53 protein-coding genes and 1 tRNA gene (2 of these 54 only partly in view) are annotated in these 56,464 nt (G+C 63.5%); 23 read left to right on the forward strand and 31 right to left on the reverse strand.

Translation table 11 applies throughout. The features are described from left to right. Positions 1–1,599 carry the 5' portion of an amylo-alpha-1,6-glucosidase gene (locus tag KIO74_RS07965; protein WP_213331502.1) on the reverse strand. The gene continues 654 nt to the left of window position 1, outside the view, so the window shows 1,599 of its 2,253 coding nt (coding positions 1–1,599); its start codon is at positions 1,597–1,599; the stop codon falls past the left edge of the window. A 98-nt stretch (positions 1,600–1,697) separates the two neighbouring features. Beyond that, positions 1,698–2,804: a glycosyltransferase family 4 protein gene (locus KIO74_RS07970; RefSeq protein WP_291956519.1), complete on the reverse strand. Its 1,107-nt coding sequence runs from the start codon at positions 2,802–2,804 to the stop codon at positions 1,698–1,700. A gap of 611 nt (positions 2,805–3,415) precedes the next feature. Here KIO74_RS07970 and KIO74_RS07975 point away from each other — a divergent pair. The 3 genes from KIO74_RS07975 to KIO74_RS07985 all read left to right on the forward strand — a co-directional run bounded on the left by KIO74_RS07975 (position 3,416) and on the right by KIO74_RS07985 (position 4,911). Then, positions 3,416–3,491 (forward strand) — tRNA-Phe (locus KIO74_RS07975). 261 nt (positions 3,492–3,752) lie between these two features. Next, positions 3,753–4,316: a helix-turn-helix domain-containing protein gene (locus tag KIO74_RS07980; protein ID WP_213331504.1), complete on the forward strand. Its 564-nt coding sequence runs from the start codon at positions 3,753–3,755 to the stop codon at positions 4,314–4,316. Positions 4,317–4,395: 79 nt separating this feature from the next. Further along, entirely contained in the window at positions 4,396–4,911 is a 516-nt protein-coding gene (locus KIO74_RS07985; protein ID WP_291979282.1) for a GNAT family N-acetyltransferase, read from the forward strand. 606 nt (positions 4,912–5,517) lie between these two features. On the opposite strand, the gene KIO74_RS07990 is transcribed toward KIO74_RS07985, so the two are convergent. The 6 genes from KIO74_RS07990 to KIO74_RS08015 all read right to left on the reverse strand — a co-directional run bounded on the left by KIO74_RS07990 (position 5,518) and on the right by KIO74_RS08015 (position 11,840). After that, positions 5,518–6,543 (reverse strand): IS110 family RNA-guided transposase, encoded by a 1,026-nt coding sequence (locus KIO74_RS07990; protein ID WP_213331506.1) that lies wholly within the window; start codon positions 6,541–6,543, stop codon positions 5,518–5,520. Between the two features lie 316 nt (positions 6,544–6,859). Then, positions 6,860–7,897, reverse strand: coding sequence for a dipeptidase (locus tag KIO74_RS07995; RefSeq protein ID WP_213331507.1), 1,038 nt, complete (start codon positions 7,895–7,897; stop codon positions 6,860–6,862). Between the two features lie 160 nt (positions 7,898–8,057). Beyond that, on the reverse strand, positions 8,058–9,137 hold the full coding sequence (locus KIO74_RS08000; RefSeq protein ID WP_213331508.1) for an ABC transporter ATP-binding protein: 1,080 nt from the start codon (positions 9,135–9,137) through the stop codon (positions 8,058–8,060). A 5-nt stretch (positions 9,138–9,142) separates the two neighbouring features. Further along, the gene (locus KIO74_RS08005; protein ID WP_213331509.1) at positions 9,143–9,943 is read right to left on the reverse strand and encodes an ABC transporter permease; all 801 of its coding nucleotides are present in this window, start codon (positions 9,941–9,943) and stop codon (positions 9,143–9,145) included. Beyond that, on the reverse strand, positions 9,940–10,779 hold the full coding sequence (locus KIO74_RS08010; protein WP_213331510.1) for an ABC transporter permease: 840 nt from the start codon (positions 10,777–10,779) through the stop codon (positions 9,940–9,942). Before KIO74_RS08010 ends, KIO74_RS08005 begins: the two co-directional genes overlap by 4 nt. A gap of 17 nt (positions 10,780–10,796) precedes the next feature. After that, positions 10,797–11,840 (reverse strand): ABC transporter substrate-binding protein, encoded by a 1,044-nt coding sequence (locus tag KIO74_RS08015; RefSeq protein ID WP_213331511.1) that lies wholly within the window; start codon positions 11,838–11,840, stop codon positions 10,797–10,799. A 189-nt stretch (positions 11,841–12,029) separates the two neighbouring features. On the opposite strand from KIO74_RS08015, the gene KIO74_RS08020 reads away from it, so the two are divergent. Next, entirely contained in the window at positions 12,030–12,800 is a 771-nt protein-coding gene (locus tag KIO74_RS08020; protein WP_213331512.1) for a GntR family transcriptional regulator, read from the forward strand. A 110-nt stretch (positions 12,801–12,910) separates the two neighbouring features. Here the strand turns inward: KIO74_RS08020 and KIO74_RS08025 are convergent, their stop codons facing one another. Continuing rightward, the gene (locus tag KIO74_RS08025) at positions 12,911–13,873 is read right to left on the reverse strand and encodes a LysR family transcriptional regulator (protein ID WP_213331513.1); all 963 of its coding nucleotides are present in this window, start codon (positions 13,871–13,873) and stop codon (positions 12,911–12,913) included. A 131-nt stretch (positions 13,874–14,004) separates the two neighbouring features. Between KIO74_RS08025 and KIO74_RS08030 the strand changes: the two genes are divergently transcribed. Genes KIO74_RS08030 through KIO74_RS08050 form a run of 5 tightly spaced genes read left to right on the forward strand, consistent with a single transcriptional unit; the run spans position 14,005 to position 18,741 of the window. Then, complete coding sequence (locus KIO74_RS08030) at positions 14,005–14,997, forward strand: ABC transporter permease (RefSeq protein WP_213331514.1); 993 nt, start codon at positions 14,005–14,007, stop codon at positions 14,995–14,997. A gap of 13 nt (positions 14,998–15,010) precedes the next feature. Further along, complete coding sequence (locus KIO74_RS08035; protein ID WP_213331515.1) at positions 15,011–15,805, forward strand: ABC transporter permease; 795 nt, start codon at positions 15,011–15,013, stop codon at positions 15,803–15,805. Between the two features lie 39 nt (positions 15,806–15,844). Continuing rightward, positions 15,845–16,912, forward strand: a complete 1,068-nt coding sequence (locus KIO74_RS08040; RefSeq protein WP_213331516.1) for an extracellular solute-binding protein — start codon at positions 15,845–15,847, stop codon at positions 16,910–16,912. A 30-nt stretch (positions 16,913–16,942) separates the two neighbouring features. Continuing rightward, complete coding sequence (locus KIO74_RS08045; RefSeq protein WP_213331517.1) at positions 16,943–18,049, forward strand: ABC transporter ATP-binding protein; 1,107 nt, start codon at positions 16,943–16,945, stop codon at positions 18,047–18,049. An 8-nt stretch (positions 18,050–18,057) separates the two neighbouring features. Continuing rightward, a complete protein-coding gene (locus tag KIO74_RS08050; RefSeq protein ID WP_213331518.1) occupies positions 18,058–18,741 on the forward strand; it encodes an aspartate racemase/maleate isomerase family protein in 684 nt (227 codons plus the stop codon). Positions 18,742–18,831: 90 nt separating this feature from the next. Here KIO74_RS08050 and KIO74_RS08055 read toward each other — a convergent pair whose 3' ends face one another. Both KIO74_RS08055 and KIO74_RS08060 read right to left on the reverse strand, forming a co-directional pair. Beyond that, entirely contained in the window at positions 18,832–19,527 is a 696-nt protein-coding gene (locus KIO74_RS08055; protein WP_291962033.1) for a VIT1/CCC1 transporter family protein, read from the reverse strand. 4 nt (positions 19,528–19,531) lie between these two features. After that, entirely contained in the window at positions 19,532–20,095 is a 564-nt protein-coding gene (locus KIO74_RS08060) for a cytochrome b (RefSeq protein WP_213331520.1), read from the reverse strand. A gap of 382 nt (positions 20,096–20,477) precedes the next feature. On the opposite strand from KIO74_RS08060, the gene KIO74_RS32435 reads away from it, so the two are divergent. Then, the gene (locus KIO74_RS32435) at positions 20,478–21,578 is read left to right on the forward strand and encodes a class I SAM-dependent methyltransferase (protein WP_291962035.1); all 1,101 of its coding nucleotides are present in this window, start codon (positions 20,478–20,480) and stop codon (positions 21,576–21,578) included. 45 nt (positions 21,579–21,623) lie between these two features. Here the strand turns inward: KIO74_RS32435 and KIO74_RS08070 are convergent, their stop codons facing one another. Further along, positions 21,624–22,298, reverse strand: coding sequence for a Crp/Fnr family transcriptional regulator (locus tag KIO74_RS08070; RefSeq protein ID WP_213331521.1), 675 nt, complete (start codon positions 22,296–22,298; stop codon positions 21,624–21,626). Between the two features lie 185 nt (positions 22,299–22,483). On the opposite strand from KIO74_RS08070, the gene KIO74_RS08075 reads away from it, so the two are divergent. Then, the gene (locus KIO74_RS08075; RefSeq protein WP_249730904.1) at positions 22,484–23,044 is read left to right on the forward strand and encodes a FecR domain-containing protein; all 561 of its coding nucleotides are present in this window, start codon (positions 22,484–22,486) and stop codon (positions 23,042–23,044) included. Positions 23,045–23,048: 4 nt separating this feature from the next. Next, positions 23,049–24,908, forward strand: coding sequence for a CHASE2 domain-containing protein (locus tag KIO74_RS08080; RefSeq protein WP_213331522.1), 1,860 nt, complete (start codon positions 23,049–23,051; stop codon positions 24,906–24,908). Positions 24,909–24,929: 21 nt separating this feature from the next. Here the strand turns inward: KIO74_RS08080 and KIO74_RS08085 are convergent, their stop codons facing one another. Together KIO74_RS08085 and KIO74_RS08090 are read right to left on the reverse strand one after the other, a co-directional pair. Then, a complete protein-coding gene (locus KIO74_RS08085) occupies positions 24,930–25,892 on the reverse strand; it encodes a DUF4214 domain-containing protein (protein WP_213331523.1) in 963 nt (320 codons plus the stop codon). Between the two features lie 199 nt (positions 25,893–26,091). Further along, positions 26,092–27,240, reverse strand: a complete 1,149-nt coding sequence (locus KIO74_RS08090; protein WP_213331524.1) for a glycerophosphodiester phosphodiesterase — start codon at positions 27,238–27,240, stop codon at positions 26,092–26,094. Positions 27,241–27,367: 127 nt separating this feature from the next. Here KIO74_RS08090 and KIO74_RS08095 point away from each other — a divergent pair, with 127 nt between their 5' ends. Then, positions 27,368–27,769: a hypothetical protein gene (locus tag KIO74_RS08095; protein ID WP_213331525.1), complete on the forward strand. Its 402-nt coding sequence runs from the start codon at positions 27,368–27,370 to the stop codon at positions 27,767–27,769. A 105-nt stretch (positions 27,770–27,874) separates the two neighbouring features. Here the strand turns inward: KIO74_RS08095 and KIO74_RS08100 are convergent, their stop codons facing one another. Further along, positions 27,875–28,228: an ArsC family reductase gene (locus tag KIO74_RS08100; RefSeq protein ID WP_213331526.1), complete on the reverse strand. Its 354-nt coding sequence runs from the start codon at positions 28,226–28,228 to the stop codon at positions 27,875–27,877. Positions 28,229–28,329: 101 nt separating this feature from the next. Here KIO74_RS08100 and KIO74_RS08105 point away from each other — a divergent pair, with 101 nt between their 5' ends. Next, complete coding sequence (locus tag KIO74_RS08105; protein ID WP_213331527.1) at positions 28,330–28,671, forward strand: low molecular weight protein tyrosine phosphatase family protein; 342 nt, start codon at positions 28,330–28,332, stop codon at positions 28,669–28,671. A gap of 15 nt (positions 28,672–28,686) precedes the next feature. Here the strand turns inward: KIO74_RS08105 and yacG are convergent, their stop codons facing one another. The 7 genes from yacG to KIO74_RS08140 form a co-directional block, all read right to left on the reverse strand. After that, positions 28,687–28,929 (reverse strand): DNA gyrase inhibitor YacG, encoded by a 243-nt coding sequence (gene yacG, locus KIO74_RS32195; protein ID WP_213331528.1) that lies wholly within the window; start codon positions 28,927–28,929, stop codon positions 28,687–28,689. Positions 28,930–28,933: 4 nt separating this feature from the next. Further along, positions 28,934–29,563: a Maf-like protein gene (locus KIO74_RS08115; RefSeq protein ID WP_249731216.1), complete on the reverse strand. Its 630-nt coding sequence runs from the start codon at positions 29,561–29,563 to the stop codon at positions 28,934–28,936. A 68-nt stretch (positions 29,564–29,631) separates the two neighbouring features. Beyond that, positions 29,632–29,850, reverse strand: a complete 219-nt coding sequence (gene infA, locus KIO74_RS08120) for a translation initiation factor IF-1 (RefSeq protein ID WP_110378125.1) — start codon at positions 29,848–29,850, stop codon at positions 29,632–29,634. 223 nt (positions 29,851–30,073) lie between these two features. Beyond that, positions 30,074–30,940: a CDP-diacylglycerol--serine O-phosphatidyltransferase gene (gene pssA / locus KIO74_RS08125; RefSeq protein WP_213331530.1), complete on the reverse strand. Its 867-nt coding sequence runs from the start codon at positions 30,938–30,940 to the stop codon at positions 30,074–30,076. Positions 30,941–30,986: 46 nt separating this feature from the next. After that, a complete protein-coding gene (locus KIO74_RS08130; protein ID WP_213331531.1) occupies positions 30,987–31,685 on the reverse strand; it encodes a phosphatidylserine decarboxylase in 699 nt (232 codons plus the stop codon). A gap of 140 nt (positions 31,686–31,825) precedes the next feature. Continuing rightward, positions 31,826–33,748 (reverse strand): ABCB family ABC transporter ATP-binding protein/permease, encoded by a 1,923-nt coding sequence (locus KIO74_RS08135; protein WP_213331532.1) that lies wholly within the window; start codon positions 33,746–33,748, stop codon positions 31,826–31,828. A gap of 115 nt (positions 33,749–33,863) precedes the next feature. Next, positions 33,864–35,210, reverse strand: a complete 1,347-nt coding sequence (locus tag KIO74_RS08140; protein ID WP_213331533.1) for a LysM peptidoglycan-binding domain-containing protein — start codon at positions 35,208–35,210, stop codon at positions 33,864–33,866. Positions 35,211–35,400: 190 nt separating this feature from the next. Between KIO74_RS08140 and KIO74_RS08145 the strand changes: the two genes are divergently transcribed. Then, positions 35,401–36,039, forward strand: coding sequence for an LOG family protein (locus KIO74_RS08145; protein WP_502762106.1), 639 nt, complete (start codon positions 35,401–35,403; stop codon positions 36,037–36,039). Positions 36,040–36,108: 69 nt separating this feature from the next. Here the strand turns inward: KIO74_RS08145 and cimA are convergent, their stop codons facing one another. Genes cimA through cysS form a run of 3 tightly spaced genes read right to left on the reverse strand, consistent with a single transcriptional unit; the run spans position 36,109 to position 39,703 of the window. Then, positions 36,109–37,713 carry a citramalate synthase gene (gene cimA, locus KIO74_RS08150; protein ID WP_213331534.1) on the reverse strand — a complete coding sequence of 535 codons (1,605 nt, stop codon included), beginning with the start codon at positions 37,711–37,713 and terminating at the stop codon, positions 36,109–36,111. Continuing rightward, a complete protein-coding gene (locus KIO74_RS08155) occupies positions 37,710–38,213 on the reverse strand; it encodes a GNAT family N-acetyltransferase (RefSeq protein WP_213331535.1) in 504 nt (167 codons plus the stop codon). The genes cimA and KIO74_RS08155 overlap by 4 nt, the downstream gene beginning before the upstream one ends. Then, positions 38,213–39,703, reverse strand: coding sequence for a cysteine--tRNA ligase (gene cysS / locus KIO74_RS08160; protein ID WP_213334580.1), 1,491 nt, complete (start codon positions 39,701–39,703; stop codon positions 38,213–38,215). Before cysS ends, KIO74_RS08155 begins: the two co-directional genes overlap by 1 nt. Positions 39,704–40,176: 473 nt before the next feature. Between cysS and KIO74_RS08165 the strand changes: the two genes are divergently transcribed. Beyond that, the gene (locus tag KIO74_RS08165) at positions 40,177–40,485 is read left to right on the forward strand and encodes a hypothetical protein (protein ID WP_213331536.1); all 309 of its coding nucleotides are present in this window, start codon (positions 40,177–40,179) and stop codon (positions 40,483–40,485) included. A gap of 215 nt (positions 40,486–40,700) precedes the next feature. Here KIO74_RS08165 and KIO74_RS08170 read toward each other — a convergent pair whose 3' ends face one another. Next, positions 40,701–41,255: a CreA family protein gene (locus KIO74_RS08170; protein ID WP_213331537.1), complete on the reverse strand. Its 555-nt coding sequence runs from the start codon at positions 41,253–41,255 to the stop codon at positions 40,701–40,703. Positions 41,256–41,625: 370 nt separating this feature from the next. On the opposite strand from KIO74_RS08170, the gene KIO74_RS08175 reads away from it, so the two are divergent. From KIO74_RS08175 to KIO74_RS08185, 3 genes are all read left to right on the forward strand, one after another. Beyond that, the gene (locus KIO74_RS08175) at positions 41,626–41,850 is read left to right on the forward strand and encodes a hypothetical protein (protein WP_213331538.1); all 225 of its coding nucleotides are present in this window, start codon (positions 41,626–41,628) and stop codon (positions 41,848–41,850) included. Between the two features lie 304 nt (positions 41,851–42,154). Then, complete coding sequence (locus KIO74_RS08180; protein ID WP_213331539.1) at positions 42,155–42,697, forward strand: MarR family winged helix-turn-helix transcriptional regulator; 543 nt, start codon at positions 42,155–42,157, stop codon at positions 42,695–42,697. A 210-nt stretch (positions 42,698–42,907) separates the two neighbouring features. Continuing rightward, positions 42,908–44,137, forward strand: a complete 1,230-nt coding sequence (locus tag KIO74_RS08185) for a DUF2865 domain-containing protein (RefSeq protein WP_213331540.1) — start codon at positions 42,908–42,910, stop codon at positions 44,135–44,137. A gap of 324 nt (positions 44,138–44,461) precedes the next feature. Here the strand turns inward: KIO74_RS08185 and gltX are convergent, their stop codons facing one another. The 3 genes from gltX to KIO74_RS08200 form a co-directional block, all read right to left on the reverse strand. Beyond that, the gene (gene gltX, locus KIO74_RS08190) at positions 44,462–45,811 is read right to left on the reverse strand and encodes a glutamate--tRNA ligase (protein ID WP_213331541.1); all 1,350 of its coding nucleotides are present in this window, start codon (positions 45,809–45,811) and stop codon (positions 44,462–44,464) included. 100 nt (positions 45,812–45,911) lie between these two features. Then, complete coding sequence (locus KIO74_RS08195) at positions 45,912–47,645, reverse strand: NAD+ synthase (protein ID WP_213331542.1); 1,734 nt, start codon at positions 47,643–47,645, stop codon at positions 45,912–45,914. Between the two features lie 147 nt (positions 47,646–47,792). Further along, entirely contained in the window at positions 47,793–49,181 is a 1,389-nt protein-coding gene (locus KIO74_RS08200) for a class II 3-deoxy-7-phosphoheptulonate synthase (RefSeq protein ID WP_213331543.1), read from the reverse strand. A 419-nt stretch (positions 49,182–49,600) separates the two neighbouring features. Between KIO74_RS08200 and KIO74_RS08205 the strand changes: the two genes are divergently transcribed. Beyond that, a complete protein-coding gene (locus KIO74_RS08205; protein ID WP_213331544.1) occupies positions 49,601–50,812 on the forward strand; it encodes an MFS transporter in 1,212 nt (403 codons plus the stop codon). 75 nt (positions 50,813–50,887) lie between these two features. Here the strand turns inward: KIO74_RS08205 and gor are convergent, their stop codons facing one another. After that, a complete protein-coding gene (gene gor / locus KIO74_RS08210) occupies positions 50,888–52,255 on the reverse strand; it encodes a glutathione-disulfide reductase (RefSeq protein ID WP_213331545.1) in 1,368 nt (455 codons plus the stop codon). Positions 52,256–52,592: 337 nt separating this feature from the next. On the opposite strand from gor, the gene KIO74_RS08215 reads away from it, so the two are divergent. From KIO74_RS08215 to KIO74_RS08225, 3 genes are all read left to right on the forward strand, one after another. Beyond that, complete coding sequence (locus KIO74_RS08215; RefSeq protein WP_213334583.1) at positions 52,593–53,531, forward strand: Bug family tripartite tricarboxylate transporter substrate binding protein; 939 nt, start codon at positions 52,593–52,595, stop codon at positions 53,529–53,531. Between the two features lie 183 nt (positions 53,532–53,714). Continuing rightward, a complete protein-coding gene (locus KIO74_RS08220) occupies positions 53,715–54,191 on the forward strand; it encodes a tripartite tricarboxylate transporter TctB family protein (RefSeq protein ID WP_213331546.1) in 477 nt (158 codons plus the stop codon). A 10-nt stretch (positions 54,192–54,201) separates the two neighbouring features. Continuing rightward, entirely contained in the window at positions 54,202–55,701 is a 1,500-nt protein-coding gene (locus tag KIO74_RS08225; protein WP_213331547.1) for a tripartite tricarboxylate transporter permease, read from the forward strand. Positions 55,702–55,778: 77 nt separating this feature from the next. Here KIO74_RS08225 and KIO74_RS08230 read toward each other — a convergent pair whose 3' ends face one another. Next, positions 55,779–56,464, reverse strand: partial view of a calcium-binding protein gene (locus KIO74_RS08230; RefSeq protein WP_213331548.1) — the 3' portion only. The gene runs 655 nt beyond the window's last position; the window shows 686 of its 1,341 coding nt (coding positions 656–1,341); the start codon falls outside the window, past its right edge; it ends in the stop codon at positions 55,779–55,781.

Below are 56,464 nucleotides of genomic sequence, written 5' to 3' on the forward strand. Positions count from 1 at the left end.
TGAGAGCTCCTCATCGAAGAAGCTCTCGTCAAAACGCATGCGCAGCATGCGCGCCTTGTCATTGAACTCTTGCGCGCGGCGCCCGTAACCGAGCGCCCGGGCAACGCGCGCCGCGGCCTGCCAGGCGCCGTAGACGTAAGCCTGGACCTCCACAAGCGCGATGGGGCCCGAGGCCAAGGTGCCATCGGCGTGGAAGATGGAATCGTGGCTATCCTTCCAGCCCTGGTTGATCAGCCCGTCGGCGGTGCGCCGGCCGTACTCCACGAAACCGTCGCCGTCGCGATCACCGTCGGTCTCGATCCATTTCAGCGCCGCGTCGATATGCGGCCAGAGCTTTGTCATGATGCCGAGATCGCCGGTCCGTTCGAAATAGGCACCGGCCAGCATGACGAAGAGCGGCGTGGAATCGACACTGCCGTAGTAGCGCCGGAACGGCACTTCACCGAGTTCCGCCATCTCGCCCTGGCGCAGCTCATGCAAGATCTTCCCGGGCTCGGCGTCCGCGACCGGATCGTGCCGGGTGGCCTGATTGGCGGCGAGATGACAGAGCACCCCGCGGGCGACATTAGGATCGAGCCATAGCATCTCCAGCGCGGTGATCAGCGCATCACGGCCGAACACAGTACTGAACCAGGGGATGCCGGCATAGGGAAAGGGCCCCTCCGGCGTGTCGGTGACCAGCATGTAGAGATCGGACACGCTGCGACGGACCGCCTCGTTGCATATCTCGTTTGAGGTCGCGACGGTCGCGGCGCGGGACGATGAAATCCGCAGCGACCGTCGCGCATCGCGCAAGGCCATGAAGAAGGCCCGGCGGGTATCGTGATGGCCGGCAGACGCCTCGCCTGCCGCCTGCCCCCCGCGATGGCGGCCGCCATCGCAAAGGATTTCGATGAAGGCGAGTTGTGCCTCGCGCGGTGCCAGCGAAAACTCGAACACGGCCAGCGATGATGTCAGCACGACCGGGGCGGGGTCGAAATGAAGGCTGGTATCGCGCCGGCGGGCATCAAGGCCGGTATAGGCAAGCGTCACGGAGCGAGGCGTGATCTCCGCCGGGTGGTCGTGGCCACGCCTCCCGCGCCTGGTTCCGCGGACCTCGAAGATATCGGCGAAATCCGCCGCAAAGGCGATCTCAATGCGCACCTTGCGATGGCGCTCGTCGAAATTGCGGACGGAGAGACGCTCGAAACAGGCGCCGTTCCAGAGGAAACGCGACCGCCTGACATGGATGAGATCATGGCCAAGAACCAGCCGGCCAGTATCATCATAGAGGTCGGGATTGGTGAGATCGCAGGTCAGCGAGGCATTATCGTCGCGCAAGGTCGAAGATAATAGCATCGGCCTCACGCCGCCCATCGTGAGAAAGAAGTGCGACAGATGGCGCGTGTCGCGGTGATAGACGCCCTCTGGACTTCCCGGGCCTGCAAGCGCATCGCCGTTGTGATCGAAAACGGCGAAGGTGTCGCCGTGTTTCAGGGTGCGCGGCCGTCGCTCCTGGAGGGAGGCCGCCGCTGGAATGAAGAACTGGGCGAGCGGTGCATCGCCCACATTCAACGGTGCGGACGCATGCGCCGCTATCTCAGCCGTCCTTGTCTGCATGACGCTCGTCCGCTGTCATCATCCATCCTTAAGGCCGGAGCTCGCGTCGTCGGAGCTGATGCGACGGCGCGACCACCGACCTTGCGGCGTTGCCACCGTCAGGCGACAACCTGTAATGGCACATCCCTTAGCGGCGGAGATGGCTGCGCCTCCCCGGGGCTGTTTTCCAGGAGGCCCCGGTAAATTGTCACATAGGCACGGGCCATATGTTCCACCGTGAAACGGCGCAGGAAAGTCTCCCGAACCCGGCTCCGGCTCAGGTGATTGAGATGGCTGACCGCCTCAACGGCCTGATCCACGTCATGCACGATAAACCCGCTGACACCGTCGTCAATCACCTCGGGCACGGAGCCACTGCCAAAAGCAATGACGGGTGTGCCGCAAGCCATCGCCTCGATCATCACGAGACCAAAAGGCTCCGGCCAATCAATGGGAAAGAGCAGAGCTCGCGCGTTGCCAAGGAATGCAGGTTTCTGTTCGTCGTTGATTTCCCCGATGAAGCTCACATTGGGATGGACTGCGATCAACGGCGCGATGACTTCGTCCCAGTAGGCCTGATCGACCTTGTCCACCTTGGCTGCGATCTTGAGAGGCATTCCCGAACCCGCGGCGATCGCGATCGCGCGATCAGGACGTTTCTCGGGGGATATGCGCCCCAGGAACGCGAGATAGTCGCCCGCCGGTTCGGAGACAAACGGCAGCCTATCGACGGGCACTCCATGGGGCACCGTGCCGACCCAGTTCACCGGTGGCATCGGCCGGCGCTGGGCATCGGAGATCGAGATGAGCGGCAACTCGGGGAAGGCCCGATAGAAGGGCACGAGATCCGGCAGGTCGAGTCGCCCATGCAGCGTGGTCACCGTGCGGCTCGCGAAAGCGCTGACCAAGGGAGCGTGCAGCACATCGACATGAAAATGCAGGATATCAAACTCCTCGGCCCGACGTCGCACCTGATCAAGCATGATCATGTGATAAGGGATGGGATCGCGAACCGCGGGATTCAATCGCAGCGCCATGTCGGTGCAAGGCACGAGCTTCGCCCTGGTGCGCGAATCGCCACTGGCGAACAGCGTGACATCGTGCCCCAGCCGCACCAGCTCCTCTGTCAGAAAGGACACGATCCGCTCCGTGCCGCCATACAAGCGTGGAGGACAACATTCGGCGAGTGGAGCGATCTGGGCGATCCGGAGAGGCTTGCCGTCGATGGAAGATGTGTTGTGGACAGGACGAGGCAGAAATGTTGGCGCGGAACCTTCGATAGCTGTGCTCATGGCGTGAGTTTCCTGGCGCAGAACGCGCGCGCCCCCCGGGGCTGCCACCATGGACAGTTAATGCGCGGCAGCGCGATCGGATCCCTGCCGAACAGCAAAAAAAGCAGGGACCAAGCTTTGCGCGGAGCTGGCCACGGACGGCTTACCCAACCGCAAAACGCTTCAGTTACGCGGTGGCGAACGGCGGTCGAGCCCCTCACGCGCATCTGCCCTCAAAAGCCCGAGCTGTTCAACCGTCAGCCAAGCCATGACATGCTGGGACTGAACAGCTAGGCGGCCCGGCGGAAGAGCGCGTCAGTCCTGGGCCGTGAAGCGCACCGACACGCGCCCGCTGGGGAGCAACGGGAGAGCTTCCCAGCGCTTCCAGCGGATAGCCTGACACACATCCGCCCATCAGCGTGACTAGGGGACGCGCCATCCACAGCGCGTGAGTACGCCACGAGGGTCTTGTGTGAAGATCGCATTCTACCTCTGGACAGCACGAAAGAGCCTCTCTATAAGCCCCACTACGTTCTGCGTTTCGACCTGCTCGAAACAACAGCAGCGCCCGGGTAGCTCAGTTGGTAGAGCATGCGACTGAAAATCGCAGTGTCGGTGGTTCGATTCCGCCCCCGGGCACCATTTCCCTTATAAATCAATGAGTTGGATGTCTTCTCTCACAGATGGGAAAGAGACGATTTCCCTTTCCCAACTTTTCGGCCGTAAAACTCCCCATTCCGTTTAGGACGTCACTTTTCGCGCAGGCCGGATTTGGGAACTCGTGAGAACTCCACCGTGGGCGGGGCATGGTCCAGTTCCAGGCCGAGATGCCGGAGATGCGGGTAAGTCCATCGCCCCTTCTTGTTTCTGGAAACAAGACCGCCAGTCTACTATAGTGACGGCATGAGCACGGATAACCTCAACGCGAACCTGGGTTCCCGGATCAAACTTGAGCGCGAAAGCCGTGGCTGGTCGCTCACGGAGCTAGCTGAGCGCGCCTCTGTTTCCCGTGCCATGATTCATAAGATCGAACGGGGCGAAAGCAGCCCAACCGCCAATCTTCTCGGAAAGCTCTCGGGGGCTTTTGGGCTCACTATCTCCACTTTGATCGCTCGCGCGGAAACGAACCAGGGCCGACTTCTCAGGGCATCTGACCAGCCCGTATGGACCGACCCGGAGACTGGCTACTTGCGGCGTCAGATCTCCCCTCGATCAGATCTTCCTCTCGAGCTGGTGCATGTGACGCTGCCTCCCGGCAAGGAGGTTCCGATGCCCCGGTCCGCGTTTGCCTTCCTGCGTCAGCTCATTCACGTTCTAACGGGTGAACTGACCTTCGTGGAAGGGGGCGTCCGCCATCACATGGCCGCTGGAGACTGCCTCGAACTCGGAGCCCCCACGGACTGCGTCTTCGTCAATGAGAGCGCAGAGGACTGCGCCTATCTGGTGGCCGTACTATCCACTCAATGAGATTTACAACCGGATATTCTTGCGACGATATATCCACTATGATAGACAAAATCGTCACTATAGAGGATGGAAGCGCAAGGTGGACATTCGCGACGCGGGCATCGTCGACATTCCCGGCATCACCCGGATATACAACGACGCCGTTTTGAATACGACGGCGATCTGGAACGACGTCGAGGTCGATGAACCCAACAGGACGATGTGGCTCAGTGATCGCAACAAGGCGGGCTACCCTGTGCTCGTCGCGGTCGGCGGCGACGGCGAAGTCGTCGGCTACGCTTCATTTGGCGATTGGCGAGCCTGGGACGGCTATCGACATACTGTCGAACACTCCATCTATGTTCGCAACGATCAGCGTGGAAAGGGCATTGGTGAGGCACTGATGAAAACGCTGATCGCGCGGGCTCGCGATTGCGGAAAGCACGTCATGGTCGCGGGAATTGAGGCTGAAAACGCAGCATCTCTCCGTCTTCACAAAAAGCTTGGCTTCGAGAAGGTGGGGCATTTGAAAGAGGTCGGCACCAAGTTCGGTCGCTGGCTCGATCTGGCCTTTCTCCAGCTTACCCTCTCTTCGGAGGCGCCCGAGGCTGAATGACGTGTGAGATGCAAGCTGGGACCACCGACTCGGGAGCCCCGTTGATCGAGGGATGCTCTTCTTAAATTTGGAGAATATATATATTCCACAACGTATTAGTCTCCATAAACTAAATTCATTTAACGATAATATAATTGCCAAAATTGTTTTAAAATTTGTCTTAATCAACAGTTAATTGTCTTTTACTCATATTCTTTGCGGTCCACGCAACGCATTTGGAGCGCGGCCCGCGGCGTTGTTGGCCGACTGATCCTTGACCACGGGTGTCGCGGGCGCCGTGAGGGGTGCCTTCTCTTTTGGGGCGGGCGGCGTCAAGCAAAGGCTCCCTTACGCCGGGCGCAGAGCTCGGCGCTGACTGTGATCTGCTTGGATTGCGAGCGTGCCGCGGCATGTTTGCTGCGCGCTGACGAGATCCCGCCAGGAGTCTGGCTTCTCTACGAAGTCGGCACGGCGGCCGCTTCATGATCGGGTCGGATGGAAAGGCAGCTCAATCTTTTTTGCGAACTGATCAGATGAGTGACGTTCAAGGCGCCCACGAGCTTACCTACCCACTCGTCCCTGGACGGGACCTCTCTCCGCGCGGCGACGCGGAACTCTTCGCCGGGTTCAGGCGGCCTCGGCCTCCCAGCGAAATGGCGTGTTGTCGACCCACATCCGGTGCAGGATGACAGCCAGGCGCCGGGCGACAGCTATGGTCGCCTTTGCCATGCCGCGCCGGCGGGCGACGGCAAGCCCCCAGGTCTTCAGTGGCGAACTCTTCTTCGAGACCCGCAGCACGATCCCGGCGGCCTCGACCAGGACCCAGCGGATGCCGGCATCACCACACTTCGAGATGCCGCGATCGCGATCGATCTCTCCCGATTGATAGCGGGAGGGCGTCAGCCCGAAATGGGCTGGCACGGATCGAGATCGGCCGAAACGGGCCGGTTCGTCGACGCCGGCTCGGAAGCTCAGCGCTACCATCGGCCCGACGCCGGGCGCCGTCATCAGCAGTTTGCAGGTCTCGTCACTCTCGGCCAAGCGCCCCATCGCCCTGTGCAACTGCTGGAACTGCTCCCGCAGCACCCGTCGCACCTCGAGAAGCGGCTCGATGATCAGCCGCAGATGCGGGGACTGTTCGAGCAGCTCGACGATGCGCCGCTCGCACTGCAGACGCGTCACGGCGCCCACCTTGAGGCCGAAGTTGCGCAGCAGGCCGCGCAAATTGTTCTCGGCGTCGAGGACCTTCGTCTGCACGAACTTGCGCGCCGTCAGGAGCATCCGGATCTCCTGGCTGCGGACCGTCTTGACGTGCACCGGCTTGTAGAGCCCGACCCGCATCATCTGCGCGATGCCGCGGGCATCGTTGCGATCGGTCTTGTTGATCTGCGCCGAGAGCGCGGCCTTCATGTGCCGCGTCTCGACGCAGATCACAGGATAACCAGCAGCCGCCAGGCCGCTGTAGAGCCACTGCGACAGCGGCCCGGCCTCGAGGCCGACGCGCTTGTAGGGACCGCCGATCGCGTCAAGTACCTCGGCAATCGCCTCCGGATCGCTCTCGACCTTGCTCTCCCGGATCAGCTTGCCACCGGCGTCCATGACGCAGACGCTGGTGGTGCGAACAGACACATCAAGACCGACGAACAGCTCCATGGCAGGTCTCCTGACCGGTTGAACCGATGGAGCCTGCCCAGAAAACCTCTCTCCCGTCATCTGCCAACTGGGAGCAGGCCGGGGCCCCAACAACCCGATCTTTTTTATTGAGCTGCTGGCTGAACGAGGGATCTTCCCCTTGGGAACAGCAAAGCGATTATCTGCACGTAAGATAGGAAGAGTGGCGTCACTCGATCCACAGCATTTTCCGCTGTGGATCGCTATCAACGCCTGACTGAGGGCCGATCGGTCTGGGCAATCCAGCGTATTCATTCAGATATAGGCCGAAGTATTGACGTCCGATCGAAAAGAGCTGCTAGCAGGGCTGCAGAGCCTGCTTCAGCACGCGCTCAACGTTCCCACCGATAATCTTGACGACATCTTCGTCTGAGAAGCCATGCCGCAAAAGGGCTTCGGTGACATTCGCGAGTTCGCCCGGGTTCTTGAGACCGGCCGGATGCATGAGCGACGCGTCGAGGCTGTCACCAATGATCGCCACCTCCGGAAAATTCCGATGGAAATCGCTTAGAAATTCCGGCGTATAACGCCTGTCATCAGACACGTCGGTGCCGATCGCGACATAATCGGGACCAACAAGATCGCATATATGCTTCATATGCGCGATGTAATCGTCCAGATTTGACCCTGCCGACAGGCCATCCGCACGTAGAAAGCCGGACTTCCCAGCGATCCCGATCAGGCCACCGCCCTTGGCGATCGCCTTGATCAGATCGTCGGGCTTGTTTCGTACCGTATTATTGATCGCACGGACGCCAACGTGCGTCGCCATCACCGGCGCGCGTGACATCTCGACGATTTCCATCGACGTGATGTCGCCGACATGGGAAACGTCCAGCGCGACGCCAAGCTTGTTGCAGCGATCGACGAGATTGACACCAAAACGGCTGAGCCCGGACTGGACGCGCTCTCCGCAACCGTCACCCGCCAGGTTGCGGTATTGATAGGTGGGCTGCACAACCCGCAGGCCGAGGGCATGAAACGCGTCGAGCAGATCGAGATCGCCCCCCAGCGGGCCTATCCCCTGCCAATGCATATACATGGCGATCTGCCCGGCGGCCTTCGCCTCGCGGGCGTCCTCAGCGTTCAGCCCGATGCGCAGCGCAGGATGCTCGTCGTAGAAGCGCCGCCAGATCGCTGCTTCCTTCAGCGCCTGAGCAGGGCTTTCATCGACTGCGACCGTGTGCAGACAGGCGGAGACGCCCGAGCGCTGCAGTTTCCTGACCCAGACGTCGTCGCCATAGCGTAGCGATGTGGTGTCGCAGGCATTCCAGACGAGATTGTCGCGGTGGATGGGAAGGTCTGCGGCGGCTGCCACAGTGGCTTGTTCGATCATGGGTATTTCTCCTGCGACACGCGCATAGAGCGGCGAGCTGTGACGGTATCGGAGAGGCCGCTCAATTCCTTCGTTTCAGCACCGGTCTCCCCCCGAGCCGGAGGCCAGCACAGCAAGAAAGCCCCAGCGCAAGGCCATGGGCAGTTTTTGGTCCGATGCTTCAGCGCTTTCTCAGCCGCCAGGCACGCGCGCCATCGAGGAGCAACGCACAACGCGAACCGAGCGCAACGTCCGTGAGACCAGGCAGGCGATGCTGGAAGGTTCCCAGGCCGCCGTCGAGGGTTACAGCCAGGCGGACATGGCCATGCTCGACGGCGCTCGCGGCGACAACGCCTCCGAGCCCTGCCCTGCCCTGATCTCCGAGGCGCATCTCAGCCGACCATTGATCAAAGCCGAGCAGGATATCGTCACCGATCTGCAGATCACGCGCATCCTCGGCGTCCAACCGGGTATCGAGAGCAAGAGACGTGCCGAGCCGAACCTGCCAGTTTTCCCCCGAGCGGCCGATGACGCGCCCCTCGAGAACATTGTGCAAGCCGAGAAACGAAGCCGCGAAGCTCGTCTTCGGCTTCTCGAAAAGCTGTCTGGTTGGCCCCTGCTCGACGATGACGCCATCGCGCATCAGTGCGGTGCGGTCAGCAACTGCGAGAGCCTCGCTGTAGTCATGCGTCACGTAGATCGCGGTGACGCCGAGATCTCTCTGAAGGCTCCGTAATTCCTGTCGCAACTGCAGGCGCGTATTGAAATCGAGGCTGCTCATGGGCTCATCAAGCAGCAGAACACCGGGATTGGTCGCAAGGGCGCGCGCCAGCGCGACGCGCTGCTGCTGGCCGCCGCTGAGTTGCCGCGGCATGCGATCGGCCAGGGTGGGAAGGCCGATGAGGTCAAGCATGGCGCCGACGCGGCGCTTGCGGCCGGCGGCGTCAACGTGTTGCAGCTTGAGGCCGAACTCGATGTTCTTCCAGACCGTGAGATGGGGAAACAAAGCCCATGTCTGAAAGACCATGCCGATCCCGCGCCTGCAAGTCGGCAGATCTGTGACATCGCGACCGTCGATGTGGATGCGCCCCTTGTCGGGCAGGAGCAGTCCAGCGATCAACCGCAGCAAGGTTGTCTTGCCGCAGCCGCTTGCTCCGAGCAGGCAAAGCGCCTCCCCTTTCTCGATGTTCAGATCGATATCCTCAACGCCGGCGTTGGCGGCGAAGCGCTTCTCGATACCTTGGATGGACACAAACGACATCGGAACTACCGTGAGGACTGGGCAACGTTGCCGAAACCGCGCAAGCGGCCGATGAGCAGCATGAAGGCCATGCCGAGAACGATCAGGACGGCCGAGATTGCGGCAAGCAAGGGATCGCTACTGTAAGTTGCATGCTCATACATCCGGATCGGCAGTGTCGCGAGCCCGGGTGACGTCAGGAACAGCGATATCGCGACATTGTCGAACGAGAAAATGAAGCTCAGCAGCAAAGCCGAAGCTACGCCGTTGCGGAGGCTGGGCAAGGTCACGAGCCAGAATGTTTGAAGAGGTGTCGCACCCAGCGTCTGCGCCGCATCCTCGACTTCGAGATTGAGCCCGGTCAGCGCGTTTGAGATCATCTGCACGCAGAACGGCAGGACGATCAGGCCATGAGCCACAACGAGATACCAGAACTGTGGCGCCTGTCGCAGCACGCTCTCGCTGAACTGGAGCAGCGCCAGCCCAAGCAGGACTTCGGGTAGAATGAGCGGCCCAAGCGCCAGGGCGCGCAGCGCCATGTCGGCGCGCCAACGATAACGGACGAGAAGCAGCGCAGTTGGAAGCCCGACCACCAGGCCGATGGCGGCCGCCAGCGCCGCGACCTCGGCGCTGAGCAGGAAGGCGCGGAGCATATCCTCGTTATGGCGGAGCGCCTCGAACCAGCGCAGCGAAAAGCCAGCCGGTGGAAAGGCGACGAACTCGTCCGCGCTGAAGGAAACAACGATCACGATCAGCAGCGGAGAGAGCAGGAACGCGATGACAAGGATCGCATAAAGGGGACCGATCCACGGCCTCAGCCTTCTCATGACGTCCTCTGCTTTGTCAGGGATGACAGGCGTCCCAGCGGCAGAAGGATCACCATGAGGCAGATCGCGATTGCGGCCGCCATTGAGAAATTCAGCGCCATGGCCTCCAGGTAGACAAGGGTTGGAAAGGTGTTCACCTTGCCACCTCCCATGACCGCCGGCACAACGAAAGAGGACACGGCCAGGGTGAAGACGAGGATCGCCCCTGTTACGAGGCCCGGTACGGCGAGCGGAACGGCCACGCGCAGAAAGGTGGCAAGACTGTCAGCACCAAGGGTCGCGGCGGCGTCCCACACAGCCGCCTCAACGCTCTGCATGCTGTTGAAGAGTGCAAAGACCATATACGGCAGCATGACGTGGAGCATCACGATGCAGACGCCAAGCATGGAACCGGTGAAGCGGATGGGCTCGGCATTCGGGATGACCAGACCAACAAGCGCGTTGATCGGTCCACTATCGGCCAACAGCAACTGCCAGCCATAGAGTCTCGCGACGACGTTGACGAACAGCGGCCCCGCGAGCGCCGCGAGCAGCGGTGTCTGCCATTTCGGATGACGGACCATGAAATAAGCGAGCGGCAGGCCAATGATCGCGCTCAGCGCCATGATCGCCACGCCCAATCCCAAAGTCCTTCCGAATGCGGCGAGATAGTATCCGCTGCTCAGAATCTCGCGATAATTCGCGAAATTCCATCCACCCTCGGAACTGGCGCCCTGAAGACTGGTCGCGATCAGCAAACCGACAGGCGCGGCGAAGAACGGCACGAGCAGGGCAAAGCCCGGCAGTGCGAGCCAGCCCAACCGCCCATCCCTTGTCGCGCTTGCGTGCATTGACATCACCTGCTCGCGATCGTTCAGCCGACGATCTCTTTCCGCCAACGATCGGCCCACGCCGGCATGCGCTGCCCCATCTCAAGGAAGTTGATGTCGAGCAGACTACCGAGGATCGCGTCGTTTTCGACGATCTCGCTCTTGAGGGACGCGGGCACCTCCATCGCGATCGAGGGAGCAACCTTCGCGAGGCTGGCCCATTGCGTCTGCTGCTGTGGCTGGAGCATGAAATCAGCGAAGCCAAAAGCAAGGTCTCCGCTCGGCGGATTCTTGGGGAAGCCAAGGCCTTCCGGAGAATAGGGCGCCCCCTCCTTCGGCACCGTCGCAACCACGTTGCGGGATGCGAGCGGTATGCCGAGATCCGCGACGTTGACCGTCGCCCAGGTGTCACCGGCGACAAGGGATGTCAGCGCATTGGATGAAATCGCATAGAAATCGCGAATATTGGGCCGCAAGGCCTGCATGGCCTTCCAGCCGGGCTCAAGGTTACTGGCGCTGCCGCCGTTGATGATCGCGGCTGTGATCAGTATTGAAGCTGCGCCAAGCGTCGGCATGTTCTGGACACTGATCCGCCCCTTGAGCTCCGGCCGCCATAGATCATGCCATGACGTGATCTCGAAGGGGACGAGGTCCTTGCGCCAGAGGATGCCAAGCGCCTTCCAATGCAACGGCGTCGATGCGTAGCCGTCGGGCACTTCAAACGGCTTCAGGAGACGAGGCTGGATGCTTGCCACGCCCGGGATCTCCTTCGCCGTCACGGGCCGCAGCAGCCCCTTCTCTGACGCGGTCAGCATCGCTTCCGCAGTCATCATGACGGCATCGAAGGGGGAGCGCTCCCGCGCGGCCTGGAGCTTGGTCAGCGTAAGCTGGGACGAGCCGATAGCGAGCTCCAGCTCGTAGCCGGCCTTGGCGATATCCGGTCCCATCGTCTTGAGCGCGGTCTCGAAAACACCACCGAATGTACCGAGAACCAGCTTACGGCTTTGGGCAAGCGCCGGCTTCGCGAAAAGGCCGCAGGCCCCTGCCATGACCGAGGACGCGATCAGCGTGCGACGGCTCAACGTCATCTCAAAACTCCCAACTTCTCATGTTCCCGTGGATTATTGACGGCAGCCCGAGCGCGCCCGACAAACGGATCGCTCGCTGACCTCTACTCTTATATAACACTATCTGAGTTGAAATTCTGATTGTCAATGACGATGTGGCTGGACGTGGCGCTTCCGCTTTCCTATGCATGACAGAGGGGAGATCTGCTCATGACCGAGAGAGAAGATGCCATGCTAGGCCGCAACAGGCCCTTCGACAGCGATCCGAACGATCGCAGGCCGCTTTATGTGCGGCTCCGCGAGGCTTTGCTCGAACGGATCGCGTCGGGCGAGTGGGTTGCTGGCGCGAGCCTGCCCTCCGAACAGGCTCTGTCGAGTGCCTACGGCGTTGCGCAGGGGACGCTGCGGAAGACGCTCGATACGCTCGTCTCGGAAGGGAAACTCGTGCGGCGCCACGGGAAGGGCACCTTCGTCGCGACCTATAATGACAGCCGGGCGTTGTCGCATCTGCTACGGCTCGTCGGCCGCGATGGCCGGCGCGAAATTCCGACCGCGCGCATGATCAGCCACGTCAAGGACGAGGCGAGGAAAGAGGAGGCCGAGCGGCTGCAGCTGCGCGCGCGCGCCAAGGTTATTCGAATCGAGCGAGTACGCTTCTTCGCCGACCAGCCTGTGATCTGGGAACGTCTGGCCCTGCCCTTTGCCATGTTTCCGGACCTGGAACCAAGCAAAGTCAATGAATTACCGCCGCACCTCTACGAACATTTTGGCCAACAGTACGGGATCCTCGTGCGTGACGCGCTGGAAGACCTCCGGGCGGTCGCCGCGGATGAACCGGAGGCCAGTCATCTTCTTGTCCAGCGCGGGTTTCCACTGCTGGAGATCGACCGGCTTATCTACGGCTTCAATGACCGGCCCATCGAATGGCGCGTCAGCCGATGCGTGACGACCGACCTCGCGTTCCGCACGGAAACCCGTTGAATGCTCGCCTAGAGCATAATCCGACCGGATTGGAACGAGGATCGATAAGATTATGCTTGAAGCAAAAAAGCTTAGAGCGCTGAAACGCTCTAAGCGCCTGGCGGTTTTTGCTACCCGGAAACGGCCGGTGGCGGAGTGCCCTGCGCCGGTTCGCGGGCCTTGTTCAGGGAAGCGCGGATCTCGTCGGCGAGGAGATTGGCCACGATCCGGCCGATACGCGAGAGCGGTTTCCTCGCGTCCGCGGCGATGGAGACCGTCTGCGGCTCGGCCCCCTTGTCGCGCACGGGCAGAAATTTCAATGAACCGGCTGTGAGTTCCGGCGCCGCGTCGAGTTCGGATGTGAAGGCGACATAGCGCCCGCCGCGGGCGAGCTGTTTGACCAGCTGGAGGGAATTGGTGACCAGCGCCTTCTGCGGATCGGCGAACAGCCAGCTGTAGCGCGCGTCGAGATAGCGGCGGATCATAAGCGCCTTGCTCTGCAGGGCGATGGGATGAGCGACCACTTCCTGCAGGCTCACCGTTTCATGTCTCGCCAGCGCATGGGTTGGAGCCACGATGCAGCCGAAGGGCAGTTCAGCGCTCCAGTGCACATGGACATCGCGGCGCGGCGACAGATTGAAAATGGCGGCGATATCGCCATTGCCGGCCAACAACGCGGTGAGCGCATCATCCGGACTGGCGATCTCCACCTCCAGCGAGATGCGCGGCTGCTCGATAGCCATCCGCTCGATGAAACGCGGCAGGAAGCCGTTGGCGTGGCTGTCCATCGCCACCAGCCGCACGTGCCCTTGATCGACGCCCTGAAGCTGCTTGATGTCGGCCGCGACACGGCGCTCGTCGTCCCGCCAGCGCCGCGCCAGCGTCACTAGCGCATCGCCGGCAGCCGTGAGCCGCATGCCACGCGGAAGGCGCTCAAAGAGCTCGACATCCAGTTCCCGCTCCAGCAGCAGGATCTGCCGGTCAATCGCCGAGGCGGCAACATTCAGCTCCTTGGCGGCTTTCTGAATAGAACCCGAGCGCGCGACCTGATGCAGATAGCGCAGAGAAGCGGGAACCAGAGAGGCGCGTGCCATCAGACCATCCTAATTATTCGAATGGACTGTTGCTCAATCTGCGCTGGACGGCAACGCATTTGTGGTCGACCCTGCATGGGACATCAGATCATCGGGACAAACCGCCCTCGCCGGATTCCAGAGGCCTGTCGATGAGCAGCGTTGAGACTATCGACGTGCCCAGCCGCGCCATCAGCGGCGACCCATCTCGGGCGCCCATCGGGCATGCGCCGGGCGTAGGCGCGGTGGGCGCGCCTCTCGGGGACAGGCTTTGGCGCATCGTCGCGGGGACGCGCTACACCGGCTATCTCCTGGTCGCGCCGACCGTTCTTTTTCTTGGCGTCTGGTTCGTCTGGCCCGTGCTGACGATGATCCATCTCAGCCTCACGGCGCGGGTCGCTGACGGCGTGATGATAGAGGGTTTCACGTTCGAGAATTATGTCCGGCTGTTTTCCTCCGATCTCTATTTCCGCATCCTGATGCGCACGCTACGCATCGCGCTCATGACCAGCCTTTTCGCGATGCTGTTCGCCTATCCGCTCGCCATCGCGATCGCGCGCGGAGGCCAGACCATCGCCCGCCTCGTCACCATCACCATCCTCGCGCCGCTCCTGGTGAATGTGGTGGTGCGCTCCTACGGCTGGCAGACCATTCTCAACAAGACTGGCGCGCTGGCCTATGTGCTGAAGGCTGTCGGCATCACCAACCCGCCCGTGCTGCTCTACACGGAATGGGCTGTCCTGATCGCCTGCGTGCATGTCTATCTGCCCTTCATGGTGATGCCGATCGCAGGCGCCATCGGCCGGATCGACCGTTCGGTCGAGGAGGCGGCGCGCGTGGCCGGCGCAACGCGCCTCGCCGTGCTCACCCGCGTGATCCTGCCGCTGAGCCTGCCGGGACTCGCTGTCGGCGCCTCGCTTGTCTTCTCGCTGAGCGCAGCCGCCTATGTCACGCCGCAGATCCTCGGCGGCAATTTCTCGCCGCTGCTCGGGACGCTGATCGAGCAGCAGATGCTGACGCTCAACGACTGGCCCTTCGGCGCGGCGATCTCGACCTTGCTGATCACCCTCGTGCTCGCGTCGAACCTCGTCTTTCTCAAGCTCGTCAGCCGGCGCTTCGCGCGCTGGACGGCGCCCGTCCGGTGAGGGAGATCACACGATGACCGATACCGTCAGCCTCCCGCTCAAGATCGCGGTCGGCGTCATCCTCGCACTCGTCGTGGCCCCGCTCGTGGTGCCGGTCATGATGTCCGTCTCGGACACGCCCTACATCGTCTTTCCGCCGCAGGGCTTCACGCTGAAATGGTACGGCGAGGTGCTGGCCAACCCGGAGGCGCGTGGCAGCTTCCTGTTCTCCCTGAAGCTTGCCGCCATCGTCACGCTTGTGTCGCTGGTTCTCGGCCTGCCCTGCGCACTCGGGCTGACGCGCTACCGCGTGCCTGGGCAGAATGCGGTGCTCGGCCTCATCCTTTCGCCGCTGATTGTGCCGCTGATCGTCACCGGCGTGGCCCTTCTCCAGGTCTTCGCGATGCTGGGATCGCGCGCCACGATGATGCAGCTCGTCATCGGCCACACGGTGGTGTGCCTGCCCTACGTGATCCGTTCCGTGTCGGCCAGTCTCCAGCTGGTCAACCGCAACCTCGAGGACGCCGCCGCGGTGCTTGGCGCTCCTCCGCATGTTGTCGCGACCCGTGTTGTCTGGCCGCAGGTACGCCCCGGCATCCTCGCCGGCGGCACGTTCTGCTTCATCGTCTCCTTCGATGACTATCCGATCTCGATGTGGCTCGCCGACGGCAATCATTTTCCAGTGCCGCTTTATCTCTACACGGTCATCGAGCGTTCCTTCGATCCGTCGATCGCGGCCATCGCCTCGCTGATGATCGTCTTCGCTCTTCTTCTCGTGCTCGTCATCGAAAAGGTCTTTGGCCTGAGTCTCGCGAGGCTCGCGAGCTGACGGCCGTTCACATCCAAATCAAAACAAGGGGAACATGTCATGACGCCTATATCCCGTCGCATCTTCGGCAAGCTGGTCCTCGGTGCCGGCGCGCTCGCACCCCTAGGGTTCGTCCGCAATGGCTGGGCCCAGGGCAAGGAGATCCAGATCGGCATCTGGGGTGGCTCGCAGGGAGAATTCGTCAAGAAGAACATCATTCCGGCCTTTGAAAAGGATTTCGGCTGCAAGGTCACGGCCGAGGAAGGCTTCACCCTCGCCAATGTCGGCAAGATGCGCGCGACCAAGGCCAACCCGAAATTCTCCGTCATGTTCATCGACGACGTGGCGATCCCGATCTGCAAAAGCGAGGGGCTGATCGAACAGCTGCCCGCCGCCGACATGCCGGCGCTTGCCAAGCTCTATCCGCGCTTCGGCTTCGATGGCTGGGGCACGGCGCTGGCGATCTCGGTGGCTAGCACGTTCAACAACACGTCCGTCACGCCCCCCGCCAGCTATGCCGAGCTGTGGAAGCCGGAATATGCCGGCAAGCTGAAGCTGGTGAGCCCGAAGAACACGCCGTCCGTCTTCTTCCTCATTGTCGCGGCTGCGCTCAAGAGCGGCAAGCCCTTCGCGGAGGCGCAATATCTCGTCGACGACAGTTTCGACAAGGTCGCAGAGATCAAGCCGAACGTCATGAACCTGTTCGACAACGGTCCGCAGGCCGCCAACGAAGTTGCGCAGGGCCAGGCCGATATCGGGCTGCTGGAATTGTCGAAGTACATCTATCCCTACACCGCCAAGGGCGCGCCGGTCACGATGAGCTTCCCGAAGGAGGGCTCCTTCGCCGGCAACAACTGTCAGGTGCTGGTGAAGGGCGGGCCGAACAGGGACGTCGCCGTCGCCTTCATGAACCGCATGCTGGAACCGGCTGTGCAGAAGGCGTTCTCTGAATATGCCTTCACCGCCCCGCCGGTCTCGGGCATCGAATTTTCGCCGGAGACGCTCAAATTCATCGCCTATCCCGTCGAGGAAATGGACAAGCGCGGGCTGTTCACACCCGATTGGGAATACATCAACGCCCGCCGCTCGGGCTGGACCGAGAAGCTGAACGGCATCTTCGGCGTCTGAGCTTTCGTCGCGCATTACCGGGAGATCGACATGGCAACCGCAATCGCGTCGAGCAACGGAGAGGTTCGGCTCGCCGGCATCTGCCGTTCCTATGGTGACACGCAGGTCGTGCGCGACGTCAACCTCACCGCATCCGGCGGGCAGATACTGGCCCTGCTCGGCCCTTCCGGCTGCGGGAAGACCACGACGCTGCGCATGATCGCGGGCCTCGTGCAGCCGTCAGCCGGCGAAATCACGATCGATGGCGAGCCGGTCACCGGCTTGCCGGTGCACAAGCGTAATCTCGGCATGCTGTTCCAGAACTACGCGCTGTTCCCGCATCTCACGGTGCTCGACAATGTCGCCTTCGGCCTCGCGATGCGCGGCGTGTCAAATGCGGAAACGGCGCGGCGCGCCAAGGACGCCCTCGCCCTGGTTCGTCTCGCCGGGTTCGAGGATCGGATGCCGGCGGCCCTTTCCGGCGGCCAGCAGCAGCGTGTCGCGATGGCACGCGCCATCGCCTACCGTCCCCGTGTGCTGCTGCTCGATGAACCTTTCGGCGCACTCGACAAGAAGCTGCGCGAGGACATGCAGATCGAGCTGCGCCAGCTCTGCAACGAACTCGGGCTCACGACAATTCTCGTCACCCATGACCAGGAGGAAGCGCTCATCCTCGCGGACAAGATCGCGGTGATGCGTGGTGGGCGTATCGAGCAGGTGGACAGCGCCCGGGCGGTCTATGATCGGCCGGTCTCGCATTTCGTGGCCGAGTTCATCGGCACGTCGAACTTCATCACCGCCGCGATCATCGACAGGTCCGCCGGGCGGATGACGCTGAAGTCCGCCGCCGGCCATCTGTTCGAGAGCACGGTCCCGAACGAGCTTTCGCCGCAAGCCCGGGTCGCCGTGGCCATCCGGCCCGAAAGCATCCGGCTGACGCCGGGCGATCACGCGCCCGCGCCCAACACGCTCTCCGGCACGGTTGTACGCAGCATCTTCAAGGGACAGATGCTGTCAGTCTGGATGAAGATCGACGACGGGTCGGAGCTTCAGGCGGCCGTGCCCATCGAGGAAGCGGCGAGCCTCAATCCGAACCCTGGCGAGGTGTGGTCCGCGCGCTGGTCGGCGGCGCGCACCTTGGTGGTGCGCGAACAGTGAGCCGGCCAATGCGCATGCCCCGCGCCATCGGGATCATCCTCCCCTCGTCGAACCGGGTCGTCGAGCGTGTGACGCGTTCCATTCTCGACGGGCAACCCGGCATAGATGCCTGCTTCACACGCGTGCCCTATGCTGGCCATCCGCCGGACGGCTATGACATGGCCGCTTTCCGCCGGGCGGCTGAAATGCTTGCGCAAGCGCGGCCCGAGGTGATCCTGTGGAACGCGACTCGCGGCGCGTTGATCGGCTTCGAGCCCGACCGCCGGCTGGCGGCGACCATCCGGGCGGAGACCGGCATTCCCTGCACCACGACGGCGCTCGCCACCATCGAATATCTCAGACAGCGCAAACTCTGCCGCATCGGACTTGTCGCGCAGGGCGGGGACGTCGAAGGCCATCGGCTGCGGCAAACCTTCGAGCAAGAGGGTATCGACATCGCCGCCAGCCATAACCTCGACATAACCGACAATTTCGAGGCGGCGAATGTTAGACCCGAGGAGATCGAAGACCATGCCTTGCGGCTTGCGCGAACGACGGATCTGGACGCGGTGCTGGTCTGGAGCACCAATCTCGCCGGATATGCATTGACGGGATCCTTGCGCGAGGACCTGCGCATCCCTGTCCTCGATTCTGCCGCGCTCGGCGTGTTGAACGCTATTGGCGGGCTGACCGCGCCGGTATCAACCATTTAGCGCCAGATTGCCCCTCCCGGCTCAGAACTCAGGAGGATGCTGCGGACCAAGCGCGGCGTGGCAGCCGCGAAGCGGCGCTTGGCCATCGTGTCAAACCGCTTTGCCGATGAGCGTGCCAATCCCGGCCGTCACGGCCATGGCCAGCGCTCCCCAAATAGCGACCCGGAGGGTTGGCTTTAGCAAGCTTGCCCCACCCGCTCGCGCGCCAAGTGCTCCCAGCAACGCGAGAAGCCCGACGGATATCGCAAAGACAACGGGTACGACCATCGCGGCAGGCGCGGCCATCGCGGCGAGGATCGGAACGATGGCGCCCGCGGTGAAAGTCGCGGCCGAAGCGAGCGCTGCCTGAACAGGCCTCGCGGTGCCAGTCTCGGTGATGCCAAGCTCGTCGCGCGCATGCGCCGCGAGTGCGTTATGCGCCATAAGCTGCATGGCGACCTCCCGCGCGAGGCCCGGGGCAACACCACGCGCCACGTAGATCTGAGCGAGTTCCTCCTCCTCACCCCGGGGATCGTCGGCCAGTTCCCTCCGCTCCCGCGCCAGATCCGCCCGCTCGGTATCAGCCTGGGAACTGACCGAGACATATTCGCCGGCCGCCATCGACATGGCACCGGCGATCATCCCCGCAACTCCGGCTACAATGATCTCACTGGAGGACGTTGCCGCCGATGCCACGCCAACAATCAGACTGGCCGTCGAGATAATCCCGTCATTGGCTCCGAGCACCGCAGCCCTCAACCAGCCAATCCGCTCTACGAGATGGTTTTCCTTATGAGGATGAAACACCGCCTCACCCCCCGGCCTGTCTGGTCGTATCCGAAAGCCGCTGCCAGCCCGGCAGCATGCGCCGGAGCACGCCATCTCCCAGGACATAATGGTGGACGAGCGCGGCTATCGCATGCAAGGCAACGAGCCCAAGCAGCAGATTGGCGACCAAGCCGTGCACGCCTGTGACAGGACGCCTTAGCGTGGGATCTCCCATTTGGGGCAGCCGAATGATCCCAAACAGGCTGTAGCCGCGAACGAACGCATTCACGACACCGAGTATGAGAACCAGGCATAGCAACGCGTAAAGTAAACAATGCGCTGCCTTGGCTGGAAAGTAGAAGGCCCCGTAGGCGCCTTTATCTACTCCGGAACCGGCAAACACGCGCCAGACTATACGAAACAGGATTACAGGAATGAGCACGAAGCCCATGATAACGTGGATTGACCAGAGCCCACTATTGACAGGCCCGTGCGGAAACAGGTCCGCGACCTGACCCAGGATCCACAGCGGCACAACAAGACACACTGTGAGCCAATGCAGTCGGATTGTGGTGGCATCGTAATTGGCATGAGACCCATCAACCATAGTCAGTCTTCCCACGGCAGCAAAGACGCCTCAGGCAGGCGCCTTCTTTAGATTGATTCTAAATTTGACTTTGTTGGGGCATTGTGGGGCGCAGACGCATTGTGCGAGAGCAAGTCCGTCCCGACAGATCCCCTTCCATCGGTTTCTACAGCTTCAGCCCGGACTTATTCAGGTAGCATTCAGCAAGCTGTGCTAGTTTTGGTCATCCCTCCCCCCCGAGGGTAGGCTCCAGCTACACGATCACTCCCCCCAGGATCGACCATGTGGCTGGGGCCGCTTCTGCGTGAACGCGTTCACAGCGCGCTCCGCCCGCTTCGCATAGCGTTCCCTCTCAGCCTCGCCGACCCAATCGCTGGCCGGCAAGCCCATAGGGAGCCCAACAGTGAGCATACAGGACAACGCCGCGCAGTCAGAGGCGGCATCATTTGACAGCGCCCGCTCGGAAGCCTTTGCCGAGCGGATGATGAACACTATTAACGAGGCAGCCGTCACGCTGATGACCTCTGTCGGACATCGGACCGGCCTTTTCGACGTCATGGCATCGATGAAGCCGGCCACCTCCAGCGCCATCGCCGCAGGGGCGAGCCTTGACGAGCGGTATGTCCGGGAATGGCTCGGCGCCATGGTGACCGCCGGGATCGTGAGCTACAATCCATTCAAGAAGCTCTACGATCTTCCAGCCGAGCATGCGGCGTGGCTGACGCGCGCCGCGAGCCCCAACAATCTGGCGGTGTCGGCGCAATGGGTGCCTATGCTCTCGCGCTCGGAAGACGCCATCATCGGCCATTTCCGCCAGGGCGGCGGCACGCGCTATTGCGAATATGCCGGCTTTCACGCGCTGATGGCCGAGGAGAGCGCCCAAACCGTGGTGGCGCCGCTGTTCGAGCATATCCTGCCTTTGGCGCCGGAACTCCTACGAAGGCTCGAGGACGGCATTGACGTGCTTGATGCCGGATGCGGCGCCGGCCGCGCGCTTGTCGCCATGGCGCAGCGTTGTCCGCGTTCGCGTTTCGTTGGCTACGACCTCAACGACGATGCACTGGCGGTCGGGCGCGCGGCGGCAACGGCGGCGGGGCTCAGCAATATCCGGTTCGATGTGCGCGATATGACCGCCTATGACGAGGCAGGGCGCTTCGATCTCATAACGACCTTCGATGCCGTCCATGACCAGAAGGACCCCGCCGGCATGCTGGCCGGCTTCGCACGCGCGCTGAGGCCCGGAGGCATCTACCTGATGCAGGACATCGATGGCTCAAGCCACCTTGAGAGGAACAGCGAGCGCCCTCTCGGCTCCTTCCTCTATACAATCTCGTGCATGCACTGCATGGCCGTTTCGCTTGGCCAGGGTGGAGCGGGGCTCGGCGCGATGTGGGGCGTGGAACTCGCCGAGCAGATGCTTCGCGAGGCTGGTTTCAGTGATATCGCCGTCCATCGCCTCCCCCATGATCCGATGAACGCCTATTTCATCGCCCGGGTATCCTGACATCGCCGTAGCGATCTGTGCATGGCGGGTAGATTGATGCGGGGCTCAATTGTCCCGTCCACGGGCAAGGACAACGGCACCTGCCGTCATCTCGATCACGCCATCACGCGAGAGGGCTCGAAACTGCTTATTGACCGCTTCCCGCGTGACGCCGAGCATTTGGGCAATATCGGTTTGCGTGAAGCGTGTCGGCACGATCGCGCGATCCGCGTCGATTTCGCCGTGGGCAACGGCCAGGTCGTGCAACAACTTCAGCAATCTCTGGCGCAGATCGAGAAACGCATTGGCCGTGAGCTGCTCCGTGTTCTGCCGCAGACGGTCGCACAGCACCAGGATCACATGGATCGCAAGCTGGGGAATCTCTTCCAATAGCTGCGCGAATGCCCTGCGACCCACGAAAACGGTGCGTGTCGGCGCAAGGGCGGTGGCGGTCGCCGTGCGCGGCAGCCCATCCAACAGCGCGATCTCGCCGATCACATCGCCCGGATCGAGCAGGGCGAGCGTCAGCTCGCGCCCGTCTCGATGGCCGATATGAATCCTGACCAGTCCCTCGGAGAGGATATGGAGACCATCGGCTTCATCATCCTGCCGAAACAGAGAGGTTCCGGCAGGGAATCGCAAGACCTGCACCTCCTGCGCGATCCGTGCCAGGCAAGCCTCGTCGAGCCCACCGAAGATGGCAGAAGAGGCCAGCCAACGATAATGATCGTTTCTCTGCATCGGGGAACCCATCGACGGGACAGGCGAGATCATACAGCAATCGCTGGATATGCGTGAAAGACTAGAGCTTTCATGAGAAGATCACGATGCTCTCGCGGCGTCTCCTTCCGGGGCGCGGAGGGAGCCAGCCGAGCATTCACAACGGGCCGTCGAGGTTTCCTCAGGCGGCCAATGGAGTAGCGTTAATGATTACCCCTCGCTACGGGCCTACCCGCCAGGCAGCGCGCGTCACGCGCTTGATGGGCCTTATCGCCGCGTCGGTTGTCGTCGGCATCGGTACCACGGGCCTTGAGACGGCCGAGGCGCAGACGGCGGGTTGCGCGACGAGCGCCGGCGCGGCAGGCCAGACCGTCGTGCGTTGCCGCAGCGTCACCATAGAGGTCGCCCGTGGCGCGAACGCCGGGCTGGTCGACGACAACGGCGATGGTGAGCCCGACGCCGTGGAGGTGAGTGCGGGCGCTGTCTATGTCGTGTATCAGCGGCCCGGCGGCGGCCGCTTCCAGGTGCAGACGCCGCATGCGGTGGCCTCGGTGCGCGGCACCACCTGGGCGGTGGATGTCACACCCGGACAAAGCGCCGTTTTCGTGCGGGAGGGCCGTGTCGGCGTCGCACGCGTCCAGGGCGGACGCGGCGTCGTGCTGACCGCGGGTGAAGGCGTCGATGTCGCCCCGGGTAGCGCGCCGCTCGTCGTCAACCGCTGGGGCGCCGCACGCGTGGCGGCTTTGCTCGCGCGCTTCGGGCGCTGATACCATGCGCCGCCGCCAGATCGCGCAGCTCACTCTCGCGCTCGCGATCATGCTGGCGCTGGGATGGACAGCCTATGTCGTGCACTGGCATCTGGCCGGTCGTGCCAGCGTGTTCGACCGGATCGAGGCCGTCACGCTTGACCTGCGCGCCTTGATGGCGCCCGCCAAGCCCCCTCCACCCGAAGTGGTCATCGTCGCGATCGACGACGAGACAGTCAGACAGATGGGCGCCTACCCCCTTCCCCGCGAAAAGCTTGCGGCGCTGGTCGACGCAATCGCGCGCCGCGAACCGAAGGCGCTCGCCATCGACCTTCTGTTCGTCGACAGCAGTCCGCCGGGGCAGGACCTCGCCCTGGCGAGGGCACTGGGGCAGTTGCCAACTGTTATCGCCGCGGCCGGCCTGTTCGACGGAACCGAAGCGAGGCAGCCGGTCACCGGTGACGTCACCGGCGCGGTCCCTCGCCCACAGAGCATGATGTGGCCGGTTGATCCGCTCGCGGCGGCGGCTGAGGTCGGGCTCGTCAATGTTGTCACGGATGTCGGCGGCATGCCCCGCCATGTTCCAATGATCTATCGCGGGCAAGATGCTGTGGTTCCCTCCTTCGTCCTGCTCGCCGCCGCGCTCGCCACCGGCGCCACGCCGCGCCTCGATGGCGAAAACCTGGAGCTCGGCGCGCAGAGCATAGCGCTCGATCTCGGCCAGCATCTGGCGCTGCGATTTTATGGGCCGCGGGGCGCGATACCGACCATCAGCGCGACGAAATTCATGAGCCCCTCGCCCCCTGACGTCTCCGGCCGAACCGTGGTCGTCGGCACGACGGCGACGGGCAGCGGGGACACCTTCCCGACACCATTCTCACCGGTTGTACCCGGCGTGGAGGTGCTGGCGACGGCAATCGGCAATCTTCTTGCCGGGGACGGCCTGCTGCGCACGCGGGAAACACGCTGGTTCGATGCGGCCATCGCGGCGACGCTCGCGGTGGCGGCGGTGGTCCTCATCGGTATGCGCCGTCCGGTAGCCGGCCTTGGGCTCTGCGTGCTGCTGGCGGCGGCCTGGGTGGCGCTGTCGCTTGCCGCCTACGCACATGGCTACTGGCTCAGCACCACGCTCCCCCTTGTCGCGATGCTGCCCGTCGCCATGGCCTACGGGGCGCTGCGGCTATGGCAGGAGCGCAGGACCGTGCGCTATCTCGCCGGCGTGGAGGAACGCCTGGCGCCGTTCCAGCCGCGCCCCATCGCAGCGCGGCTGACCGAGGACCCGGCCTTCCTCGCCGAACCCATAGCGCAGGATGCGGCCGTCATCTTCGTCGATCTGGCCGGCTACACCGGCCTGTCGGAGGCGCTCGGCCCTGCGCGCACCCGCGAGATCCTGAAGAGTTTTCACATGCTCGTGGACGAGGTGGTCGATTCCCACGGGGGATTCGTCGCGACCTTCATGGGCGACGGCGCGATGATCCTCTTCGGATTTCCCGAACGCCGCGACGACGACGCCGCCCGGGCGCTGCGCGCGCTCGGGCATCTCGGCGAGAAGCTCGACGCGTGGGCCCTGCCGACGGCGAGCGACGCGCGCGAAAAGCCCCACGCCCGGCTGACCGCGCATTTTGGACCGGTCATTGTCTCGCGCCTGGGTGGGCAGAGCCACCAGCAGGTCACGGCGACGGGGGACACGGTGAATGTCGCAAGCCGCCTGCAGGAAGTCGCCAAGAGCCTCAAGGTGACCACCGTCGTCACCGACGATATCGTGCGGGCGGCCAACCGCACCGCCACGCTCGACAGTTTTCCAACTGTCATCGAAGTGCCAATCCGCGGCCGCAGCCAGCCGATCGCCGTGCGGACGATGGCGCGAGCGCCCGCCCACCCTTGATCACTCCGTCGGTCGCGTAACTCAGCTAAATGCCCATTCTCCGCCGCCGGCGTCGACAATGCCGGCGAGATAAGCACTCTGGGCCATGTTCTCGGCACTGTCAGCGAAGGCCATCAACACGCCCTCACGCGAGAGGGCTCCCGTATTCAAAAGCTCTGTCCAATAAAACGCACCCGCCGCGTCGCTCTTTCGACCGAGAACATTGAGATAGAGCACGTTGACATAGCTTTCCGCAGACTGTGTATAAGCATTCCCGAAATTTTGCTGGAATTCGGCACTTTCGATAATAGCCCTGGCCAGCGTAATCTTATCGCGCCCCCACTCCATATAGGCGTCGTACCAGAAGTTGAGCCCGGCGATGTCCGCCATACGGTTAAGGCCGGCCTCGTAAAGGCGGCCGACGCCCTGCGCTTCAGCCTGCAATGTCGCCGCCAGATCGTGGCTGCCGATCAGGCCGAGCATCGCCTCGAACCTGGCCTTGTCGGCGACCGCGGCGAATTTTCCTTCGAAAACTGTCGCGAGGTCGGAAAACTTCATATCGGGAATAATAGTCGGATCTTGCTCAATAATCTGAATGAACTGATCACTATAGCTCACCTGACCGGCGGCTTGGAACTCTTCGACCTTGTAATTCGGATCCCGCCAGTTGGCGATGATCACGGCAGACTTGGTCGTATTGTTGATGAAAACCAGGTGCTTGCCGCCGTCAAGCGTTGCCGAGGCAGTGAGATCGCCGATCGAAAAGAACTCGTCCAGGTTGAGCACGTCGTAGCCGCCGCCGTGATCGGCCACGACCATGAGGCCTCCCCCCGGCACATAGGTATCGTCACCCCAGCCCCCCGCGGCGGCGGCGAAGACAGCCTCGGTATTGGCTTTGAACCGGTCGTTGCCGCCCAACCCGTATGTGATGGAATTGGAGACGTTGACATCAACGACGTCATGCGCGGACGTCTTAAAATATTCGGTGAGAGTGACTTCTGCCATGCTCGCCTCCGGCCCTGATGGTAATAAAAAATAATACCAGAGCAGTGCAGCGACGCCTACCCCTGCGGTATCGGGTGACGCGGCGTCACAGCGGGGTCTCGGATTGCTGGAGCGATCAAGGCCCTCAAAAAGGCAAACCCGGCTGGCGCTCCGATGCGCCGGCCGGCCGAAACATGGATACGGGCGAGAACGGGACTGGTTACTGCCCGCGTACCGCCTTCACCGCCACATCCGGGAAATCGCTGAACACACCATCCACGCCGAGATCGATATAGGCGCGGATTTCGGCGACAGGGTCGCCCTTGAAGTTCGATGCGAGATTGCGCGGCTCGGCGCGGAAGGTCCAGGTGAAGACCTTGAGGCCCTCGGCATGGGCATTCTTGACCACATCGGTGGGCGGCAGCAACGTCCGGTCGGCCCAGTCCAGCTTGCCGTCACCATTGAGGTCGTCCGGCTTGCCGTCGCCATTCGCATCCGAATATTTCGCCGAGAGAATATAGGGCTTCCAGGGCGCGACGATATCCGCATAGGTAGCGATTTCCTTCAGCCCCTCGGCGGTGACGAGGTCCTTGAAGGTGCGCTTGTCGCCCGCGACGACGAAGTCATAGGGCTGCGCGAGCGGAACGGCGAGGACGATCTCACCGTTCGGGCCGACGTCGTCAGCGTCGACGAGCTGGGCGAGACGGACGTTCGTCTTGCCACGCAGATATTTGAGGTTGCCGACCTCGAAGCTCTGGATGACGACAGGCGCCTCCTTCGCCGTCCAGCCGGCGGCGGCCAACATGGCGACGAGCTTGTCCTCCAGGGGAATGCCAGCCTGCTGGTGGAACGTCGGGTGCTTCGTTTCCGGCGCGATGCCGATCGGCCGCCCGACGCGGGTGCTCTCCGCCTTGGCGAGGTCGATGACCTCCTGAAGGGTGGGAATGCGGAACTTGCCGTCGAAGCTCTTGTCGCGACCGGCCATGGGCTGTTTCGCGAACAGGGTCTTGATCTCGGTGAGGGTGAAATCGCCCGCGAACCAGTCCGTGACATCCACGCCGTCCAGCTTCTTGGTAGTCTTGCGGGTCGCGAATTCCGGACGATCGGCGACGTCTGTGGTGCCCGAGAGCATGGGCTCATGGCGGACGACAAGCACGCCGTCCCTGGTCGATACCACGTCCGGCTCGATGAAGTCCGCGCCCTGCTCGATCGCGAGCTTGTAGCCCTCCAAGGTGTGGTCCGGGCGATAGCCACTCGCGCCGCGATGCGCGATCACGGTGGCGGTAGGGGCCGCGCTTTGCGCGAAGGATGGCGCGGCGGGCGCGCAGGCAATGACGATGGCGGTGGCAACGAGCAATGGGCGCAGCATGGACTGGATCCTCCAGGATGTTCGCGCACCCTAGGCAGCGGATATGACGGCGCGATAACGCCGTTTCCGCGACGCTCGCCTGTCGGAAACCACAAGACTTGCTATGATCACGACGGGAGGTATCGCCATGAAGATTTGCATACCGGTCTTGTCTACCGCCCTTTTCCTCAACGTAGCACCGTTCACGCCAGCGCTCGCGCAGGACCAGACCCTGCGGACGATCGACGTGCCAGCCGGCAAAACCAGCCAGCTGTCCGTCCATTCCGGCGCCTTCGCGGATTGCAGTCCGAAACCGCTGGTCGAGATCCGGGTCGACAAGATCCCAACCGCCGGGACCCTCGCGGTTCGCGATGCGAGGGTGCGGGTGCGTACCGGCAACTGCGCGGGCAAGGAATATCCCGCTCGCATCGTTCTCTACCAGGCGCCCGTCAAAGTGGGAGCGACGGACAGCGCGAGCTATACGGTCACATCAGGGGACCGCGTGAACATTTTTGGTGTCAACATCAACGTGGTGGCGCCAAAGCCCTGAGGGAGCGGCTCTGCAGCGATACGAGCCAGACGATGGAGCGATCTTCGAGAACCTCCTGAGAGCCAAGCGCATTATTGCGCACTCAGCGGCGACAATAGAGGATGCTTAAAGGAGCGCCTTCTCGTACTCTTCGGGCTTGAAGCCGACGAGCGGGCTCCCACCAATCACCAGAACCGGGCGCTTGATCATCGACGGCTGCGCGAGCATCAGCGCCACAGCCTTCTCCTCCGTCAAATCCGCGCGCTGCGCCTCCGGCAGCTTGCGAAATGTCGTACCCGCCCGATTCAAGAGCTTCTCCCAGCCAACGGCCTTGATCCAGGCCTTGAGATGCGCCGCGTCGATGCCATCGACCTTGTAGTCGTGGAAGCTATAGGCGATGCCGTGGTCGTCGAGCCAGGAACGCGCCTTTTTCATCGTGTCGCAGTTCTTGATGCCGTAGATTGAAAGGGGTTTGGCCATAACATTCCATTCCGAGGCGTGTTCCATCCCGAAGGCATTGAGTCTATATCAGCCAAGCTTACGCCTGCCTATCAACGGCTGCATTTCCTCCACGGATCACTATGAAGCGCGTGCTTTTTGTCTGTCGGCGCAATAGGCTCCGCAGCCCCACCGCCGAGCAGGTCTTCGCCGTGTGGCCGAGCCCCGACAAGCCCAGCGTCGAGACGGCCTCGGCGGGTCTCAGTCCGGACGCGGAAGAAAGACTGTCGCCGGAGCATATCGAATGGGCCGATACGATCCTTGTGATGGAGCGCGCCCACAAAGCCCAGCTGACCGCGCGATTTGGCAAGCATCTGAAGGGCAAGCGCGTGGCGAGCCTCGACATCCCCGACAATTACGACTTCATGGACCCGGCTTTGATCGCGCTGCTCATGAAGAAGGTGCCCCGCTATATCAGCCCTTAAGGGGTAGAACGAGGTTCAACGTCCGGTCGTCGGCCCTTCATCGCCGTCGTCGTCCAGCGGGTCATCATCCCGCGCGGGGATCACATAGCCGCCGGACAGCCAGCGGTTGAGGTCGATATCCGCGCAGCGCTTGGAGCAGAACGGCCGCCAGCGCAAAGTCGACGCCTTCCCGCAGATCGGGCAGGGCTTGCTGTCGTCAGCCCCGCCGCCCGGCTGGTCCGCGCCACTTGTATTGTCGTTGTCCGCGATCGGCACCATCGCCCTAAGCCGCGTTCAGCCAGGACAGCCGCACGGGATAGCCCTCGCCGGCCAGCAGGTTGACGCTCTCATAGAGCGGCAGGCCGACCACGGCCGTGTAGGAGCCCACGAGCTTCACGGCAAAGGCGCCGGCGAGGCCCTGAATGGCATAGCCGCCAGCCTTGCCGCGCCATTCGCCCGATGCAAGATAGCTCTCCATCTCGTCCTGCGAGAGGTTCTTGAAGCGCACCCGCGTCTCGACGATCCGCTGGCGGCTCTTGCCCTGCGGCGTGATGAGATGCACGGCCGAATAGACGCGATGACCGCGTCCCGACACCATGCGCAGACACTGGGCGGCTTCCTCGACGGTTTCAGCCTTGGGAAGGATGCGCCGGCCGACGGCAACGACCGTGTCGGCCGCGAGGATGAAGGCGCTCGCAAGCTCCTGCTGCCGCTCGGCCATCTGGCGCGTTGCCTCGGCCTTGTCGCGCGCCAGCCGGCGGGCGACGTCGCGCGGCTTCTCGCCACGCAGCGGCGTCTCGTCGACATCAGCGGGCATCAGCGCGTCCGGCTCGACGCCGACCTGCTGCAAAAGAGCCAGCCTGCGCGGCGAAGCCGAGGCCAACACGAGCTTAGGACGCCAACTCGCCGACAAGGATGCGTCGAGGGTGGAAACCAAGGCGTAGCTCTCCCGGGCCGAATGTGCTGAAGTCAGGCAATGAACTATTTGAAACGATAGGTGATCCGGCCCTTGGTCAGATCATAGGGCGTCATCTCAACGAGAACGCGGTCGCCCGTCAGCACGCGGATGCGGTTCTTGCGCATCTTGCCGGCGGTGTGCGCCACGATCTCATGGTCGTTCTCGAGCTTGACGCGAAACATCGCATTGGGGAGCAGTTCCGTCACAACTCCCGGGAACTCGAGGAGCTCTTCTTTCGACATTCGATTCCTTGCGGTCACTTTTGGTCACAATGGGACGGCGCGGACCCTACTCGATACGCGACTTATTGTGAACCTGGGATGCTGAGCGCAGAGGTATAGCCGATTTCAACGCGAATCGACATATTTGTCAGCTCAACATCATCTTTCAGTGGACCGCCCCGGCGACGATTGCAACCGCAGCCGTACGGGAGGCGTGCAAAACTCACCGACTGGGGCGCCCTAATCACAGCGTGGGCGGTGGACCATCAGCAGCCGATGGCGTTTTCAGGCCACCGGCACGCGCCGCTGATTTCTCGAGCCTGTCCGCTTTCTCAAGGGCCCGATAGCGCATGAAGCCGAAGGGCAGCGCGCCGAGATAGACCAGCGTACAAACCGCCAGCACCTCGAAGGTGAAGCTGACGAACAGGGCAGCGAACAGGACCACCAGGACGAAGAGCGGCAGCACGAGCTCGCGCGGCACGCGGCTGCCGAATGTCTTGCCGGAAAAGGTCGGGATCCGGCTGACCATCAGGAAAGCGATGAGCACGACATAGACGCCGACGACCGGGGCCGGCAGCCCGCCGCCGGGAATGCCCACGAAATTGAGGTAGAGCGGCAGCATCACCGTGACCGCGCCCGCTGGCGCTGCCATGCCGACGAAGAAGTGCTTCTGCCATTCCGGGCGATTGGGATCATCGAGCATCACGTTGAAGCGCGCGAGCCTCAGCGCGGCCGCAATCGCGAAGACCAGCGCCGCGATCCAGCCCAGCGACCGCATGTCGTGCAGGATGAAGACATAGAGCAGCATCGGAGGCGCGACGCCGAAGTTCACGAAATCCGAGAGGGAATCGAGTTCGGCGCCGAAGCGGGATGTGCCCTTGAGCAGGCGCGCGATGCGCCCGTCCAACCCGTCGAGCACGGCCGCCACCGCGATCGCGAAGATCGCCAGCTCCAGGCGCTCCTCGATCGCAAGACGAATCGCCGTCAGCCCCAGGCACAGCGCGAGCAGCGTGATCAGGTTTGGTACGAGCAAACGCAACGGGATCGGCTTGAACAGCCGGCGCTTGGGCTCGTCCGGATCCGGCGCGAAGGGCGGGAACAGATCACTCATCGGCTTACCAGGATCTCCCGGCTTTGGCTGGCGATAGGGCTTGCATTCAGCTCTGGCGATATTGGCGTGGCACGCCACGGATCCCGAGGTCGGCGATGACGGTCTCACCGGCGACCGACCGCTGGCCGACGCCGACGAGCGGCGCGACCGTCTGCGGGAGATAGACATCGACACGGGACCCGAAACGGATGAGGCCGAAGCGCTCGCCCGCCGCCAAGGTGTCGCCCTCGCGCACGAAGGATACGATGCGCCGCGCGACGAGGCCGGCGATCTGCACGACACCGATGCGCAGGTCCCCATGGGAGATCACGAGGCCGTTGCGCTCATTGTCTTCGCTCGCCTTGTCGAGATCGGCATTGATGAAGATGCCGGGCGTGTACACAATGCGCTCGATGCGCCCGTCCAGCGGGCTCCGGTTCACGTGGCAGTCGAAGACGTTCATGAAGATCGAGACACGCGTCATCGGCACTTCTGAAAGACCGAGCTCAGCGGGTGGCAGCACGGTGGCGATGGCACTGACACGTCCATCCGCCGGCGCGATGACGAGCCCCTCGGTGACCGGGGTCACGCGTTCCGGATCCCGGAAAAAGTAACAGATCCAGAGCGTGATCAGCGCGCCGATCCAGCCGAAGGGCGTCCAGAGATGCCCGAGCACCAGGGAGGCCACCGCCGCGATGGCGATGAAGGGATAACCTTCCTTATGGATGGGCGCGAGCCCGCTGCGGATCGAATCGTAGACGGACAATGTATGTCTCCAGTTCGCGCGCTTTATCACATTCGTCGGGCAAAACCGCAATTCACGGCCTCGCCGCCACAATAAGCATGCCGCCGTCCGGGCGAAACCTGCATTGCGTCGCAATCCAAAGCGTATAAGCCATAACGCCGTCAGGCCCGCGCGACCGGCAGCCCGTCTGCCGCGGCTTCCAGCGCCTCGGCGTCCGAGACGCGCTTCAGTCGCTCGCGCGCCTCCTCCGCCTCGCGCTGCTGGTTCCAGAGCGCGGCATAGAGGCCGTTTCTGGCCAGCAGGTCGAGATGGCGGCCACGCTCGACGATGCGTCCCTGATCGAGCACAAGGATCTCGTCGGCCGCGACGATCGTGGACAAACGATGGGCAATGACCAGTGTCGCGCGACCACGGCTGACCCGTTCAAGCGCCGACTGGATGTCGCGCTCGGTGAAACTGTCAAGGGCGGACGTCGCTTCGTCCAGAACGAGGATCGGCGGCGCCTTCAGGATGGTCCGGGCGATGGCCACGCGCTGCTTCTCGCCGCCGGACAGCTTCAGGCCGCGCTCGCCGACAGGGGTATCGTAGCCTTCCGGCAAGCTGCGGATGAAGCCGTCGATCCGCGCGTCGCGGGCGGCGGCGATGATCTCCTCCTCGCTCGCGTCCCAGCGGCCGTAGCGGATGTTGTAGCCGATGGTGTCGTTGAACAGCACCGTATCCTGCGGGACCATGCCGATCGCTGCCCGGAGCGATGTCTGCTGGATCTCCGCGATGTTCTGGCCATCGATCAGGATGCGGCCTTTCGAGGGCGCATAGAACCTGAACAGAAGGCGCGACAGGGTGGACTTGCCCGCGCCCGACGAGCCGACGATCGCCACGGTATGCCCCGCGGGGATGCTGAAGGACACGCCCTGCAGGATGGGCCGCTCGGGATGATAGGCGAAATGCACGTCCTCGAACGTCACTTCGCCCTTGTTGACCACGAGCGGCTGCGCGCCGGGCAGATCCTGGATCTCGGGGCTGCGGGACAGGATGTCGAAGATTTCGGCGATGTCGATCAGCGCCTGCTTGATCTCGCGATACAGCATTCCCATGAAATTGAGCGGCATGTAGAGCTGGATCAGCATGGCGTTGACCATCACGAAATCGCCGATGGTCGCCTGCCCGCGCTTCACGTCGATGGCGGCCATCACCATGACGAGCGTCAGGCCGATGGTGAAAATGGTGGCCTGCCCGGCGTTGAGCACGGCAAGCGACGTGTAGGTCTGCGTGCTGGCGTGCTCGTAGCGCTCCATGGAGACGTCGTAGCGCGCGGTCTCACGTTTCTCGGCGCCGAAATATTTCACCGTCTCGTAGTTGAGCAGCGAATCGATGGCCTTCGTATTGGCGTCGGAATCAGAGTCGTTCATGCGGCGGCGTATGCTGATGCGCCACTGCGTCGCCTTGTAGGTGTAATAGAGATAACAGGCGATCATCGCGACCACGACAGCGGCGAAGCGCCAGTCGAACTGCAGCCAGAGGATGGCGACAACCAGCACGAATTCAAGGATGGTGGGCAGCAGCTGGAGGACCGTCAGCCGAACGAGCTCCTCAATGCCGTTGCGGCCGCGTTCGAGCACCCGCGTCAGCCCGCCGGTCTTGCGCTCGAGATGAAAGCGCAGTGACAGCCGGTGCATATGCTCGAAGGTCTGCAGCGCCAGGCGCCGCACCGCATTCATGGCGACCGAGGCAAACAGCCCGTCGCGCGCCTGGGTCAGCACCGCCATCACGATGCGCAGGACGCCGTAGAGCACAGTCAGGGCGATCGCGCTGCCCCACAGCGACGTCGCTTCACCCGCCTCGACAGCCTTGGCATCGAGAGTCAAGGCATCGATCGCCCATTTGAAGCTGTAGGGCATCAGGATGGTGACGAGCTTGGCGAGCACGAGGAGTCCGACCGCCATATAGATGCGGACCCGCAGATCCGCGCGATCATGCGGCCAGAGATAGGGCCAGAGCCGCTGCGCCGTCGTCGCGAAGGCGGAGGAAGCACGTTTATCCGGCTGGGGCTGCTGGTCGGCCCCGCCGGCGGTAGGCGCTAACATGATCGACAATCCAAAAGTTTAAGTCCGCCCTATATAGGGACAAAGGGGAACCTATGCAGCCCCGAACATGCGCGCGCCGTCGATGCGGGAGGCACGCCGCGCTCCCCTTGGCCGTTCACCCCCGTGGCAGAACGAAAACCTGGCCGGGATAGATCCGGTGATGGTTGCGGATCTGGTTTTGATTGGCGTCGTAGATAACCGTGTAGCGCGCGCCGCGCCCATAGACGCGCCGACTGATGCGCCAGAGGTTGTCGCCACGCACGACGGTCGTCGTATTGACCTCGGGAATCACGACGGCTGACGACGTAGCATTCCCGGCCGGGGCATTCGCGGCAACGGAACCACCCGCGGTCGCCGGTGGCGACGCGGGCGTGCCTGCGGCCTGAGGCGCGGCTGCCATCTGCCCCGACGGTGCCGAGACCGCGCCGACGACCGCAGGTGCCGGCATCGTGAAAGCGACTTCCGCCCGGGATTTGACCGCCCCGTTCGTCGGCTCGACGTCGTCCAGGCGGACACGATATTCGCCGGGAGCCAGCCCGCGCTCGATCGTGAAGGAGAGGTGCCCTGCCGGTCCGGTGACGGCCGAGGCGACGTAGCTGTCGTTGAGATAAAGGCGGACCGTGGCGGAAGGCGCGGCGCGGCCGGAAACAAACATGCGCCCGTCCTCGGCCTCGACGGTATCCACGACCACCCCGCTCCGCGATGCGCTGGTGACTGGCGCGGAAGACGCCGACTGGGCCGACGCCGGCGCTCCTGCCTGAGACGATGGAGCAGCGGCCGCGCTCGTCCGGGGGCTTTCCGACGTCGTGATCTGAGCGGCCTGCTCGCTTGGACGCGACAGGATCTGGGCCGGCTTGTTCGGCGAGAGCAGCGCAACCATCGGCGCGGTCTTCCTATCACCGGCGACGACGACTGAAATGGTATCGCCGGATTGCAGTGTCTTGCCATCAACGATGCAGCGAAGCGAAAGCTCGTGCGTGCCCGGCTCAAGTGCGGGCGGCACCATCGCGAATGCTCCGCTCGCATCCGCGATGGCGGTGCTGATCGGCTGGCCGTTGCGCAAAAGCTCGACCCTGGATCCGGGAGGCGCGCGCCCTGCGACCACCGAAGAGCCATCGGGCTCGACGCGCACCACATCGAAGGAGGGGGCCGTGGTGGAAGGCTGTGACGGCGTCGAGGCCTTCCCCTCGGCTGCAGGCGCCTGAGAGGCAGGCGCTTGCGCGGCGGGCACTTGCCGCGGCGCACCAGCACCCGCCGGAGAAGGCGCGGCGGCCTGTCCCGCCGGAGCAGCGCTTCCCTGAGGCGCCGTCGTTGAAGGCGGGGCGGCAGGCACTGAAGCCACCGGTGCGGGCGCGGTCGGTTCCGACGTGCGGCGCGGCACGCCCCAGGCATAGATGAGCACCGCCAGAATCACAGCGGCGACGATGGCGACGGCAACCTGTATCCCGCGAGAGCGCGCCATTCTGTCCCTAAACCCCCGACCCTTCGTATGACCCTCTGCTGTGACGCTATCCATTTAGATAGGCGGCTTCCAGAGCATCGCTCCACGGATAATGACTTTCTCGTGGCAGCACGCTCATTATTCCATCCACGTGTCCGAAAAAACACCTTAATCGCCATTCGCGGCGGTTCCGTGGACGGCGCGGGCGATGATGGGCTTGACGGGCGTCATCGTGGCAGCCACATCGTTCGATATGACTGCAATTCGCTCTATCTGTGTCTATTGTGGCTCAGCCTCAGGAATGGATCCCACCTTCGCTTCCGACGCGACCGCGCTCGGGCGTGCGATGGCTGATGCGGGGATCCGTCTCATCTACGGAGGCGGCAATATCGGGCTGATGGGTACTGTCGCCCGCGCCGTGCTCGAGGCCGGCGGTGAGGTGACAGGCGTCATCCCGACCTTTCTCAAGGATCGCGAGATCCTCCTGGAAGAAGCCCAGGAGACAATCGTCGTGCCGGACATGCACTCGCGCAAGCAGATCATGTATGAGCGCGCCGACGCCTTCATCGCCCTGCCCGGCGGGATAGGCACGCTCGAGGAACTTGTCGAGCAGCTCACCTGGTCCCAACTGGGACGCCACACCAAGCCGATCCTTCTGCTGAACACGCAGAATTTCTGGCAACCCCTGCTCGATCTGTTCGCGCATATGAGCCAGTCGGGCTTCATCCGCCCCGGGCTCGAGGTCCGCTATCTCGTGGCCGATAACGCCCGCGACGCCATCACGCAGATCGAGGCGGCGGTATCGACCACGACCCCGCGCGAGGACGCGGCGATCGTCACGCAGTTCTGAGCGATCCCCGCCGCTCACCTCTCCCATCGGGAGAGGGAGAAACGCCGGTGGACTTGAACCCCGGTGCGGCTACGCCCCGCTTGTCACCAGCTTGTAGACGATGGAGTCATTCAGCGCCTGGAATGACGCGTCGATGATGTTGGGAGAGACACCGACGGTGCACCAGCGCGCGCCGGTCTCGTCACCGAATTCGACGAGCACGCGGGTGACGGCATCCGTGCCGCCCTGGAATACGCGCACCTTGAAGTCGATGAGGTGAATGCCCTCGATAAACCGCTGGTACTTGCCAAGATCCTTGCGCAGGGCGACATCCAGCGCGTTCACCGGGCCGTTGCCTTCCGCCGCCGAAATCAGCACCTCGCCGTCGATCTCGACCTTGACGATGGCCTCGGCAACGGTCGTCAACTCGCCAACGGCATTATAGCGCCGCTCCACATTGACGCTGAAGCGATCGACAGTGAAAAATGTCGGCACGCCGCCGAGCACACCCTTCGCCAGCAGGAAGAACGAGGCGTCGGCTGCTTCGTAGGAATAGCCCAGCGCCTCCTTTTCCTTCACGACGGCGAGCAGCCGCGTCAACCGACGGTCGTCCTTATCCACCGCGATGCCGACGCGGGCGAGGCCGGCGAGAAGGTTGGAACGGCCGGCCTGGTCCGAGACCAGGAGTTGGCGCTGGTTGCCGACGGCCTCGGGCTCCACATGCTCGTAGCTGTGGGGATCCTTCAGCAAGGCGGAGGCATGAATGCCGGCCTTGGTGGCGAAAGCGCTGGCGCCGACATAGGGCGCATGGCGATTCGGCGCCCGGTTCAGGATCTCGTCGAGCGCCCTCGATACCGGCGTCAGGCCGCGCAGGCCTTCCTCATCCACTCCGATCGCAAAGGTTTCGCCATAGGGAGATTTCAGCGCCAGCGTCGGAATGAGGCTGACAAGATTGGCATTGCCGCATCGCTCGCCGAGGCCGTTCAGCGTGCCCTGGATCTGGCGGGCGCCGGCGCGTACCGCCGCCAGCGAATTGGCGACCGCGCAGCCGGTATCGTCATGGGCGTGGATGCCAAGATGGTCGCCTGGAACGTGCCGCGCCACCTCGCGGACAATGGCCTCGACCTCATCCGGGAGTGTGCCGCCGTTGGTGTCGCAGAGCACGACCCAGCGGGCGCCGGCCTCATAGGCTGCTTTCACGCAGGATAACGCATAGTCGGGGTTAGCCTTGTAGCCGTCGAAGAAATGCTCGCAGTCGAGCATCGCTTCCCGGCCGCTGTCGCGTGCAGCCGCCAAGCTCTCGCGGATGCCGGCCAGATTGTCTTCGAGGCTGATTTCGAGCGCGACCCTCACCTGCTCGTCCCAGGACTTGGCTACGAAACAGATCACGTCGGCCGCGGAATCGAGCAGGCCCGCCACCCCGGGGTCGTTGGCCGCCGAGCGCCCTGCCCGCTTCGTCATGCCGAAGGCGGCGAAATGCGCCTTCCTGGTCGCCTTTTCCGCGAAAAAGGCCGTATCGAGCGGATTGGCACCGGGATAGCCGCCTTCGACATAGTCGATGCCAAGTTCGTCCAGCATCCCGGCGATCAGCTGCTTGTCGGCCAGCGAGAAATTGACGTCAGTCGTCTGGGCACCATCACGCAGCGTCGTATCGTAGAGATAGAGGCGTTCGCGGCTGTCGGTCGAAGTGCTCATGATACGGATCCGTCGGACGCGGCGAGCGTCTTCTTCATGGTGGTGTTGCCGAGCCATTCCTCGCCCACGGGCACGGTGTTCCGGCTCTCACCCACATAGCCCCGGCCGTCGAAAAACGGCCGGGCGGTATCGCTCGCATCCACCGTGAGGGCGGACGCGCCGCGCCCGCCGGCGAGTTTCTCCAAGGCATCGCAGAGCAGCGTCGCAATGCCCTGCCGCGCGAAACCCGGATGCACATAGAGCATGTCGATGTGCTTGTTGTCCTTGAGCGAAGCGAAGCCGACGACCGATCCATCGATGGTCGCGACGAGCGTGAGCGAAGCGGTCAGCCGCGCGGCAAAATCCTGCTCGTCGGCCCTTTCCGCCCAGGCGGCGCGCTGCGCCTCACTGTAATCGTCCTCGGTCAGTTCCTCGATGCTGTCCTGGAAAATCGCCGTGACGACGGCGAGATCCGACGGCAGGAAGGGCCGAAGAGCGGGAGCGGGTATGGTCTTGCCCATCAGCGTTTTGCCTCCAGCGTATAAGTACCGTCCTTGTTGTCCTTCACCACGATGCCCTTCGCCGCCAGCGCGTCGCGGATACGGTCGGATTCGGGCCAATTTTTTGCGGCTCGCGCGGCAGCACGTTCCGCAAGGAGCCCTTGCACTTCGGGGTCATTGTTGATTGCCACGGTCGCCTCGCCCCGCAGCGCGATCATGGCCTCGATGACACGCTCGAAGCCGAGGAAGCGCAACGTCGCCCTCATGTCCTCGAACTGCCCGGCGCGCTTCATGCGATGAAGGCTCGCGATGACCTCGGCCGTGTTGAGGTCGTCATTGAGCGCCGTGACGATCTCAACCGGCACGCGGTCCGCTGGCCGGATTCCCCGGCTCGCCTGCCACCATTCGGTGAGCAAGGCCTCGCTTTCCTCCAGCGCCTTCACCGTCCAGTCGATCGGCTGGCGATAGTGGGTCTTGAGCATCGCGAGGCGCAGCACCGCCCCCGGCCATCGGCGACCGCCGAAACTCTCGGTCTCCAGGAGCTGGTTGATGGTGATGAAGTTGCCGAGCGACTTCGACATCTTCTCGCCTTCGACCATCAGGAAGCCGTTGTGCATCCAGACGTTGGCCATGCGGCCGCTGTCAAAGGCGCAGCAGGATTGGGCGATCTCGTTCTCATGGTGGGGAAAGACGAGATCGATGCCGCCGCCGTGAATGTCGAAGATGTTCTTGGCTGGATCGTCGCAGGTGAGCCCGCCGCCGAAGGGGGTCAGCAGCTTCGCCATCGACATGGCCGAGCATTCGATATGCCAGCCCGGGCGGCCGGGAACGGCAATGCCGCCGGGGCTCTCCCAGCCCGGCTCGCCAGGCTTCGACGGCTTCCACAGCACGAAATCCATCGGGTCGCGCTTGTAAGGCGCCACATCGACACGGGCGCCCGCCAGCATCTCGTCAAGAGAACGACGAGCGAGCGCGCCATAGCGCGGTGCTTTCGGCAGGCGCTCCATCGCCGAGACGGCGAAGAGCACATGGTCCTCGGCCACATAGGCCACCTCACGCGCGATCAGCCGCTCGATCAGGTCACGCATTTCAGGGATATGGGCGGTGGCGCGGGGCTCCTCGGTTGGCGGAAGCACGCCGAGCGCGGCAATGTCGCGATGAAACTGCTCTTCCGTCAGCGCCGTGACCCTGGCGATGGCGTCGTTCAGCGACAGGTCGGGATAGTCGCGCGCGGCGCGGGCGTTGATCTTGTCATCGACGTCCGTGATGTTGCGGACATAGGTGACGCGATCGGCGCCATAGTGGTGGCGCAGCAGCCGGAACAGAAGGTCAAAAACGATCACCGGCCGCGCATTGCCGATATGGGCGTAGTCATACACCGTCGGGCCGCAGACATAGAGCCGCACGTTGGTCGGGTCGATGGGTGTGAACGCGTCCTTCGCGCGCGTCAGCGTGTTGTAGAGCGTCAAGCCCGTATCGAGGGCTTCCCCGCTGCCCAAGGCCGCCACCATGTCCGTTCCCTCTCCTGCCCGATCCGGCGAAACGCTCGCCGGATAAAAGGCCATCTCAGCTCAAGTCATCCACAATGAAGATACAGGCTCGCTCGCCGTCCGACGATCCACACGACGGGACGGCGCTGGCTTGCGCCAGCGTGGGCCGATCTCCAGACGACGAACGCCACATGCCACCGGTTGACATGCCAACGGTTGCCCTGGCCATCGGCGCGCTCTGATCGATCTCAAGGGAAAGACAAAGACGGCAACAGCCAAGCGGTTACGCTAGCTGCAAATAATCGAAATCCGGGTCGTGCGGACGGTCGCCATCATGGCGCGGATCATTGCCTTTTTCCCGCGAATCCGTCAAGAGCGTGCGCTCCTTGCGAATATGTGTGCAGACACACTGCGGAACCTACGGTTTCAAAATTTATTTACGCAAATGAATGAGATTGCTCTGCCGATCTCCTAACCCTTGAATGTTGCAGGCCATGCGTCGCGTCCTTCTCCTTGCCGGATCAGCCGCTGCTTTCGTCGCGGCGGTATCGTTCTTGCCCCAGCCGAAGCCCGCGAATGCGGCGACAGCGGCGGCAACTTTCATCATCCCCGCCAATGATGGCTACGGTGTCGCGGATTGCCTCGCGACAGGCGGCGATTGCGCCACCGGTGTGGCCAATGCCTGGTGCGTTGCCCAGGGATACCGCACGGCGAGCGCCTTCGGGCCGGCCAGCGACATTACCAGCTCGACCGGGACGTCGCGTTCTACAGCGGCGGCCATGGCCATCACCTGCGACAATTAGAGCGGTCGCAGTCCCCACAGCGAGCCAAGACCGCCGCTTGGTTTTCTCCAAGCGGCGGCGCACCTCGCGGGTAGGAATTCCAGGCGGGCGCGACCGATCCACGCCAGATCCCGCCAGAAAGCCTGTCAAAAAGATTCAGAACGTCGCTTCAGCGCGCTGATATCGCTTGGAAAAAGGGTGCCTGGAAAGCGGGCTGTGCGGCCGATTGTCCACGACTATTTTTTCAACCATTCCGCGCAGTTCTGCACATTGGTATTGACGCCCCAAGGCATGATCGGGACGCTGGATGTCGAATTTTGCGGCGAGCCATCGATCAGCTTATCGGAATAAACAAGGTAAACCAGCACGTTACGCTTGGCGTCGCAACCACGGACGATCTGCATCCGCTTGAAGACCAACGAGCGCCTTTCACTGAAGACGACCTCACCCTGCTCGAATTTCTGCTTGATGGTAATCGGCCCGACCTGCCGACAGGAGAGTGAGACGTCGGAGACTTCCTCCGCGACGCCGAACATACCCTTGATTCCACCACGCTCCGGCAGGGTGTAATGGCACGCCACGCCCTCCACCACCGGATCATCAATGCCATAGACCGCCAACGTGTCGTCAGGCGTCAGCATCTTCCAAACGGTGGATTTGCGGAAAATCAGATCTGGACCGTTCTGCGCCATGGCGCCCGTCGCGGCCGGCGCCAACAGGCTGAAAGCCGCGAGGCCAAGAGCAATCAGCCAGCCCGAACCGCCTTTTCCGTCTCTTCTGCGACGTTTCATCGCGACTACTCCCTCATGGCGCAAAGCCGAAACACCGTTTTGGACGCCAGGTCCGCCAACGGCCGCACTGCCCGCATGTCTGTCTTTCCCACACCTTTTGCAAGCGGCTCAGCTTGCAAACCCTCCCGCACAGGATGCAACGCGGGGCACGCCCGGTCATCTATCCTATGAACACACGCGCCTACCATTGATTGAGAATACATCTAAACTATTGCTACAATTGACTTTTATCTGCTAGCCGCTAGGATCGCGGAAATTGTTCACCCACCGTTCCTGGGGACTTGCATGCGCGTCATGCGGTGGCTCAGTGGCGTTTCAGTATTCCAGCCGGCTCGTCGAGGGCGGGCCCTTGAATACAGGCGAGACCAACATGCGCATCGTAGCTCACGGCCATCCGATCAGACAGGTTGCACCGATCGAAGCGGTGCTGTGCCTTGGGGTGAGCCTGATTGCCATCCTCAGCATCACACAGGTGATCGGCCCCTCTCAGGCCACGCGGGTCGGGCCCATGTCACTCGCCATGGCCACCGTGGGACAGGATGATCCTGCCTCCCGGCCCTATCGCGGCGCCGAGCGACCGCTTGGAAACTGGTGACGAGGACCGGCCGGCAGCGCATCCGGGATCACGATACCGCTGGTATCTTTGCCGACGTGGACCATGAAAGCGGAGTTTGAATTGGGGGGACTGTTTTCCGGAATATCAAGGCTTCTAGAGGCCTGAAGGACGATTTCCGGTCTCGGTTTTCCCTTCATGGACCGTTTCGGACGGGCATCGGCGCACATCTCTTGGGCCCAGGCAGCACAGATTTCAGGCAAGGCGGCTGGACCTTGGCATCCGTTGCTGTGCTAAAAGTTGTTAACTGATCCCGTTCCACCCGATCTCACGGTAATCGCGTTCCATGTCCTCCCCTGTATCCCGTGGTGTTCCCGCTTCTGCCAGCACGGCCCCGGCAGCGAGCCCTCAAGAAGAGACCGGCCCACTGACGCTGACGCTCAGCCGATTCATTCCCTACCGTCTCAATGTTCTGGCGCAGGTCGTCGCGGAAGGGCTCGGCCGCATCTATGAAAAGCGATTCGGTTTTGGATTGCCGGAATGGCGTACGATCGCGCTGCTTGGGGAGCTTGGCGAGATGACAGCGCGCGACATCGGCGCGCATACCCGCATGCACAAGACGAAGGTCTCGCGCGCCACGGCGGCGCTCGAGGATCGCGGCCTTCTCGAACGCAGAGCGAACGAGCGCGATCGTCGCGAGGCGTTCCTGTCACTGACGGACCAGGGGCGGGCGCTCTATACGGAGATCATTCCGCTCGCGATAAGCTATGCGGAACAATTGACCAAGGACATTCCCCCCGAAGAGCTGGCGGCCTTCGATCGGGTCATTGAGGTCCTGATGCAGCGTTCCGGCATTCCGGTGGACGCGCCGCCCGAAATGGACATGTAGGCGCGCGATAATGCGCTTGGCGACGCCCCGCTAGGGAAACGGGCGAGGCGAGGCAAGACCTCAATCCCACGACCTCAATCCCAGACCTCAATCCCTTGTGTTCGCGATTTCGGCGTTGCCCCCTTTTCGATCGTGGCGACACACTTTAGTCAATCTCGACGCAGATACATCCTCATGCCGCTACCGCTGAGGGCAATGACAGGACTCATCATGATCAGCCGCCGCGCGGCATATGCCATCGCAGCCACATTCGCCTGCACCCTGTTCACGGGGAATGCCGATGCTCAGGAGGTTGTGTCGCCTGCCGCGTGCCAGCGTTATCGCGCGGAGCTCGCTTCTCTTCCCCGTGGCGGTGGGCAGGCTCAGCAATATGCGGCGGCCGCCCAGCGCCAGCGCGCGGAACTTGAGCGGACTCGTGGCTACTACCAGCAGCTTGGTTGCGACAGGGGCGGGGGATTGTTCGGCGGCCAGCGCCCGGCGGATTGCAGCGGCCTGCAGGCCCGCATGTCGCAGATGCAAGCGAACTATGACCTTCTTCGCTCGCGCGCCGGCGGTGGTGACGCACAGACGGAAGCGCGGCGGCGCGAGCTGACCGCGGCTGCGTCCGAGGCTTGCGCCCCGCGCACGGCGGCGGCGCCCCGGCAGCGCGGCTTCTTCGAAATGCTGTTCGGCGGCGGCCAGCCCGAGCAGGAGCCCTCACAAGCGGATCTCGACGGACAAGCACCTCCCAGCCATGGCGAGGGCAGCGGCGAGAAACGTCTGGGTGGTTCGCGCGCGGTCTGCGTGCGCCTCGCCGATGGCTATTTCTTCCCATTGGGTGGTCCGGCCACCGGTCGCAGCAGCGCCCAGGAGCTGTGCCAGGCGCAATGCCCCGCCTCGCCGACCGAACTCTTCTTCATGGCCCAGGGCGGCAACGTCGCCCAGGCGGTGAGCGCGACGGGACGTCCCTATTCGGACCTCCCAACCGCGCTGCAATATGAGCGCACGCTCAATCCGGAGATTTCCTGCCGCCCCTACGGCGAAAGCTGGGCGCAGGCGCTGCAGCCCGCCGAGTTCATGCTGGAGCGGCGCAAGAGTGATATCATCGTGACCGCGGAGAAGGCGGAGGAGCTGTCTCGACCGAAGGCAACGGCCGCTTCGCAGCGCGCTAACGAACGTCAGGCGGCCGCCTCGGCCAAGGCCGCCGCAGCGACGAAGGCGGACGATGACGAGGATGCCGCCGACAACGCGGCGGCCAACGACCCCTCCGTTGTCCCGACCGCGAGTGCCGCCTCATCCGGTATCGGCCCGCAATCCATCGCGGAAGTCACCACAGTCGATCAGGACGATGGCACACTGCGCGAGGAAATTGGCCCGGACGGCCAGCGGCGCAAGGTGCGGATCGTCGCGCCCTATCTCGTCGCCAGCCCACAGAACTCCGTCCTGATCAACCCGCGTTAGAACAAACCGACATTCGCCACGACGCGCGACAGGGCTTGCGAGCGTCGGCGTGATTTCGTCAGTCGCGACGCCTCGATCCCTCCCCTCCGGGGAGGGTGGCGCCGCAGGCGCCGGGTGGGGTCCGCCTGACGCAGACCGATCCGAAGACGGTGCCATGGGCTGACCAGGGGGGCATCACCGCGCGCGCCCGCCCGACCTCGCTGACGCGAGGCTGCGTTCGGATAGAAGTCTGACTGTGCCCCTCCTGGTTGACCATCGTGTTCATGGGTTCCGGGCTCGGGCCTTTCGGCCCGCCCCCGGATGACACGGTGATTCCGTGTGACCTCAGGCGCGCTCGCCGCGCAGACGCGCGGCCGCTTTGGCGCCGCCGATCAGAGGGAGCAACGCGGCCAGCTCCGGCCCATGGTCATGGGCTGTCAAGGCAAGCCTGAGCGGCATGAACAGGGATCGTCCGCCAACACCCGTCGCGGCCTTCAGGGCGTTGGTCCACTCCTTCCACGTCGTGGCGTTCCAAGGCTCCGGCGGCAGCAGATCCGCGGCCGTCGCGGTGAAGGCGTGATCCTCGATGACGGGGTCAATGGGGCCGGCCACCACCCGCCACCATTCCCTGGCATCCGCCAGCCGCTCCAGATTGCCACGCACCGCGAGCCAGAACGTTTCCCCGCCCTCGACGCCGAGGAGCCTGAGCCGCCGCTGCACGGCTCCATAGGAGAAACCGTGGAGAAGCTTGGCATTGAGGGAGGCGAGCTCCGCCTCGTCGAATTTCGCGGGCGCGTGGGACAGGCGGGCGAGGTCGACGAGCTTGGCCAGTTCCTCAAGCGACGCGACCGGCCGCACGGCCTCAGCCGAGCCGACGAGCACGGCCAATGAAGCGACCGCCATCGCCTCGATCCCCTGCTCCCGCAGCCCCCTCAACGACAGATGCCCGAGACGCTTCGACAGCCCCTCGCCGCTGGCGGTGGTGAGGAGATTGGTATGGGCGAAGGTCGGCACCGCCCCATCAAGCGCCTGGATCAGGGCGATCTGTACGGCCGTGTTGGTGATGTGATCCTCGCCACGGATCACGTGGGTGATGCCGAGATCAAGATCGTCGACCACGGACGGCAGGGTATAGAGGTAGGTTCCATCGGCCCGCACGAGAACCGGATCCGACAGCGAGGCCGTATCGACCTCGACGGCACCGCGCGAAAGATCCGTCCACCGCACGACACGATGGTCGAGCAGGAACCGCCAATGCGGCGTGCGCCCCTCGGCCTCAAGGGCGGCGCGCTGCTCCGCCGTCAGGCTCAGCGCCGCCCGATCATAAATGGGGGGCTTGCCACGGGCGAGCTGGCGTTTGCGGCGGCGATCGAGCTCATCCGGTGTCTCATAGCAGGGATAGAGCACGCCCTTCGCCTTCAACGCCTCGACCGCTCGGTCGTAGATGTCGAGACGGTCGGACTGCCGCACGAAAACATCAGGCTCGATCCCGAGCCAAGCGAGATCTTCCGACACCGCGCCGGCATATTCTCGCGTTGAACGGACCTGATCCGTATCGTCCAGGCGCAGCACAAAGCGCCCGCCATGGTTGAGCGCATAAAGCCAATTCAGCAGCGCCGGGCGGGCATTGCCAATATGGAGGAAGCCCGTGGGCGACGGGGCGAAGCGGACGACGGGAGCGGAATACGCAGTCATGATTGGCCAATCAGGCTGTCGATGTCAGACGGCGCTGCCTGTCGCCTCTTTGGTCCGATGGGCCTCCCAAGGAAACAGACGGCGCGTGAAGGCGCGACGTTCAGATGTCAGCCTGACTGGCTGACGTCGTCACGACAATGGAGCTTCGTTGTTGCGGACCCGTGGCTCCGCTGTCACGGAAGCGATTGGTGATCGGATAGCGGCGGTCGCGTCCGAAGTTCCTGGCAGTGACCTTGACGCCGGGGGGCGCCTGACGGCGCTTGTATTCGGCGAGATAAAGCAGCCGCTCGACCTTCTTCACAGTGGCGAGATCATGCCCCCGAGCGACGATCTCGGCCACGCGCAACTCCTCTTCCACAAGCCCGATGAGGATGTCATCGAGCACGTCATAGGGCGGCAATGAATCCTGGTCGGTCTGGTTGTCGCGAAGCTCGGCCGTCGGCGCCTTCGTGATGATATTCTCGGGGATCACCACGCCATCCGGTCCGAGCGCTCCCGCAGGCTTCCAGCGATTGCGCAGCGCGGACAGACGATAGACCTGGGTTTTGTAAAGATCCTTGATCGGGTTGAACCCACCATTCATGTCACCGTAGAGCGTGGCGTAGCCGACCGACATCTCGGACTTGTTGCCGGTCGTCACGACCATCGCCCCGAATTTGTTCGAAATCGACATGAGCAGCGTGCCGCGCGCGCGGCTTTGCAGGTTCTCCTCAGTGATATCGGCGTTGTGGCCGGCGAACAGCGGTTGGAGCACACCTGTCAGCCCCTCCACGGCATCGGCAATCGGCAGAATGTCGTAGCGGATGCCGAGCGCCTTCGCGCAGGCCGATGCGTCTGCCAGGCTCTCGCCGGACGTGTAGCGGTAGGGCAGCATGACGCAATGCACGCGCTCCGGACCGAGTGCGTCGACGGCCATCGCCGCGCAGATCGCCGAATCGATGCCGCCGGACAGGCCGAGCACAACACCGGGGAAGCCGTTCTTACGGACATAGTCCCGGAGGCCGAATACGCAGGCCGCATATTCGGCCTGATCGCCCTCGTCCAGAATGGCCTTCTCGCCCGGCTGGCAGCGCCAACCCACGGCCGTGCGCTCGAAGGTGACGAGCGAAATGGCCTCCTCGAACGCCGGCATCTGAAGCGCGAGCGAACCGTCGCCATTGAGCACGAAGGACGCGCCGTCAAAAACCAGTTCGTCCTGCCCGCAGACCTGGTTGAGATAGATCAGGGGCAGTCCGCTTTCCGCGATCCGTGCGGCGGCGATGTTGAAGCGCACGTCCATCTTGTCGCGCGCATAGGGAGAGCCGTTGGGGACGAGCAGGATCTCACCGCCGGTGTCGGTGATGCACTCCACCACATCCTCGCCCCAGATATCCTCGCAGATCGGCAGGCCGACACGCACGCCGCGCAAGGAGGCCGGCCCCGGCAGGGGGCCCGCCGCGAAGACACGCTTCTCGTCGAAGACGCCGTAGTTCGGCAGATCTACCTTGAAGCGCACGGCGCTCACGACGCCGCCGTCGAGAACGGCGTAGGCGTTGTAGACGGTGTCGTTCTCGGCCCATGGCAAGCCGATAAGCACCGCCGGACCGCCATCCCCGGTCTCCTGAGCCAGTTCCTCGCAGGCATCACGGCAGGCATCCAGGAACGCCGGCTTCAGGACGAGATCCTCCGGCGGATAGCCGGCGAGGAAGAGTTCGGGGAACATCACCGCGTCGGCGCCAAGACGCGCCGCGTCGGCGCGTGCCGCGCGGGCCTTGGCGAGATTGCCGCTGACGTCGCCAACCGTCGGGTTGAGCTGCGCGAGGGCAATGCGGAGAAGATCGGACGATGCGCTCATGATCACGGTCTAGACCATGATTTTGAAAAGGGAAAGGCGATGTTGACGGCGATGATCGGGCAACGCCCGCGTCAATGAAAACGGCCCGTGCCGTGGACGCACGGGCCTTCGATGATCAATAGGCCGCCAGCCGGAAAGACAGCCGTCTTACTCCGCCGCGTCGGCCTGACGCTCGCGCAGCTTCGGGGTCCGCTCGTCCTTCAGGAGCTCGGCCACCATGAAAGACAGCTCGATCGCCTGCTCCGCATTGAGACGTGGGTCGCAATGGGTGTGGTAGCGATCACGCAGGTCTTCGTCGGTGATGGCACGCGCGCCGCCCGTGCACTCGGTGACGTTCTTGCCTGTCATTTCCAGATGCACGCCGCCGGCATAGGTGCCTTCGGACTTATGGATTCCGAAGAACTGCTTCACCTCCGACAGGATCAGATCCACCGGCCGCGTCTTGTAGCCGGAGCCGGCCTTGACCGTATTGCCGTGCATGGGATCGCACGACCACACCACCGTCTGCCCTTCCGCCTTCACCGCCTGAATGAGACCCGGCAGATGGTCGGCCACCTTGTCCGCGCCGAAGCGGCAGATGAGCGTCAGGCGACCCGGCTCATTGTCAGGGTTGAGCGCGGAAACAAGCTTCACCAGGTCCTGTGGCTTCAGCGAGGGGCCGCATTTCAGGCCGATCGGGTTCTTGATGCCGCGGAAATACTCGACATGGGCGTGGTCGAGCTGGCGCGTGCGGTCGCCGATCCAGATCATATGGCCCGAAGTGGCGTACCAGTCACCCGAGGTGGAATCGACACGTGTCATGGCCTGCTCGTAGCCGAGCAGGAGCGCCTCATGGCTCGTGTAGAAATCCGTGGTCCGCATTTCCGGATGGGACTCCGGATCGATGCCGCAAGCGCGCATGAAATCGAGCGCCTCGGTGATGCGGTCCGCGAGTTCCTGGTAGCGCCCCGACTGCGGACTGTCCTTGACGAAGCCCAGCATCCAGCGATGCGCGTTGTCCAGATTGGCATAGCCGCCCGACGCGAAGGCCCGCAGCAGGTTCAGTGTCGCGGCCGACTGGCGGTAGGCCATAAGCTGGCGGCGCGGGTCCGGCTCGCGGCTTTCCGGCGTGAAGTCGATGCCGTTGATGATGTCGCCGCGATAGCTCGGCAGCTCAACGCCATCGACAGTCTCGGTCGGCGCCGAACGCGGCTTCGCGAACTGGCCCGCGACACGGCCGACCTTCACCACCGGCGAGGAGCCGGCGAAGGTCAGCACCACCGCCATCTGGAGGAAGAGGCGGAAGAAATCACGGATATTGTCGGCGGAATGCTCGGCGAAGCTTTCGGCGCAATCGCCGCCCTGCAACAGGAACGCCTCACCGACGGCTACCTTGCCCAACGCCCGTTTGAGCTTGCGCGCCTCGCCCGCAAAAACGAGGGGGGGAAAGCTGGCGAGTTGATCTTCGACGCTGGCAAGGGCCGCAGCATCCGTAAAGAGCGGCACCTGCTGGATCGGCATTGATCTCCAGCTCGACGGTGTCCAACGCTCGCTCATCTCTCCAAACTCCCGACGCCCAATCCTGGGACCGTTGTTGCGAAAAAGCCCCCGGCCACACCGGGGAATCTGCGGCTTATATACGCACAATGCCCGTAAAAGCGAGCACCAAGACGCTGCGCATCTCTTAAGGCGTTTTCTCTCTCTTCCCTGGAGGTCTGCTCCCGCGGCCGACAGCCCTCGAGCGAGCGACGACGGTCGCGTCGGCGAACGTGGCCCATCGAGCGGGCTGCGCGGAACCCGGCTGCCCATGACTTCCGGACAGGCAATCCCGGCTGACGTGCGCTTGGAGCATGGCTCGTATGCCAATCTGTTAGGCAATTCCATGCGAATTAAGGCGTCGCTTGTGGTTGCAGCCGTAACTTCGCCGTGATCGGATGTGATGTGAGCGTTCCAGCCCCCTTACGGCGTTCGATCCCGTGCCAGCCTCTATTGCCTCTGTTACGCCTGTCCTCGTAGCCGTCTTCATTCTCGTTGTCGGCAACGGCCTCGTCACGACACTCGTGCCTCTGCGAGGCGTCCTGGAGAACTTCTCCCCGGCCGAGATCGGCGCGATCGGCTCAACCTATTTCGTCGGCATGCTCGGAGGAACCTGGCTCGCCCCGAGCATCGTCAGGCACGCTGGCCACATCCGTGCCTTCGCGGCACTCGCGGCCATCGCGGCAAGCGCCGTGCTCGGCTTTGCCATCATCGTCGAGCCCCTGATGTGGATGGTCTTGCGCTGCATCATCGGTTTCTGCTTCGGTGGCCTCTATGCGCTCGTCGAAGGCTGGGTCAATGCGAAGGCAACCGACCGCAACCGCGGCAGCATGCTCGGGCTCTACAATGTGATGAACTTCGGTGGCTCGGCGACCGGACAGCAATTCCTGAATGTTGCCCCCGCGCAGTCCTTCACCCTGTTTTCCGTGTCTGCCATGTCGATCGTGCTGGCGCTGGTACCGATGGCGCTCACCCGCGCCGAGCCACCGCCGTTGCCGGTCAAGGCGAAGCTGGACATTCTCGGCCTCGCGCGCCGCAGCCCGATCGCCGTTATGGGGGTGATCTGCGTCGGCCTCGCCAATGGCAGCCTGTGGAGTCTGGTGCCGGCGGTCATAGAACGCACCGGGCTTGGCACGACCGTGCTTGCCACTTTCATGACGATCCTCATCCTTGGCTCGGCCGCGAGCCCCTTCCCGCTCGGGCGGCTCTCCGACCGCATGGACCGCCGGTGGATGATCGCGATCGTCTGCGGATGCGCCGTCGCTGTCGAGATCGCGCTCGTCTTCGTGTCCCAGAGCCCATCTGTCTGGCCGCTCTATGGACTGGCGCTCGGCATGGGTTTCTTCGTACCCGTGATTTATCCGCTGATCGCCGCGCACGCCAATGATCGCAACAACGAGGGCGGCGCCATGAATATGTCGAGCACGCTGCTCTTCCTTTATTGCTTCGGCGCGATCGTTGGCCCCTCGCTCGCCTCCTTCCTGATGGCGCGCTTCGGGGATGGCGCGCTGTTCATGCACAACGCGGTCGTGCATTGCGTGCTCGGCCTCTATGTGCTGTGGCGGATCTCGCGGAAGGCGCCTCCACCTGTCGATACCGAGGTGCAGCCGCTTGGGCAGCCGCTCGGACAGATCGAGCCGCAGACGACATGAAGGTCAAAGGCTGCAGCGCTGTTGCGGAGATGATTCCGCAAAGCGCCGCATCCCTTTGATTGCTATTGCTTTTTCTCAGCCGACCGGCGTGCGCAGGGTCACCAGCTCTTCGGCGGCCGTCGGGTGAACGGCGATCGTGCGGTCGAAATCGGCCTTCGTCGCGCCCATGGTCACGGCGATCCCGACGAGCTGGATCATCTCGCCCGCCGCCTCGCCCATGATGTGGACACCGATGACCTTGTCGGTCTCGCCATCGACGAGGATCTTCATCATCACCGGTTCGTCACGACCGGACAACGTGGCCTTCATCGCGCGGAACCGCGTGCGATACACGACAAGCTTGGGGTAGAGCGCCCGCGCCGCCTCCTCGCTCGGCCCTATCGTGCCGAGTTCCGGCGTAGAGAACACGGCGGTGGGGATCAGGGAATGGTCGACACGCGTCGACTTGTTGCCAAAAACGGTATCCGCGAAGGCATGCCCCTCGCGGATGGCCACCGGTGTGAGGTTGGCGCGGTCGGTCACGTCGCCGACCGCATAGATCGACGGCACGTTGGTGCGACCGTCGCCATCGACGATAACAGCGCCTTTCTCGTTCGTGGCAACGCCGGCGGTTTCGAGACCGAGGCCGGAGGTATGAGGCTTGCGGCCTGTCGCCACCAGCACCTGGTCAAAACGGCGTGTCGTGCCATCGGACAGCGTGGCCCCGATATCAGAGCCTGCCCGATCCAACCGCTCGACGCGCCGTTCCAGGAGGAGCTCGATGCCCCTTGCCCGATAGGCGGCGGCGAGGCCCTCGGCGAGATCGTGGTCGAATCCACGCAGAAGGCGCGGGCCGCGGTGCAGGAGCGTGGTCTCGACGCCGAGCCCGGCAAAAACCCCGGCGAATTCGACAGCGATGTAGCCGCCGCCGATGACAAGGAGGCGGCGCGGCAGTTCCGGCAGATCGAAGATCTGGTCGGACACGAGGCCGAGTTCACCACCCTGCACCATCGGCTCAAGGGATGGACGCGCGCCGGTGGCGATCAGGATGACCTTGGCCGATATGCTTTCACCCGTCGCCAGGAGACGGACCGTGTTGGGTCCCTCGACCACCGCGCGGCTATCGACGATCTCGACACCGGCATTGACGAGGTTGCGCCGATAGATGCCCTCGAGCCGAGTGATCTCCGTTTCCTTGTTGGCGACCAGCGTCGGCCAGTGGAAATGAGCCTCGGGCACATTCCAGCCGAAGCCGGCGGCGTCAGCGAAGGCATCCTGAAAGCGGCTGGCATAGACATAGAGCTTCTTGGGCACGCAGCCACGGATGACGCAGGTGCCACCAACGCGTGATTCCTCGGCGATCATCACGCGCGCGCCATAGCCGGCCGCGATGCGGCCCGCCCGGACACCACCCGAGCCAGCGCCAATAACGAAGAGATCGACGTCGAAATCACCGGTCGTCATTGCATGCTCCCATCCCGCGCGTCCTTGTGGCCGAGGCAACGCCCCGGCGCAACCGCCACGTCGCCGAATGTCCTATAAACGAAGGCGCCTGCCGTGCCCATGCGCCAGCGCACGCAGGGGCGAGGCTCGCTCCTGACAGCCAGCCCGAGACATGACCCTAGCCTTAAGGCGAATAACGCTGCATCTTGCTCGTAAAATGTACCGGCTTTACCGTCATTTCACGCGCAACAGAAAGTTGCCAACGCGGAATTGGGAGGATGTCATGGTCGGAACGGGCGATGCTGCACGCACGCGCATCAACCGGCGCTCGTTTGCCCTACTGGCAGTTGCCGCCAGCATGGCCTTCGCAGCGGGCGGTCTAGGATTAACCGGCACGGCTTCGGCGCAGCCTGCGGAATTGAAGATCATGGCGCCGGCGGCTCCGGGCGGGGGCTGGGACCAGACGGCGCGCGCCGTGCAGTCGGCGTTGACCACGTCGGGCATCGTGAAAGGCGCGCAGGTCGTCAACGTGCCCGGCGCCGGCGGGATCGTCGGGCTGGCGCAATTCGTCAACGGCGGCAAGGGAGACGGCTCGCAGCTGATGGTGAACGGCCTCGTGATGGTGGGCGCCATCCTCACCAACAAATCACCAGTCACGCTCGATCAGGTCACGCCGATCGCCCGGCTGACAGCCGAGAATCAGGCCATCGTCGTCCCGGCGAGTTCGCCGATCAAGAACGCGCAGGACCTGGTTGCCGCTCTGAAGGCCGATCCGGCCAAGGTCACCTGGGCCGGGGGCTCCGCCGGCGGCACCGACCACATCCTCGTCGGGCTTTTCGCCAAGGCTGTCGGCGTTGATCCCACCAAGATCAACTACATCCCCTTCTCCGGCGGTGGCGAGGCGCTGGCCGCCATTCTCGGCTCGAAGGTGACGGCGGGCGTGTCCGGCTATGGTGAGTTCGAGGGCCAGATCAAGGCGGGCAAGCTGCGGCTGATCGGTATCGCCGCACCGGCGCGCGTCGCCTATATCGACGGGCCGACGCTCAAGGAACAGGGCGTCGATCTCGAACTCATCAACTGGCGTTCCGTCGTCGCGCCTCCGGGCCTCACCAAGGAGCAGACGGACAATCTCACCGCCATCGTCGACAAGATGGTGAAATCGCCGGCCTGGCAGGAAACCTTGAAGGCGAAAGGCTGGGACGATTCCTATCTCGCCGGCCCTGCCTTCGGCAGCTTCCTCAAGAACGAGCAGACCCGCATCGCCGACGTGCTGAAGACCATCGGGCTTACGCAGTAGGCAAGCCCGTCGCGCCGCCTCTCTCCGGCGCGGCCGACCGTCCATCGTCAGCGTTGGCGGGCCTGCCCGCCAACGGGCTCCCCTTCCCGGCAGCGCCGCCAGCCGTCTGCCGAATGCTCAATCCGGCGGATCGGCCTCACCCGCCTCGGCTTCGCCTCCTCACGTCCCCAAGGACCCGCCGGCATGAACGACAAGCAGAGGCGACGCCTCGACATCAGCGGCTTCATCATCGCGCTCGGCCTGCTCGTCATCGCCATCCTTCTGCGCTTCGACGCCAGCCATATGCCGCCGGCGCCGGCCTATGCGCGCATAGGCCCGGAAGCGGCGACGAATGTCGTCGCGCTCTGCCTTCTCGTGCTCGGGCTGGCGACCGCCTACACGGCCTGGCGCGGCGACGGGGTGGAACCGGAGGCCGCGGACTGGGGGCCTGTCGCCCTCATCACGCTCGCCTTTGTCGCCGTGATCGCCATCATCGGGCTTGGCGGCGGCTTCATCCTGGCGAGCGCCGTTCTGTTCGCGATGACCTCGCGCGCCTTCGGGCGTCACGCCCTTCTCGTCGACTTCGCAGTGGGTTTCGCCCTCGGGCTCGGCGCCTATCTCATATTCGCCAAACTCCTGACCCTTACCCTGCCGAGCGGGCCGCTCGAACACCTCTTCTGAGAGCGGATCGATGGAAGCCTTCCCCTCCCTCCTGCATGGGCTCAGCGTCGCGATCCAGCCCATGAATCTGGTCTTCGCGCTGATCGGCGTCTTTCTCGGCACGGCTGTCGGGGTGCTGCCGGGCATCGGCCCGGCGCTGACCGTCGCGCTGCTCCTGCCGGTCACCTACAAGCTCGATCCGGCGGGATCGCTGATCATGTTCGCCGGTATCTACTACGGCGGCATGTATGGCGGCTCGACGACCGCGATCCTCATCAACACACCGGGCGAGAGCGCATCACTGGCCACAGCCATCGAGGGCAACAAGATGGCGAAGGCCGGCCGGGGCGGGCCGGCACTCGCGACAGCGGCCATCGGCTCCTTCGTCGCCGGCACCATCGCGACGTTGGGCATTGCCTTCCTCGCGCCATGGCTCGTCGAGATCGCCATCAATTTCGGGCCGGCTGACTATTTCGCGCTGATGGTGCTCGCCTTCGTCACCGTATCCGCGACATTCGGCGCTTCTCCTTTACGCGGATTGACCAGCCTGTTCATCGGTTTGGCGCTCGGCCTCGTCGGCATCGACGAGCTGTCCGGCCAGGCCCGGCTGCATTATGGCGTGCCCGATCTGCTCGATGGCATCGAAGTGACGACGCTCGCGGTCGGCCTGTTCGCCGTGGGCGAAGCGCTCTACGTCGCATCGAAACACAAGCATGCGCCGGAGACGCTGGAGCCCGTTCGCGGCTCGCTCTGGATGAATCTGCAGGACTGGAAGCGCTCCTGGAAGCCATGGCTGCGCGGCACCGCCTTCGGATTTCCAATCGGCGCGTTGCCGGCCGGCGGCGCGGAAATCCCTACCTTCCTCTCCTATGCGACGGAGAAGCGGCTTTCCAAACATCCGGAGGAATTCGGCCGGGGCGCCATCGAGGGCGTCGCCGGACCGGAGGCCGCGAACAACGCATCCGCCGCGGGCACGCTGGTGCCGCTGCTCACGCTCGGCCTGCCGACTTCGGCCACCGCCGCGATGATGCTCGCCGGCTTCCAGCAGTATAATCTCAATCCGGGCCCCCTGCTCTTCGCCGAGCGCCCGGAACTCGTCTGGGGCCTCATCGCCAGCCTGTTCATCGCCAACACGATGCTGCTGGTGCTCAACCTGCCGCTGGTCGGCCTTTGGGTGAAGCTGCTCGCCATCCCGCAGCACTGGCTCTATGCGGGCATCCTCGTCTTCGCCACCATGGGCACGATCGCCGCCAAGCCTTCCGTCGTCGAGCTCTCGATGTTGCTCGTCTTCGGCATGCTCGGCTTTCTCATGCGCCGCTACGACTACCCGGTCGCGCCGGTGGTGATCGGCCTCATTCTCGGTCCCATGGCGGAGCAGCAGTTGCGGCGCGCGCTCGCCATCAGCCTCGGCGATCCCATCGCGCTGGTGGAGAGCCCGCTTGCCGCAACCCTGCTGGGGCTCGCGTTCCTCGCGCTGATCGCACCCTTCGTGCTGAAGGGACTGGACCGCTTCAAGGCGGACGAGGACTAGAACAATTCTAGTGAACTCCGGCGCCGGGCCGGCGATCCCATTTCACGAGGGATCGCGCACCCGGCGCCCGCTTTTCGTCACGTGTCGAACATCAGGTTATCAGCCGTGAGATCGACAATGCCCTTCAGGCGCACGGTGCAGCATTGTGGCATGTCAGCGAAGACGTAAGTATCGCCTTCCCAGCTGAACCATGAAATCTCGTAGTCCTCGGTGGCCGTGCGGGCGGCTTCCACCACATCACCGAGAGGGTTATAGGGCTGTACATCGTTGACAGCAGCCTGGACGCGTTCCCGAACAGCCTTGTCCGCGATTGTCCCATCAGCCAGATCACGAAACTTGATTCGATCGCCGCCCGCGGCGTCGAAATCCTGTATCGTGGTCATGGTGCGGCCGACGAACGACGGCCAGGATTCCCAGATGGCGCTGAGGATCAGGAGATCGCGCCCCGTGCCGGTGGTGACGCTGTTCGCGCCTCGGCCGACGCTGATGATATCATCGCCCTCGCCCGTATCGACCGTGTCGTTGCCCCCGCCGGTGAGGACCACATCGTTGCCTTTGCCCGTGCTCACCGTATTGTGGGCATTCCCCGCGAGGATATAGATGTCGTCGCCCTGGCTGCCTTTGATTTCGAGCGGCTTCGTCTCGGCGGCCGTCACTATGAACGTCCCCCGTGCCGCGCTCGCATCGATGGACGTGAGGTTGACCATGGTCTCCGTCGAAAGCACGAGGTTCATCAGGCCATCACCCTTCAGTGTCAATGACT

The sequence above is a fragment of the Chelatococcus sp. HY11 genome, from assembly GCF_018398335.1.
Taxonomy (GTDB): Bacteria; Pseudomonadota; Alphaproteobacteria; order Rhizobiales; family Beijerinckiaceae; genus Chelatococcus.

What these genes read in the sequence shown, in the direction of transcription:
- KIO74_RS08020 (WP_213331512.1), top strand. Translation starts at nt 12,030, where the DNA reads ATGACCGAGAGAGAAGATGCCATGCTAGGCCGCAACAGGCCCTTCGAC.
- KIO74_RS08145 (WP_502762106.1), top strand. Translation starts at nt 35,401, where the DNA reads ATGGGCTTGACGGGCGTCATCGTGGCAGCCACATCGTTCGATATGACT.
- KIO74_RS08100 (WP_213331526.1), bottom strand. Translation starts at nt 28,228, where the DNA reads ATGGCCAAACCCCTTTCAATCTACGGCATCAAGAACTGCGACACGATG.
- KIO74_RS08075 (WP_249730904.1), top strand. Translation starts at nt 22,484, where the DNA reads ATGATTACCCCTCGCTACGGGCCTACCCGCCAGGCAGCGCGCGTCACG.
- cysS (WP_213334580.1), bottom strand. Translation starts at nt 39,703, where the DNA reads ATGGTGGCGGCCTTGGGCAGCGGGGAAGCCCTCGATACGGGCTTGACG.
- KIO74_RS08025 (WP_213331513.1), bottom strand. Translation starts at nt 13,873, where the DNA reads ATGGCACGCGCCTCTCTGGTTCCCGCTTCTCTGCGCTATCTGCATCAG.
- KIO74_RS07990 (WP_213331506.1), bottom strand. Translation starts at nt 6,543, where the DNA reads ATGGAGCTGTTCGTCGGTCTTGATGTGTCTGTTCGCACCACCAGCGTC.
- KIO74_RS08225 (WP_213331547.1), top strand. Translation starts at nt 54,202, where the DNA reads ATGGAAGCCTTCCCCTCCCTCCTGCATGGGCTCAGCGTCGCGATCCAG.
- KIO74_RS08040 (WP_213331516.1), top strand. Translation starts at nt 15,845, where the DNA reads ATGACGCCTATATCCCGTCGCATCTTCGGCAAGCTGGTCCTCGGTGCC.
- KIO74_RS08200 (WP_213331543.1), bottom strand. Translation starts at nt 49,181, where the DNA reads ATGAGCGAGCGTTGGACACCGTCGAGCTGGAGATCAATGCCGATCCAG.
- KIO74_RS08165 (WP_213331536.1), top strand. Translation starts at nt 40,177, where the DNA reads ATGCGTCGCGTCCTTCTCCTTGCCGGATCAGCCGCTGCTTTCGTCGCG.
- pssA (WP_213331530.1), bottom strand. Translation starts at nt 30,940, where the DNA reads ATGAGTGATCTGTTCCCGCCCTTCGCGCCGGATCCGGACGAGCCCAAG.
- KIO74_RS08000 (WP_213331508.1), bottom strand. Translation starts at nt 9,137, where the DNA reads ATGTCGTTTGTGTCCATCCAAGGTATCGAGAAGCGCTTCGCCGCCAAC.
- KIO74_RS08215 (WP_213334583.1), top strand. Translation starts at nt 52,593, where the DNA reads ATGGCCTTCGCAGCGGGCGGTCTAGGATTAACCGGCACGGCTTCGGCG.
- KIO74_RS08195 (WP_213331542.1), bottom strand. Translation starts at nt 47,645, where the DNA reads ATGAGCGCATCGTCCGATCTTCTCCGCATTGCCCTCGCGCAGCTCAAC.
- KIO74_RS08080 (WP_213331522.1), top strand. Translation starts at nt 23,049, where the DNA reads ATGCGCCGCCGCCAGATCGCGCAGCTCACTCTCGCGCTCGCGATCATG.
- KIO74_RS08135 (WP_213331532.1), bottom strand. Translation starts at nt 33,748, where the DNA reads ATGTTAGCGCCTACCGCCGGCGGGGCCGACCAGCAGCCCCAGCCGGAT.
- KIO74_RS08155 (WP_213331535.1), bottom strand. Translation starts at nt 38,213, where the DNA reads ATGGGCAAGACCATACCCGCTCCCGCTCTTCGGCCCTTCCTGCCGTCG.
- KIO74_RS08170 (WP_213331537.1), bottom strand. Translation starts at nt 41,255, where the DNA reads ATGAAACGTCGCAGAAGAGACGGAAAAGGCGGTTCGGGCTGGCTGATT.
- KIO74_RS08085 (WP_213331523.1), bottom strand. Translation starts at nt 25,892, where the DNA reads ATGGCAGAAGTCACTCTCACCGAATATTTTAAGACGTCCGCGCATGAC.
- KIO74_RS08050 (WP_213331518.1), top strand. Translation starts at nt 18,058, where the DNA reads ATGCGCATGCCCCGCGCCATCGGGATCATCCTCCCCTCGTCGAACCGG.
- KIO74_RS08090 (WP_213331524.1), bottom strand. Translation starts at nt 27,240, where the DNA reads ATGCTGCGCCCATTGCTCGTTGCCACCGCCATCGTCATTGCCTGCGCG.
- KIO74_RS08070 (WP_213331521.1), bottom strand. Translation starts at nt 22,298, where the DNA reads ATGCAGAGAAACGATCATTATCGTTGGCTGGCCTCTTCTGCCATCTTC.
- yacG (WP_213331528.1), bottom strand. Translation starts at nt 28,929, where the DNA reads ATGGTGCCGATCGCGGACAACGACAATACAAGTGGCGCGGACCAGCCG.
- KIO74_RS07980 (WP_213331504.1), top strand. Translation starts at nt 3,753, where the DNA reads ATGAGCACGGATAACCTCAACGCGAACCTGGGTTCCCGGATCAAACTT.
- KIO74_RS08010 (WP_213331510.1), bottom strand. Translation starts at nt 10,779, where the DNA reads ATGTCAATGCACGCAAGCGCGACAAGGGATGGGCGGTTGGGCTGGCTC.
- KIO74_RS08140 (WP_213331533.1), bottom strand. Translation starts at nt 35,210, where the DNA reads ATGGCGCGCTCTCGCGGGATACAGGTTGCCGTCGCCATCGTCGCCGCT.
- KIO74_RS08035 (WP_213331515.1), top strand. Translation starts at nt 15,011, where the DNA reads ATGACCGATACCGTCAGCCTCCCGCTCAAGATCGCGGTCGGCGTCATC.
- KIO74_RS08030 (WP_213331514.1), top strand. Translation starts at nt 14,005, where the DNA reads ATGAGCAGCGTTGAGACTATCGACGTGCCCAGCCGCGCCATCAGCGGC.
- gor (WP_213331545.1), bottom strand. Translation starts at nt 52,255, where the DNA reads ATGACGACCGGTGATTTCGACGTCGATCTCTTCGTTATTGGCGCTGGC.
- KIO74_RS08180 (WP_213331539.1), top strand. Translation starts at nt 42,155, where the DNA reads ATGTCCTCCCCTGTATCCCGTGGTGTTCCCGCTTCTGCCAGCACGGCC.
- KIO74_RS07995 (WP_213331507.1), bottom strand. Translation starts at nt 7,897, where the DNA reads ATGATCGAACAAGCCACTGTGGCAGCCGCCGCAGACCTTCCCATCCAC.
- KIO74_RS08045 (WP_213331517.1), top strand. Translation starts at nt 16,943, where the DNA reads ATGGCAACCGCAATCGCGTCGAGCAACGGAGAGGTTCGGCTCGCCGGC.
- cimA (WP_213331534.1), bottom strand. Translation starts at nt 37,713, where the DNA reads ATGAGCACTTCGACCGACAGCCGCGAACGCCTCTATCTCTACGATACG.
- gltX (WP_213331541.1), bottom strand. Translation starts at nt 45,811, where the DNA reads ATGACTGCGTATTCCGCTCCCGTCGTCCGCTTCGCCCCGTCGCCCACG.
- KIO74_RS08095 (WP_213331525.1), top strand. Translation starts at nt 27,368, where the DNA reads ATGAAGATTTGCATACCGGTCTTGTCTACCGCCCTTTTCCTCAACGTA.
- KIO74_RS08220 (WP_213331546.1), top strand. Translation starts at nt 53,715, where the DNA reads ATGAACGACAAGCAGAGGCGACGCCTCGACATCAGCGGCTTCATCATC.
- KIO74_RS08105 (WP_213331527.1), top strand. Translation starts at nt 28,330, where the DNA reads ATGAAGCGCGTGCTTTTTGTCTGTCGGCGCAATAGGCTCCGCAGCCCC.
- KIO74_RS08015 (WP_213331511.1), bottom strand. Translation starts at nt 11,840, where the DNA reads ATGACGTTGAGCCGTCGCACGCTGATCGCGTCCTCGGTCATGGCAGGG.
- KIO74_RS08005 (WP_213331509.1), bottom strand. Translation starts at nt 9,943, where the DNA reads ATGAGAAGGCTGAGGCCGTGGATCGGTCCCCTTTATGCGATCCTTGTC.
- KIO74_RS08185 (WP_213331540.1), top strand. Translation starts at nt 42,908, where the DNA reads ATGATCAGCCGCCGCGCGGCATATGCCATCGCAGCCACATTCGCCTGC.
- KIO74_RS08060 (WP_213331520.1), bottom strand. Translation starts at nt 20,095, where the DNA reads ATGGTTGATGGGTCTCATGCCAATTACGATGCCACCACAATCCGACTG.
- KIO74_RS08175 (WP_213331538.1), top strand. Translation starts at nt 41,626, where the DNA reads ATGCGCATCGTAGCTCACGGCCATCCGATCAGACAGGTTGCACCGATC.
- infA (WP_110378125.1), bottom strand. Translation starts at nt 29,850, where the DNA reads ATGTCGAAAGAAGAGCTCCTCGAGTTCCCGGGAGTTGTGACGGAACTG.